The sequence below is a fragment of the Reella acinonychis genome, from assembly GCF_052828705.1.
The window spans coordinates 1324767-1382437 of sequence record NZ_CM128256.1 but is presented as its reverse complement, the minus strand read 5'-3'; the positions used below and the strand labels follow the sequence as shown (position 1 = coordinate 1382437).

General features: G+C 38.0%; 54 protein-coding genes (2 of these 54 cut by a window edge). 25 read left to right on the top strand and 29 right to left on the bottom strand.

From position 1 onward, the window contains the following. The 6 genes from ACUXZ4_RS06925 to mukF form a co-directional block, all read right to left on the bottom strand. On the bottom strand, positions 1-123 hold the 5' portion of the coding sequence (locus ACUXZ4_RS06925; RefSeq protein ID WP_464972486.1) for a hypothetical protein. It extends 297 nt beyond the left edge of the window; 123 of the gene's 420 nt are visible here — the first part of the coding sequence; it begins with the start codon at positions 121-123; the stop codon falls past the left edge of the window. Positions 124-150: 27 nt separating this feature from the next. Continuing rightward, the gene (gene sbcB, locus ACUXZ4_RS06920) at positions 151-1566 is read right to left on the bottom strand and encodes an exodeoxyribonuclease I (RefSeq protein ID WP_464972485.1); all 1416 of its coding nucleotides are present in this window, start codon (positions 1564-1566) and stop codon (positions 151-153) included. Positions 1567-2093: 527 nt separating this feature from the next. Then, entirely contained in the window at positions 2094-2960 is an 867-nt protein-coding gene (locus tag ACUXZ4_RS06915; RefSeq protein WP_464972484.1) for an EamA family transporter, read from the bottom strand. 118 nt (positions 2961-3078) lie between these two features. Further along, positions 3079-7581, bottom strand: a complete 4503-nt coding sequence (gene mukB / locus ACUXZ4_RS06910) for a chromosome partition protein MukB (protein WP_464972483.1) — start codon at positions 7579-7581, stop codon at positions 3079-3081. Then, positions 7581-8330: a chromosome partition protein MukE gene (gene mukE / locus ACUXZ4_RS06905; RefSeq protein ID WP_464972482.1), complete on the bottom strand. Its 750-nt coding sequence runs from the start codon at positions 8328-8330 to the stop codon at positions 7581-7583. Before mukE ends, mukB begins: the two co-directional genes overlap by 1 nt. A gap of 79 nt (positions 8331-8409) precedes the next feature. Next, a complete protein-coding gene (gene mukF, locus ACUXZ4_RS06900) occupies positions 8410-9744 on the bottom strand; it encodes a chromosome partition protein MukF (RefSeq protein WP_464972481.1) in 1335 nt (444 codons plus the stop codon). 197 nt (positions 9745-9941) lie between these two features. On the opposite strand from mukF, the gene ttcA reads away from it, so the two are divergent. The 3 genes from ttcA (at position 9942) to ACUXZ4_RS06885 (ending at position 12275) form a co-directional block, all read left to right on the top strand. Continuing rightward, complete coding sequence (gene ttcA / locus ACUXZ4_RS06895) at positions 9942-10865, top strand: tRNA 2-thiocytidine(32) synthetase TtcA (protein WP_464972480.1); 924 nt, start codon at positions 9942-9944, stop codon at positions 10863-10865. Between the two features lie 137 nt (positions 10866-11002). Next, complete coding sequence (locus tag ACUXZ4_RS06890) at positions 11003-12034, top strand: YeeE/YedE family protein (RefSeq protein WP_464972479.1); 1032 nt, start codon at positions 11003-11005, stop codon at positions 12032-12034. 16 nt (positions 12035-12050) lie between these two features. Continuing rightward, positions 12051-12275, top strand: coding sequence for a sulfurtransferase TusA family protein (locus ACUXZ4_RS06885; protein WP_464972478.1), 225 nt, complete (start codon positions 12051-12053; stop codon positions 12273-12275). 91 nt (positions 12276-12366) lie between these two features. Here the strand turns inward: ACUXZ4_RS06885 and ACUXZ4_RS06880 are convergent, their stop codons facing one another. The 6 genes from ACUXZ4_RS06880 to cspD form a co-directional block, all read right to left on the bottom strand. Then, the gene (locus ACUXZ4_RS06880) at positions 12367-13575 is read right to left on the bottom strand and encodes a restriction endonuclease subunit S (protein WP_464972477.1); all 1209 of its coding nucleotides are present in this window, start codon (positions 13573-13575) and stop codon (positions 12367-12369) included. 183 nt (positions 13576-13758) lie between these two features. Beyond that, complete coding sequence (locus tag ACUXZ4_RS06875) at positions 13759-16830, bottom strand: type I restriction endonuclease subunit R (RefSeq protein ID WP_464972476.1); 3072 nt, start codon at positions 16828-16830, stop codon at positions 13759-13761. 42 nt (positions 16831-16872) lie between these two features. Further along, positions 16873-17319, bottom strand: coding sequence for a type II toxin-antitoxin system death-on-curing family toxin (locus ACUXZ4_RS06870; RefSeq protein WP_464972475.1), 447 nt, complete (start codon positions 17317-17319; stop codon positions 16873-16875). Continuing rightward, positions 17320-18336 (bottom strand): DNA-binding protein, encoded by a 1017-nt coding sequence (locus ACUXZ4_RS06865; protein WP_464972474.1) that lies wholly within the window; start codon positions 18334-18336, stop codon positions 17320-17322. It lies immediately after the preceding gene. After that, entirely contained in the window at positions 18329-19888 is a 1560-nt protein-coding gene (locus ACUXZ4_RS06860) for a type I restriction-modification system subunit M (RefSeq protein WP_464972473.1), read from the bottom strand. Before ACUXZ4_RS06860 ends, ACUXZ4_RS06865 begins: the two co-directional genes overlap by 8 nt. Before the next feature lie 156 nt (positions 19889-20044). Continuing rightward, positions 20045-20254 carry a cold shock domain-containing protein CspD gene (gene cspD, locus ACUXZ4_RS06855; protein WP_464972472.1) on the bottom strand — a complete coding sequence of 70 codons (210 nt, stop codon included), beginning with the start codon at positions 20252-20254 and terminating at the stop codon, positions 20045-20047. 305 nt (positions 20255-20559) lie between these two features. On the opposite strand from cspD, the gene asnS reads away from it, so the two are divergent. Then, complete coding sequence (asnS, locus tag ACUXZ4_RS06850) at positions 20560-21963, top strand: asparagine--tRNA ligase (protein ID WP_464972471.1); 1404 nt, start codon at positions 20560-20562, stop codon at positions 21961-21963. Between the two features lie 50 nt (positions 21964-22013). Here asnS and cysB read toward each other — a convergent pair whose 3' ends face one another. The 5 genes from cysB to rplM all read right to left on the bottom strand — a co-directional run bounded on the left by cysB (position 22014) and on the right by rplM (position 25694). Beyond that, a complete protein-coding gene (gene cysB, locus ACUXZ4_RS06845; RefSeq protein ID WP_464972470.1) occupies positions 22014-22985 on the bottom strand; it encodes an HTH-type transcriptional regulator CysB in 972 nt (323 codons plus the stop codon). A gap of 14 nt (positions 22986-22999) precedes the next feature. Beyond that, a complete protein-coding gene (gene rluB, locus ACUXZ4_RS06840; RefSeq protein WP_464972469.1) occupies positions 23000-24019 on the bottom strand; it encodes a 23S rRNA pseudouridine(2605) synthase RluB in 1020 nt (339 codons plus the stop codon). 39 nt (positions 24020-24058) lie between these two features. Next, positions 24059-24682, bottom strand: a complete 624-nt coding sequence (locus tag ACUXZ4_RS06835; protein WP_464972468.1) for an L-threonylcarbamoyladenylate synthase — start codon at positions 24680-24682, stop codon at positions 24059-24061. A gap of 172 nt (positions 24683-24854) precedes the next feature. Further along, the gene (rpsI, locus tag ACUXZ4_RS06830; RefSeq protein WP_464972467.1) at positions 24855-25250 is read right to left on the bottom strand and encodes a 30S ribosomal protein S9; all 396 of its coding nucleotides are present in this window, start codon (positions 25248-25250) and stop codon (positions 24855-24857) included. Between the two features lie 15 nt (positions 25251-25265). Beyond that, complete coding sequence (gene rplM, locus ACUXZ4_RS06825; protein ID WP_464972466.1) at positions 25266-25694, bottom strand: 50S ribosomal protein L13; 429 nt, start codon at positions 25692-25694, stop codon at positions 25266-25268. Positions 25695-26120: 426 nt separating this feature from the next. Here rplM and ACUXZ4_RS06820 point away from each other — a divergent pair, with 426 nt between their 5' ends. After that, on the top strand, positions 26121-26519 hold the full coding sequence (locus tag ACUXZ4_RS06820; protein ID WP_464972465.1) for a Z-ring associated ZapG family protein: 399 nt from the start codon (positions 26121-26123) through the stop codon (positions 26517-26519). Between the two features lie 70 nt (positions 26520-26589). Here the strand turns inward: ACUXZ4_RS06820 and tyrA are convergent, their stop codons facing one another. The 10 genes from tyrA to ACUXZ4_RS06770 form a co-directional block, all read right to left on the bottom strand. Then, complete coding sequence (gene tyrA, locus ACUXZ4_RS06815) at positions 26590-27717, bottom strand: bifunctional chorismate mutase/prephenate dehydrogenase (protein ID WP_464972464.1); 1128 nt, start codon at positions 27715-27717, stop codon at positions 26590-26592. Between the two features lie 57 nt (positions 27718-27774). Next, positions 27775-28827 carry a 3-deoxy-7-phosphoheptulonate synthase gene (locus tag ACUXZ4_RS06810; RefSeq protein WP_464972463.1) on the bottom strand — a complete coding sequence of 351 codons (1053 nt, stop codon included), beginning with the start codon at positions 28825-28827 and terminating at the stop codon, positions 27775-27777. A gap of 140 nt (positions 28828-28967) precedes the next feature. Further along, positions 28968-29561, bottom strand: a complete 594-nt coding sequence (locus ACUXZ4_RS06805) for an NAD(P)H-dependent oxidoreductase (protein WP_464972462.1) — start codon at positions 29559-29561, stop codon at positions 28968-28970. Further along, complete coding sequence (locus ACUXZ4_RS06800) at positions 29558-30019, bottom strand: NfeD family protein (protein WP_464972461.1); 462 nt, start codon at positions 30017-30019, stop codon at positions 29558-29560. Before ACUXZ4_RS06800 ends, ACUXZ4_RS06805 begins: the two co-directional genes overlap by 4 nt. 9 nt (positions 30020-30028) lie before the next feature. Next, positions 30029-30949 (bottom strand): SPFH domain-containing protein, encoded by a 921-nt coding sequence (locus ACUXZ4_RS06795; protein WP_464972460.1) that lies wholly within the window; start codon positions 30947-30949, stop codon positions 30029-30031. 45 nt (positions 30950-30994) lie between these two features. Beyond that, a complete protein-coding gene (gene modF, locus ACUXZ4_RS06790; RefSeq protein ID WP_464972459.1) occupies positions 30995-32446 on the bottom strand; it encodes a molybdate ABC transporter ATP-binding protein ModF in 1452 nt (483 codons plus the stop codon). Between the two features lie 122 nt (positions 32447-32568). Then, on the bottom strand, positions 32569-33423 hold the full coding sequence (locus ACUXZ4_RS06785; RefSeq protein ID WP_464972458.1) for an OmpA family protein: 855 nt from the start codon (positions 33421-33423) through the stop codon (positions 32569-32571). A 173-nt stretch (positions 33424-33596) separates the two neighbouring features. Further along, positions 33597-34655, bottom strand: coding sequence for a protease SohB (gene sohB, locus ACUXZ4_RS06780; protein WP_464972457.1), 1059 nt, complete (start codon positions 34653-34655; stop codon positions 33597-33599). A gap of 49 nt (positions 34656-34704) precedes the next feature. Then, on the bottom strand, positions 34705-35472 hold the full coding sequence (locus ACUXZ4_RS06775) for an ABC transporter permease (protein WP_464972456.1): 768 nt from the start codon (positions 35470-35472) through the stop codon (positions 34705-34707). Beyond that, positions 35472-36398: an ABC transporter ATP-binding protein gene (locus tag ACUXZ4_RS06770; protein ID WP_464972455.1), complete on the bottom strand. Its 927-nt coding sequence runs from the start codon at positions 36396-36398 to the stop codon at positions 35472-35474. Before ACUXZ4_RS06770 ends, ACUXZ4_RS06775 begins: the two co-directional genes overlap by 1 nt. A gap of 182 nt (positions 36399-36580) precedes the next feature. Between ACUXZ4_RS06770 and ACUXZ4_RS06765 the strand changes: the two genes are divergently transcribed. From ACUXZ4_RS06765 to trpCF, 4 genes are read left to right on the top strand one after another with little or no spacing between them, the layout of a single operon-like run. Continuing rightward, entirely contained in the window at positions 36581-38122 is a 1542-nt protein-coding gene (locus tag ACUXZ4_RS06765) for an anthranilate synthase component 1 (RefSeq protein ID WP_464972454.1), read from the top strand. 10 nt (positions 38123-38132) lie between these two features. Beyond that, complete coding sequence (locus ACUXZ4_RS06760) at positions 38133-38723, top strand: aminodeoxychorismate/anthranilate synthase component II (RefSeq protein ID WP_464972453.1); 591 nt, start codon at positions 38133-38135, stop codon at positions 38721-38723. Between the two features lie 36 nt (positions 38724-38759). After that, positions 38760-39761: an anthranilate phosphoribosyltransferase gene (trpD, locus tag ACUXZ4_RS06755; protein ID WP_464972452.1), complete on the top strand. Its 1002-nt coding sequence runs from the start codon at positions 38760-38762 to the stop codon at positions 39759-39761. Between the two features lie 20 nt (positions 39762-39781). Then, a complete protein-coding gene (gene trpCF, locus ACUXZ4_RS06750) occupies positions 39782-41194 on the top strand; it encodes a bifunctional indole-3-glycerol-phosphate synthase TrpC/phosphoribosylanthranilate isomerase TrpF (RefSeq protein ID WP_464972451.1) in 1413 nt (470 codons plus the stop codon). Between the two features lie 177 nt (positions 41195-41371). On the opposite strand, the gene modA is transcribed toward trpCF, so the two are convergent. Next, positions 41372-42133 (bottom strand): molybdate ABC transporter substrate-binding protein, encoded by a 762-nt coding sequence (modA, locus tag ACUXZ4_RS06745; protein ID WP_464974008.1) that lies wholly within the window; start codon positions 42131-42133, stop codon positions 41372-41374. A gap of 123 nt (positions 42134-42256) precedes the next feature. Between modA and ACUXZ4_RS06740 the strand changes: the two genes are divergently transcribed. The 14 genes from ACUXZ4_RS06740 to ACUXZ4_RS06675 all read left to right on the top strand — a co-directional run bounded on the left by ACUXZ4_RS06740 (position 42257) and on the right by ACUXZ4_RS06675 (position 56198). Continuing rightward, positions 42257-43030 carry a TOBE domain-containing protein gene (locus ACUXZ4_RS06740; protein ID WP_464974007.1) on the top strand — a complete coding sequence of 258 codons (774 nt, stop codon included), beginning with the start codon at positions 42257-42259 and terminating at the stop codon, positions 43028-43030. 95 nt (positions 43031-43125) lie between these two features. Further along, positions 43126-45021, top strand: coding sequence for an FTR1 family iron permease (locus ACUXZ4_RS06735; RefSeq protein WP_464972450.1), 1896 nt, complete (start codon positions 43126-43128; stop codon positions 45019-45021). A 54-nt stretch (positions 45022-45075) separates the two neighbouring features. Next, on the top strand, positions 45076-45597 hold the full coding sequence (locus ACUXZ4_RS06730; protein ID WP_464972449.1) for an iron transporter: 522 nt from the start codon (positions 45076-45078) through the stop codon (positions 45595-45597). Between the two features lie 50 nt (positions 45598-45647). Then, entirely contained in the window at positions 45648-47036 is a 1389-nt protein-coding gene (locus ACUXZ4_RS06725) for a Fe-S-containing protein (protein ID WP_464972448.1), read from the top strand. After that, entirely contained in the window at positions 47036-48340 is a 1305-nt protein-coding gene (locus ACUXZ4_RS06720) for an ABC transporter permease (protein ID WP_464972447.1), read from the top strand. The genes ACUXZ4_RS06725 and ACUXZ4_RS06720 overlap by 1 nt, the downstream gene beginning before the upstream one ends. 13 nt (positions 48341-48353) lie before the next feature. Then, positions 48354-49469, top strand: coding sequence for an ABC transporter permease (locus tag ACUXZ4_RS06715; RefSeq protein WP_464972446.1), 1116 nt, complete (start codon positions 48354-48356; stop codon positions 49467-49469). A 1-nt stretch (position 49470) separates the two neighbouring features. Beyond that, positions 49471-50142: an ABC transporter ATP-binding protein gene (locus ACUXZ4_RS06710; RefSeq protein ID WP_464972445.1), complete on the top strand. Its 672-nt coding sequence runs from the start codon at positions 49471-49473 to the stop codon at positions 50140-50142. After that, positions 50132-50620: a TlpA family protein disulfide reductase gene (locus tag ACUXZ4_RS06705; protein ID WP_464972444.1), complete on the top strand. Its 489-nt coding sequence runs from the start codon at positions 50132-50134 to the stop codon at positions 50618-50620. The genes ACUXZ4_RS06710 and ACUXZ4_RS06705 overlap by 11 nt, the downstream gene beginning before the upstream one ends. 4 nt (positions 50621-50624) lie before the next feature. Beyond that, on the top strand, positions 50625-50936 hold the full coding sequence (locus ACUXZ4_RS06700; protein ID WP_464972443.1) for a c-type cytochrome: 312 nt from the start codon (positions 50625-50627) through the stop codon (positions 50934-50936). A gap of 171 nt (positions 50937-51107) precedes the next feature. Further along, positions 51108-52304: a tryptophan synthase subunit beta gene (trpB, locus tag ACUXZ4_RS06695; protein ID WP_464972442.1), complete on the top strand. Its 1197-nt coding sequence runs from the start codon at positions 51108-51110 to the stop codon at positions 52302-52304. Further along, positions 52304-53119, top strand: a complete 816-nt coding sequence (trpA, locus tag ACUXZ4_RS06690; protein WP_464972441.1) for a tryptophan synthase subunit alpha — start codon at positions 52304-52306, stop codon at positions 53117-53119. Before trpB ends, trpA begins: the two co-directional genes overlap by 1 nt. A 132-nt stretch (positions 53120-53251) precedes the next feature. Continuing rightward, positions 53252-53749 carry a 5-(carboxyamino)imidazole ribonucleotide mutase gene (purE, locus tag ACUXZ4_RS06685; protein WP_464972440.1) on the top strand — a complete coding sequence of 166 codons (498 nt, stop codon included), beginning with the start codon at positions 53252-53254 and terminating at the stop codon, positions 53747-53749. 36 nt (positions 53750-53785) lie between these two features. Continuing rightward, entirely contained in the window at positions 53786-54865 is a 1080-nt protein-coding gene (gene purK, locus ACUXZ4_RS06680) for a 5-(carboxyamino)imidazole ribonucleotide synthase (RefSeq protein ID WP_464972439.1), read from the top strand. Between the two features lie 142 nt (positions 54866-55007). Then, positions 55008-56198 (top strand): amino acid aminotransferase, encoded by a 1191-nt coding sequence (locus ACUXZ4_RS06675; protein ID WP_464972438.1) that lies wholly within the window; start codon positions 55008-55010, stop codon positions 56196-56198. Between the two features lie 27 nt (positions 56199-56225). On the opposite strand, the gene ACUXZ4_RS06670 is transcribed toward ACUXZ4_RS06675, so the two are convergent. After that, entirely contained in the window at positions 56226-56690 is a 465-nt protein-coding gene (locus ACUXZ4_RS06670; protein ID WP_464972437.1) for a hypothetical protein, read from the bottom strand. A gap of 201 nt (positions 56691-56891) precedes the next feature. On the opposite strand from ACUXZ4_RS06670, the gene smpB reads away from it, so the two are divergent. Both smpB and hflK read left to right on the top strand, forming a co-directional pair. Then, positions 56892-57374, top strand: coding sequence for an SsrA-binding protein SmpB (smpB, locus tag ACUXZ4_RS06665; protein ID WP_464972436.1), 483 nt, complete (start codon positions 56892-56894; stop codon positions 57372-57374). Between the two features lie 37 nt (positions 57375-57411). Beyond that, positions 57412-57671 carry the 5' portion of an FtsH protease activity modulator HflK gene (hflK, locus tag ACUXZ4_RS06660; RefSeq protein ID WP_464972435.1) on the top strand. Its footprint extends 985 nt past the window's final position, so the window shows 260 of its 1245 coding nt (coding positions 1-260); it begins with the start codon at positions 57412-57414; its stop codon lies beyond the right edge, outside the window.

Here is a 57671-nt window from a genome sequence, read left to right as displayed (position 1 = left end):
TAAAATAAGGTTATGTCCATTTTTTACTAAATCTCTGAGCACTTGCGCTGCGCCAATATCTTCGCCAACTTTAGGAAAGCTATGCGTCACGCAAGTGCCATCAAAATCAATCAAAATATTCATTATTTCTATTTTATGTTACATTGTCACTTAAAGTAATTTTGCGGCATATTCATAAACTTGATGTAATAATGCTAAGTTTTCGGGATTATCGGCATTTAAATTAGCTAATTCTTGCATTCTTTGCTCAAAATCCACCGCACTTTGTTCTAATTTTCGACGACGATAACGTTCCCATTGCAATTGTTCAGTACGATTTAATGTTTTAAAGAAATGTCTTGCACGATAATGAAACAATAAATCAGGGATTCGACTATCTTCAAAGGTTAATCCCGATTCCCCAAGTTTTTCCGCCGGCAATTGACGCAGAATCGCCATATTGTTTTTATCATTAAAACTAAAGAAACCGTTATATAGCTCAGTTTCTACGTTGTCACTTTTCTCAAAAATGCGTTCATCCCTGAAAATATCCTCTACTTTTGACCGCACTTCATTTGATTGGCGTAACTTCTGTAGATTTTGCAAACAATATTCTCTATCAATACCTAAACGTTGTGCATTTTCAGGTAATAAGGTTTTTGCAGGAGCAAGAATTGGGCATTTATTAATATGAACCAGTTTTAATGGCACCGGTAAAATATCCTGTTCCAATAATTCTGCTTTAGGCGTATATAAATTTTGTCGTAATTCCACCGCACTTTTATGCAATAAATCCGTTATATCTGCACTTAAATCACAAACGATCACTGCATTTTTGTTGATTGGGTGCCAGGCTAAAGGCACAACCCAAGCCGTATTGCCGCGATAATTGCCCAACATCCCCGAAACATGAACCAATGGCGTCATATTAGCAGTATCAATAAGTTGCTCTACTGCCCTTTTTTCCCTGTTTTCAAAGAAAAATTGAAACAGTTTAGGTTGTTTTTCTTTGATCAATTTTGCCATTGCAATAGTGGCATACACATCTGCCATTGCATCATGGGCGTTACTATGCTCTATGCCATTTGCCTGAGTTAATTTTTCTAATCGAAAAGACGGAACACCTTCATCGTCAAATGCCCATTCAATGCCTTCTGGACGTAATGCATAGCAAGCACGCACAACATCCAATAAATCCCAACGAGAATTACCATTTTTCCAGCTGTATTCATAGGGATCAATAAAATTACGATAAAAGGTATAACGCGTCATTTCATCATCATAGCGAATGTTGTTATAGCCCATTACGCAGGTGTTAGGTTGGCTAAATTCCGCTAAAATACGGGCTGCAAATTCTGGTTCCGGTAGTCCTTTTTCATTACATTCCTGCGGTGTAATACCTGTTACCAACACCGCTTCTGGCGAAGGTAAATAATCATTGGTTTGCTTACAATACAACATAACTGGCTCACCAATAATATTAAAATCCGCATCAGTGCGAATGCCTGCAAATTGTGCGGGGCGATCGCTAGCAGGATTCACCCCGAAACTCTCGTAATCGTAAATAAAAAAGCTAAATTCAGACATAATAAATTGCTTTAGTAGAAATTTGGTAAAATTCTAGCACAGATTAAAACTCGGAGGAAATGCACCGCAGTTTTAGCAAAAAATAAACCCAGCGATTTTGCTGGGTTTATTTTTTATATGATATTTATCTTAACTTCTTCGTCTCCATACACCAGATTTGTTGGTAGTGATATAGACGAGCCAACTTAAGAATCCCCCAATAGCGAATATCCATACAAAGCCTTTTATGGCCACATCTGTAAATTCCATTATAAGAAGAATGGTTGGAAAAAGCATTAGGGCTATCATAAACGCCCATCCTCTGATAAGTTTTTCACGTACCACTTCTTTACGTGAAAGATATTCAGCTTGACAACCTGTACAAACTGTAGCACTAGCTGGAACTACTGTGTTACAAAAAGGACATTCTCTACTATGTGACATAATGTTTCTCCATGCGACTAAAAAAATTGAAACCTTACTATTGTAAAAAAAAAATAAGATGTCAATGGAGAAACTAAAAATTAAGTAAAAAATTAGGCTACAAATTAAACGAGTTTTTCGATATACATTAATCCAATCGCTAACATTCCCAAACCAATGCCGATAATGTTGACTTTACTTAAGCGTTCTTTAAAGATCATTGCACCAACTACTGTACCTAAGCAAATCACCCCTAAATCCATGGTAGCAAACACAATAGTTGGATTTTGTTTAAAGTATTGATGTGCATAAATGTAGAATAAAATATTACCAAAATTCAATCCGCCAAGAATTAAACCCGCAATAAAACTCGATACAGACCATTTGGTGCGTTTAAATAATAAATAGCTAAACATCACCATAGCTGCCAAGACGAAAGCAATAAATAAGGTATTCGGGAAAGCGCCCCCCATTAAAGCCACTTTTTTGAATAAAACGCCAGACAATCCCCAAATTAACCATACGCCCGCTAATGCCAATGCGGCTTTTAAGCTATTTTCCACCGCACTTGCAGGTTTGAATAACAGGAAAAACAACGCAAAAAAGGCAACCACTACCCCACCAATTCGCACATGGCTTAATGTTTCGCCAAAAATGACGACAGCAGCAATAATTTGTAAAAATAGCGCTAAACGTTGTGCTGCATCTGTTCTCACAATTCCGCCAAACTCAACGGCTTTTGACATAACAATAAAGCCAACAGGTAAGATGATCCCTAAAATCAAGAAAATAGGTTTTGCTTCGCTTTGCAAGAAAAATTCCGTAAAACCTAAATCGCCGAAATTAGGTTTTAGTAAAAAATAGCTTAAAGAAAGTGCCATAATGTAACCAAAGGCAACCATTTGTTCTGTTACTACGTTAAATTTTTTGCTTAATTTAAATAACACTGAAACAGAAACGCTACATAAAATAGCAAGAATAAGATAATGCATTGAGAACCTCTTGTTTTTTCATTATCAAGTATGGATAAAAATTGAGTATGTTAAATTTCATGTTAAACATAATAAAAGTGCGGTTAAAAATCAGAAAATTTTAACCGCACTTTCAAATTTATTCTGTGGCGCCAAAGCCTCGCAAACCAACCACATGAACTTGCTCTTGGTTACCTGAAATCTTACGCACCAATTTATAGGTTGTACCTTTTTCTGGACTAATATTTTCAGGAGCAGCAATTAATAATTGCATATCCAAACGTTCACATAATTCAAACAAGGTGGAAATAGATTTTCCGTCTAAACGCGCTGCTTCATCTAAGAATAACAAGCGACAAGGCACAATATCTTTGCCTCGCATGCGGCGGCTTTCTTCTTCCCAACTTTGTACGACCATTAATAGAATAGACATCCCCGTACCAATGGCCTCACCCGTTGATAATGCACCACTTTCCGCACGCAACCAACCATCAGCACCACGATAGACTTCCACTTCTAAATCCAAATAATTACGATAATCCAACAATTCTTCGCCAATGGTTTGTGCAGTACGTTGTCCCATATCAATATGCGGATTTAATCGTTGATATAATTTCGCAATAGCCTCGGAGAATGTCATGCGATTATCAGTAAAGAGATCTTGATAATCGCCACTGTTACCTGATAAAGCATCAAGTAACATTGCATGCGTATCACGAATATTCACCATCAAACGAACTGATTTCACTTGACCAAACGAAATATTTTGCAATCCTTGGTTAAGCATACGAATACGATTCTGTTCACGTTGAATGGTTTTACGCATAATATTCGCTACACTTTCAGAACTAATGGCTAATTTTTGTTCGCGTCCTGTTAATTCGTTAGTGAGACGATTTAACTCAATTTCCATTTGTTCGATCGCATCAATTGGATCATCTGTTTTGATAATATCTTGACGAATACGCTCGCGTAAATGTTGATATACCGCAATAAAGAATCGCACTTTGTTTTCAGGTTTACGGCTATCTTCAGAAATTCGCAATGCATCACGCAAATATTCATTATCAGCAACCGCCTGACGTAATGCACCCAAGGCTTTATCCGACATAGAACGTAGTTCATCAGTGGATAAATAAGCTAATTCGCGACGATTTAAACGTTTTTCCACATCACTATTGCGTGATAAACGCATTACCACACACCAGCTGACTTTCGCGGCAACCACTAATTCACGCTGTTGCTTATAATCACGTTCTGCTTTGCGAATTCGTCGGTTAAGATTTTCCGCTTCACTCTCAATTAATGTTAATTGTTTTTCAACATAAGAACGGCGCTGACGATTTGCGGAAAGTTGTTGGTGCAATTCTTCTCTACGATTTCTCGCTCGCTCTTCTGCACCTGCATCAGCTCTTACACCCAGCTCATTTACTTCGCTTAATAACTCTTTTAGCAAATCATTTTTACTATTAAACGCACTTTGTAATTCAATAAAAATGCGATTGTAATCAGCAAATTGTTTTTGTTTTTGATGTAATTGCTCGCGTTGTTGTTCACGACGCGCTTGTGTTTGTTCTAATCTGCTGCGTAATTGTTCATTTAGTCCATTGCTTTCTGTTTGAACTGTTTCTTTATAGTCAAAATGCGTTTTACGTTGCATAACATCTGCTAAAGCAAATACTTTTTGTTGTACTTGTTTTTGCAACATAGTGCTTTGGGCTAAATCTTGTTTTAAGCGCTCATAATGTTCCGGATCACTTTGTAATGTCGCCGCTATTGGTTCAAGTTGTGACAATGTCACCCCATGCTGACGAATGAAATGTTCATCTTGTTCAGCAATGTCTAGTTGTTCACGACATTCTTCAATGCGATCGACTAAACTGTCATCTGCAAGCAATGCCAACTGAGGAATTAACTTATTCAACAATTGCATTTTTTCTTTTGCAGAATCCAATTTTAAACGAATTTGTTGTTCTTCCGTTGAAAGTGCGGTTAATTCTCGCTCAATTTCATTGCGCTCTGCATTGATTTCACGCATGATCTCTTCTGGATTTGGCAAGAACGCCAATGCCAAATGCAAGCCAACAAATTGACTGAAATGTTCATGTAAACGTTGGCATTTTTGCACATCAAATGCACGTTGTGCATATTGTTCCGCCACTTCATCACGTTGAATTTCTAATTCAGCTAAGTGTTTCTCGCGAGCCGCACGTCCAAATAATGGAATTTCAGGGAATTTTGAGTAACGGACTTCACGATCTGACACCTGAACAACAACACCATTGGTCAATTCTTGTGCTGAAAGAACGCTATCATCAAACGCTGCTGGATCACCTTCAATTAAATATAAATCTTCAGGGCAATCATCTAAATGTTCTAACTGATCTTTAATCGCATTTAAATCACGCACCACAATTGCATGGCGCGCTGGTCCATATAATGCTGAGAAATAAGGAGCGTCTTCAAAGGAAACATCATCGTAGAGTTCAGATAAAAGCACGCCGCCAAAGCGTTCAGCTAACACATTTAAACGCGCATCTTCTGAACCATCTGGTTGGCTTAAACGAGAAATTTGTTCATCTAATTGATGGCGCTTTTGTTCTAGCTGATCGCGTTGAATGGTTAACTCACGCTCTTTAACCAATTGTGCTTGCATGAAATTCATCACATCTTGGCTATCAGCAAATTTCTCACCAGATTGTTCTTCTAAACGTTCCAATGCGGCTTGTGCAGTCAACCAAGCTGGTGCTTTCGCAGATTGTTGTTGATGCTGTGTTATTAGCTGTTGTTGTTTTTGGCGTAAAGTCGAACGTTGTTCTACATGATCTGATACTGCACTGGTTAAATCCTCAACTAATGCTTCTTGTTCTGCATAACATTCTTCTAATTCATCACTTGTTTCAAGCTGCATATTGGTACGTTGATTAAAATCTGCTAATAAACGCACCGCACTTTGTTGTTGTTGATAACGCTGTTCTAATTCATGTAATTTTGCACGTAATTGTGGAGTTTGCGCAGCTTGTACTTTTTGGCTTGGATATTCTGCCAATAAGCTTTTTGCACTTTCCCAAGCTGCAGAACGAGGTACTTCACCAGCCACTTTGCATACCAATTCATAGGCTTTGTCAAATTGTGATTTTGCTGCCTGAGAAATTGACATTTTTTGTTCTAATTCAAGCACTTGTTCAGTTAATGTTTCCGCTTGTGCTTCAAATTCTCCATGATAATCATCAATATTTTTGACGCTTAAATCAGCTAAACCACAGAGATTTTTTGCTTTTTCTAATGCTTGAACGGCTTGTTGATATTGCAACGCGCGTGTTTGTTGAGCATCAAGTGCTTGTTGATAATCCGCCAATTGAGAACGAATTTGATCGATCTCTTGTTCCACTTGATCAAACTGTGCTTGGCTTTCTTCTAGCTGTTCATTGGCGGTTTCAACCACCATTTTTTGCTCTTCTAATTTTTCGTTTAATTCAGCTACATCACCTTGATAACGTTCGATTTTTTCTTGATGACGTAATGCATTAAAAATAAGATTGAGCTGATCAGAAGCACTTTGATAATCCACTTCCAATGTTTTCTCACTTTCCGTTAATTCCGCGGCTTCACGACTTAAATCAATTAAACGATGTTGTGATAATTGTTGCTCAGATTTGGCTTGATACCATTCTTTACGGAAAGATAAAGCGGTGTGGATATTTCCTTCACGCTCATTCGCATTACGCATATAATCAGAAGCAACATAATTGGTGGTTTCTGTAATTAAATGCTTAAATAAATCACGATCAGCTTGGGTTAATTTAATGGCTTCCAATGTCATACGGTTTTCACGCAATGCACTTTCCATATCCTGAAAGGCTTTGCGAACGCCTAGGTTTTCAGGTAATAGATAATCACGCAATGATTTTGTAATAGCGCTAGAAATACCACCGTATAAAGAAGCTTCAATTAATTTATAGAATTTGCTTCGATCAGAAGAAGAACGTAAACGTTTCGGAATAATACCTAAATCAAACATCATGCCATGATAATCAGTAATGGAATGATATTGTTTAAATTGTCCGCCAATTTGCTCTACTTTGTCTTTTAATTCATTTAGGTTTAATACTTTCGCTTGGCGATCATTAATCACTTCAGTAAAAAGTGCGGTTGGATTTACCGCTAATTCCACGCCTTGCAAACTAAAGGTTTTGATATCTACTTTTTTATCACGACCTGCAATTTGCTGTAATCTCGCCCCCACTAAAACACGTTGATGGCGAGAATTGATGGTATCCAATACCGCGTAACAGACGCCTGGACGCAATTTACCATGTAAACCTTTATCTCTCGAACCGCCACTGGCGCCCGCTTCAGTCGTATTACGGAAATGTAACAGGGTTAAATCAGGAATTAATGCCGTCACAAATCCAGCCATAGTAGTTGACTTACCTGCACCATTTCCCCCTGAAAGTGTGGTGACTAATTCATCTAAATCGAATGTACGCGCAAAAAAACCATTCCAGTTAATCAATGTTAAAGAACGGAATTTGCCACGTTCTACTTGCGTAGCAGAAACTGATGAAAGTGCGGTCAAATTTTCTTGAGTTTCTTCCACTTCAACATCAGGCATAGCTTGTTCTAATTCATAATCAGCCATTATTCTGCTCCTTCTTGATTATCTTCATCTTCTTCAAAATCTTCATCATTTTCCACCGCACTTTCATCTAATGAGGTTTTTAATGCGGCTTTTTCAGCCTGTAATGATTGTGGATTTGCTGCTTCACCATCACGAATTAAACGTAATTGTGCTTCAATTGGATCATCGCCGGCACGCACTTCCGCACCAAAACGGAAAACCGATTCTGAAATAGTAAATTTACCGCTATTTTGCTCACCTACAGTATGTAACATACCTAAACGGCGTAAACGTCCAATGGCAGCTCTGACTTTTTCCGCTAATTTTTGTTTATCCAAATCAGATCCACTGGCTCGCAAATTAATAGCTTTTAATAATTTGCTTTCATCTGCAAGGTTCAACAACTCATCATACACTTCTTGTATGGTAAAAATACCTTGCTGTGCCAAGCGTTCTGGGCTGAGATACAAATAACACAAGACTTTCCCCACTAACATTTCTAACTCGGTTAGCACTGAACGAGAAATTAAGGTCGTAGCTTTGGGACGCAAATAGAAAAAACCTTCTGGCGCACGAATTAACTCAACGTTATAGCGACGATAAAAACTGTCTAATTCATGTTGAAATTCGGCCAAAAAGGCGTAGTTATCTAAATATTCTTGCCCAATATGTTTACCTGAGCGTAATTGGCTATCAACGGTCGGAAACAATGGATTGGCAATTGCGCTCGCCAATTTAGTTGAAATGAAGTCTTGAAGATTGTCTGTCATTGTTTTCTCTTTATTCAATTAAGAAATTTGTCTGTAAAAATAACAAAAGTGCGGTGAAAAAAATCACAAGTTTTACGGATTATGCGTATTCATCAATAATATGCGCTTGCACTTCTGCACCATGTTGGTTAATGGCTTTCCAATCAGGATAAATACCGCTTAAATCATCTTTCGCTAAACCTAAACGCACTGCCTGTTCGACGATAATGCGGGCAACATCAAAATGTTTTGATAATGGGTAGTTTTCCAATTGTGTTTTGAGCACTAGGCTGAGATCAATTGGGCGATTATGTTCACGATATTCAATGAGTAAATTCTGCATGTGTTCAACAATTTGATCATGTAAATCAGCCAAAGATTCATATTGCAACTCTTCTGGCAATTCACCTAAGGCGTCTTCACTATTCAACACTAATTCTTCATCGCGTAAATCCACTAAGCGTTCAGCTTGAGCAGTCCATAAGAACCAAGGATGATCAAAATACTGATGAATTGAGGTACGTAATCGTTGGCTAAACACTCGATTTTTATCTAAATCAATTGCTGTACGAATAAATTTATGCACATGGCGGTCATAACCAATCCATAAATCAATGGCTTGTTGCCCCCAGCTAATAATGCGGTCTAATTTGGCTTGCAAATCGGTAATCAGCTGATCAATAAAATACAAATTATCCTGACCGATCACACAATCTTGAATTCGCAGCAACTGTGCTTGTAATTTATCGCCTGCAGCATTTAAAGTGTCTTGTAATTCGCGTAAATTGCCAGAAGTTTCATCTAATAAACGTTCACAACTTGCAATAGCTGCTTGCCAATCTTTACTTAATAATTCTGCGATTTCTTCTTTAATACTTTGTTGATTTTCATCCATGATGCGTTGAGATAAATCAATGCTATCGAAAATTTCTGCCACAGAATATTTTAACGGTGCGAATACCTGACGACGCCAAAAGTATTCATCTTCATTTTTTTCAATTCCCTCTTCCGCTGATTCAGAAGCACGTTGGATCTCATCGGCAACAATGGCCAATTGAACAGAAAGACGTAATGCAGAAAACTCACGTTGGCGGATATAATAATCGGATACACCAACACCCAGCGGTGTTAAACGGTAAATAGAAAGACCATCAGTAAATTCGCTACTAAAACGATTGAGGAAACGTTGTTTCACTAAATCATTAATGGCGTTATTGGCACGCGTCGCCACGTTATCAGAAAGTTCAAATTCCGTTGAAACACGACGGAAAATATCGACTAAATCACTTTCTTGCATTTCGCCATCAATTTGTTCATTGTTATATAAGGCAATGGCGAGCAAAAAAGACAAACGCTCTGTATTTAAATTTAACGAAAACTCGCGCTCTTTTGCCCAAGAAACCAATTCAGGAATGGTTTGTGATGTTTCTAACATGAAAATTTCTCACAACACAGAAAATAGATACAAAATTAGGCGAAATTATACAGGATCTTTCTCTTTTTTGTAAGATTTGAATAAATGAAAGACATTTGTCATCGTTGTTTAAAATAAAAATCCCTATCTTTTTATTGAAATTTTTTCATTACGCCTTACTATACGCAAGTTAACAAAATCTGAAGATAGCAATGAATATGAACGATCAGAATCAAGAAAAAAAACAAACCTATAATTTTAATAAACTACAAAAACGCCTACGCCGCAATGTTGGCAATGCCATTGCAGATTTCAATATGATTGAAGAAGGCGATAAAGTCATGGTCTGCCTTTCTGGCGGCAAAGATAGCTACACCTTATTAGATATTCTCTTAAATTTAAAACTAAATGCGCCTGTGCATTTTGATATTGTGGCGGTGAATTTAGACCAAAAACAGCCGGGTTTCCCAGAACATGTATTGCCTGAATATTTACAAAGTATCGGGGTGGAATACAAGATTGTAGAAGAAAACACCTACGGCATTGTGAAAGAAAAAATCCCTGAGGGCAAAACCACTTGTTCGCTCTGCTCTCGTTTACGCCGAGGCATTTTATACCGTACCGCAACGGAATTAGGCGCAACCAAAATTGCATTGGGACATCATCGTGATGATATGCTTGCCACTCTATTTTTAAATATGTTTTACGGTGGCAAATTAAAATCCATGCCACCTAAGCTCATTAGTGATGATGGCAAACAAATCGTAATTCGCCCTTTGGCTTACTGTAAAGAAAAAGATATTGAAAAATATGCGATTGCCAAACAATTCCCGATTATTCCTTGTAATCTTTGTGGATCTCAACCCAACTTACAGCGTCAAGTGGTGAAAGAAATGCTTAACACTTGGGATCGCCAATATCCAGGGCGATTAGAAACCATGTTTAGCGCTATGCAAGATATCGTGCCTTCGCATTTATGTGATCCAAAACTCTTTGATTTTAAAGGGATTAAGAAAGGACAAACATTAGATGGCATTCAGGGCGACATTGCTTTCGATAAAGAAGAAATTACCTCACCAATTTTTGATGAAGACGAAGCATTTTCCGAACAACAACTCATTCAATTTAAAGAAATCAGCTAAAAAGTGCGGTGAAATTCACCGCACTTTTTTTAGATATTTGATTTTTGTCACAAAAATAAAAAATCAAGATTGACAGAAATAGAAAAAATTTTTATTTTAAAACTCCATTTTTCATTACATTATACTAAGGTTTAGTTATGTTTTGGTCATTTCTATCTGCATTTCTTATTGGTAGCCTACTTGGCTTTGTCTTTCAACGTTCCCGTTTTTGCCTTACTGGTGGTTTCCGCGATATGTATATTGCGAAAAATAATCGCATGTTCTACGCCTTACTTATCGCCATTTGTGTGCAAAGTATCGGTGTGATTAGTTTGATGGAATTAGGCTATATAGGTTCACCTTACAAAGATTTTTCCGTTGTATCCATCATTATCGGTTCCATCATCTTTGGCATGAGTATCGTCCTTGCCAGCGGTTGTGCAACTGGTACATGGTATCACGCGGGAGAAGGTCTAATTAGTAGCTGGGTCGCATTGATTATGTACATGATCAGCGCAGCAATGATGCGCTTAGGCGCGTTAAATCCAATACAAAAATCCATGGGACAGTACGTTAAAATCAATGATAATTTAGCGGCAAGTTTAGGGATTTCTGTTTGGTGGCTAGTTGGATTACTTACGGTTATCACGTTATTCTTAGTGTATAAAACCTTAAGCAAACCTCAACTTAAAGTCGCCACATTGCCTCCACGCTATACTGGATTGCGTCATTATCTATTTGAAAAACGCTATCATCCTTTCGTCGCTGCTATTTTTATCGGTTTATTAGCTTTTGCTGCTTGGGTGGCAAATAGCATGAACGGTAAAACTGCAGGCTTAGGCATTACCGGGCCTTCCGCGAATATTATTAGCTTTTTAGTTACTGGCGATGAAAAAAAAATCAATTGGGGCGTATTTTTAGTACTCGGCATTATGTTTGGTGCTTATATCGCCGCCAAAGGCAGCCATGAATTCAAATGGCGAATGCCTGATTTAAGAACATTAAGAAACAGCGTTATTGGCGGCTTATTAATGGGTGTTGGTGCGTCATTAGCTGGCGGTTGTACTATCGGCAATGGCTTGACTGCAACCGCTGTGATGAGCACAAAAGGCTGGTTATCATTATTGTTCATTATTTTTGGTACTTGGATTATGAGCTACTTTATGTATGTTCGTCCAAATCGACATTAATTACAAAGGAGAAATTATGCGTTACATTCTTGATACAAATGGTCATCTTTGCCCTTTTCCACTAATGGAAGCAAAAAAGAAAATTGTTGAACTCGACGTTGGCGATGAACTGCTAATCCAGTTCACTTGTGCAGAAGCAACAGAAAACCTACCACGCTGGGCAGCGGAAAACAATTATCCTGTTACTCATTTTGCCCAAGTCGGCGACGGCATGTGGGAAATTGCTATTCAAAAAAGTTAAGTCAAAAACCACCTTTATTAGAAGGTGGTTTTTCATTAGTTCAGTAAACAAAAAGTGCGGTGAAATTCACCGCACTTTTTTCGTAATCGCTTTATTGTGGGAAATTTAATAATTTCTCCCGATAATATTGATATTGTTTCTCCCGTAATTCGATTTCACGCGGCAAGCCGTCGCTGATGGATTGGGTGAGCGTGTCGAATTTATCCAAGATCTCTACGATTTTGGCTTGGGTTTCAAGGGGTGGGATGGGGATTTTATAACTGGAAATCATCTGCAAATTTAATCCCCCACGAGTTCCATTGCCCGATGAAATTTGTCTTAAATTTTCATATTGTGTATTTAAAAAATGGAAAACATAATCAGGGTTGATTTTTTGTTCATCAAAAACGATTGCCGCCAAAGATTGGTTGGTTGTTAAATCAAGTCTAATTCTCGCAACTTTTCCACGTGTTTTCCCTTGCCCTGCCAATGCAATAACCACCGAATTTTTAGGTACAAATTTTGCATTAGAATTTTTTAAGCCCAATTCTGTTATAAATTTCTCTGTTGCATATACTGTTCCCAAATTCACTTCCCCAGAACTCATCCAAGGAATATCACCATTTTCCCAATACTGGGAAATATCTGTTTTCGGTGTTCCGCCAGAGTAAATTCTTTCCGCAACTTCACCCAATGTTTTCCATACAACTACCGCTCTCCGCTGTCGCTCGCTGTCGCTCGCTGTCGCCAGAGAGCCTAACTCACCATTTTCAAACGTCAAGAGCAAATCGCGATAATACTGATATTGTTTTTCACGCAGGGATAATTCAGCTTTCAGCGTAGCTTTCAGCTCGGTTAATTTGTCAAGTATTTTTACAATTTCTTTTTGTAGGGAAATTGGGGGGATTGGGATTTGTAACGTTGCTACATCTTTAGGATAAACGTGTGGCACACCTGAACCTTTTTTCATTCCAAAAATTTTCATTTGATTGCTTAACAAAAAATGATAAACATATTTTGTTAATAATAAGTTTTCATTTGGTTTAACCGAAAAAGCATCGCTGACAAAAATCGGTTCATTCCAATACATTACGAAACCTGCATAAGCCCCACTGCCTGCTACGGTAATTATTTCTCCATTTCTGTTGAAATCGCCTGTAAAATATGCAGGTTTTTGCCCACCGCTGATTACGGGAATGTTTCCTACAGTTGCACTTTTAGCTGTGATTGTTTTTCCCCTTTCTAGCTCAGCTACTTCCCCCAAAGGCTTCCACTCCACTTCGGCTTGTTCAATCAGTTGTAAGATATTATTTACGTTCATTGTTATCTCATTTTTTCGTATTTGGTAGGATGGGCTTTAGCCCATCAATTCGAATAATTGTTTTTTTGATGGGCTAAAGCCCATCCTACATTCTATCGGTTAATCATTTTCTGATGGGCTGAAGCCCATCCTACTGATGTATTTGCAAAAAATTAGTATTTTTTGACCCGTTGTGTCTGACTGTTAATTTAATTTTCCGCCGATTTGTTTGAATTTTTCGACAAATGCCGACACTTTTTCAAACACCCGTTGTTTTAAGCCAAGGTATTTCGGGCTGAGCGGGCTGATTTTCGGCAGCATTTCGTTTAGCTCTGTGCCGTTTTCGCTGGCGTATTCACGTTTGAGCGAGGTGGTTAAATAGCGTTTGGCGGCGGCATCATTCAGATTTTCATCAAGAATTAAGGCTTCCGCTTCTTTTTGCAATTCGGCTTGGGCGAAGGCAAAAAACGCGTCAATCACATCGGCTTTATGCTCAAACTGGGTTAAATCGGTTTGTTCGATGAAGTCCACAATCAAACTTTCTTTGGCTCGGTTGCCAAGGCTGGCTCGAATGGTGGTGCGAATGTCATCAATCAAGGCTTGCTTGTTATCCGTTTTTTTATTTTTCTCGAAAATCAGTTCTAAGATGTAATCTAAGTTGATTTCTTGGGATTTAAGCAAATCCACTTCAAACACCACATCATTCCAATCAATGCTGCTTTGTGTTGGCTGATCACTTTGGGTTTGGCGGTATAACCAATCACGAATATCGTGATAGGTTGAACGATAATCCTGCTCTTGATGTGCTGAAAGCGGAGCATTTGGCGTTAAATAGCTGCCTTCGGGTTCTTTTAGCACATTTTCAGCGGTGTTTTGTTGTTTAAATTCCACATATTCATCATAATTTTGTAGCACATTATCTAAACGCAGGTATTCGCCAAATAATTTCACAAAGGCTTTTTTATCGTTTTCAGTTGTGATCGCTGCAGGATCAGGGAAACGGGTTTGCAGCTCTTTTACCACGTCTAAATAGCCACGACACTGCTGCCCTTTGGCATCTACATAACCATACATATAGTCTTTATAACTGCGTTCTAACACAATAGTAGGGGCTTTTTCTTCCCCTTGAGCATTGGTTTTACCAAAGAGTGAAATCGCGTCAATCGTCGCTTGCTCTAAATCTCGGAAAGTGACGATATTGCCGAAGGTTTTGGTGGCGTTATAAATGCGGTTGGTGCGTGAATAAGCTTGAATTAAGCCGTGATAACGCAGGTTTTTATCCACAAATAAGGTGTTGAGTGTCGGTGCGTCAAAGCCTGTTAAGAACATGCCCACTACAATCAATAAATCAATCTGCTGATCTTTGACTCGTTTGGCAAGATCGCGGTAATAATTTTGGAAACCTTGGCTATCTAAACGGTAATTGGTTTTAAAATAATCATTGTAGTCGTCCATTGCCGTCTGCAGAAACTCTTTTGACGAGCTATTCATCGCCGTCGGTTCAAAGGTTTCATCACTAATCTCGCCCACGGCATTTTGTTCTTCATTGGCGGCAAAAGAGAAAATGGTGGCGATTTTTAACGGATTTTCTACCGTACTTTGTAGCTCTTTAAAGGTTTGATAATACAGCTTCGCCGCTTCAATACTGCTAACGGCAAACATCGCATTAAACCCTTTGTTGCCCACATTCAAGCGGTGCGTTTTTTGTTTAAAATTGCAAAGGATATATTGAGCAATTTCCCGCAAACGCTCTGGATGCAAAAGGGCTTGGCGGGTTTCAAGTGCGGTTAATTTTTCGAGATTTTGCTCTGTTTCAGCATCTCGGAATTGTGGGCGGACATCGTTGTAATCCACTTTAAATTTAAGCACTTTTTCATCACGAATGGCATCGGTAATCACATAGGAATGTAGCAAATCGCCAAATACTTCGGCAGTGGTGCCGCCGTCCACCGAATTTTCTTCAAAAATTGGCGTGCCAGTGAAACCGAATTGACTGAATTTTTTGAATTTCTTTTTCAGATTTTTTTGTGCTTCACCAAACTGCGAGCGGTGACATTCATCAAAAATAAACACCACATTTTCTTGATAAATCGGCAATTTATCTTCGGATTTCATCAAGTTGTTTAATTTTTGAATGGTGGTGACGATGATTTTGTTGTCGTCTTTTTCGATATTGCGTTTCAGCCCTGCGGTGCTTTCCGAACCATTCACGCTGTCGGGCGAAAATCGCTGATATTCTTTCATCGTTTGGTAGTCCAAATCTTTTCTATCTACCACAAAAAAGACTTTTTCCACAAATGGCAAATCCGTCGCCAAACGGGCGGCTTTAAAACTACTTAAGGTTTTGCCCGATCCTGTGGTGTGCCAAATATAGCCACCGCTGGATAATTCGCTCCATTTTTTATTTTGATAGGCAATATTGATCCGCCATAAAATCCGCTCTGCTGCGGCGATTTGATACGGACGCATAATCAGCAGGGTATCGCTCACGTCAAACACCGAATATTTGAGCAAAACATCCAGCAGCGTGCGTTTTTGGAAGAAGGTGGCGGTGAAGTCTTTTAAGTCTTTAATCAGGCTGTTGTCCGATTTTGCCCAATTCATCGTGAAATCATAGCTGTTTTTATCGCGTTTGGTGGTGTTGGCAAAATAGCGGGTGTCTGTGCCGTTGGAAATCACGAAAATTTGCAGATATTTGAATAAAGAATTGTCGCTGTTAAAGCTTTCTTTGCTGTAACGATGCACTTGGTTAAACGCTTCACGAATGGCGACACCGCGTTTTTTCAGCTCGATTTGCACCATCGGCAAGCCGTTGATCAAAACGGTTACATCATAGCGGTTGGCATAGCTGCCTGTTTGCTCAAATTGGTTGATGACTTGCAATTTGTTTCGGTTGGGATTTTTCTTGTCGAACAAATAGATATTTTGAATCCGCCCGTTATCAAACACGAAATCATAAATATAATCATCGTGGACTTTTCGAGTTTTATCGATCAGATTTTCAGACGGCTTGTCCAAATACTCCGCCACAAACCGCCCCCATTCGGCATCACTGAACTGGGTATTATTCAACATCTGCAACTGCTCACGCACATTGGCAAGCAACGCCGTTTGGCTGCACAAATCCGTGCGATATTCATAACCTTGAGCTTGCAAATCGGCAATAAATTCCCGCTCCAAATCGGCTTCCGTTTGATAATTACGCACCTGCTCGATCGGCGTGTATTTGTCTAGGATGATAAAGTTGTTGGTTTCGGTGATGGGGGTGGTTGTCATAACTTTGGCCTTAATATTTCTCTATTATTAAGTTTTGTGTTCTTAGTTTTGGATTGAGCAAATCAGTTCATATTTTAATTCTTCAGAATAATCATCTTCATTATTAATAATGGAATTGATCAATTTATATAGAAGTTCTTTAGAAATTTTACCTTTAGCCAACCAAACCACAATATTTTCCATTTCTGAAACAAATCTTCTAACACAATAATCATATCCATTTAATTCCAAGAAATAAGCACCTAAAACCAAACTTGAACGCTTATTTCCATCACAAAATGCATGTAATTTGTTAATCGAATACACAATGTGAGTTAACTTATCTTCAAAATGTGGATAATAATCATCATTTCGAATATGCTCTAATACACTTTCTATTTTCCCATAGCCTTCAGGATACACACCAGATAAACCACCAGATTGTTCAATAATCCAATCATGTGTTTGTATGGCGTGTGTAGCATCAAAATATAAAACTTCAATATTCATTTATCTATCCTTCAAGCGTTTTAATACAGCTAAAGTTTCAGGATCAGACAATTGTTCTTGAAGAGAACGACTTTTTTCACCTAGAAACTTGTCAAAATCACCTTGTGGAACAGCTTGAATGTATTGTTCTAATTTATGATGCAGTGCATCTCTAAAACATAGATCTCGGCTGGACATTTTGATTCTTGCATCAAGGATAAAAGGTTGCATAAAAGGGTTTTCTTCGGCTTGGGAAATTAAGTCATCCAATTCTTTTGGAAATAGCTTTCTACCTAATTTTTCAGATAAGTTTTTCATTTGAGCTGCCAAACCGCTTTCAAAACTGGCGATGGCAGTAAGAACCTCTGCATACATGGTATCTCTGGCTTTATCTTTTTCGCTTAATTTGAGAATTTGTTTGTATTCTTTGGCTTTCTCTCGAAAAACAGCTTGGTAAATTTTATCGGTATAAATGCCGTATTTGTGATTACCCATTTCCAGATAATCCCTTAAAGCGTCAGTAAATAGCTTGCGATAGCTCTCTTCTGTATAGGCGGATAAGAGGTAGTTTTCATCTCGTTGATTGATGTATTTGGTTGAGCCACCAGCTTTTTGGTTAATTACATCCATCACCATATCCAGCATTTTGCTGCGGATGAATCGGGCTCGTTCGCTTTCGGTAACCAGCATGGCAAGATTTAAAACTGCACGAAAGCTAAAGATGCCTAAAGAGGGAGCTCTGATGTTGATGTCGACGAAATCTGTTTCGTCGACATAGACTGACTTCAATATTTTCAAGGCTTTGCCTTTGATAATACGATAGCCATTTCTAGCCAATTCTTCTCCGTTTGCTGCTAAATAATTATCAATAGTTCTTTCTGTAACCTCTAAAATTTCAGCAACTTGTGCTTTGGTAAAGACGGTTTCATTTTCAAATTGCAATCCACCTAATTGCAAATGCTCTTCTAGCTTACTGATAGCATAATGATTGTTTAGTACATTATTTCTAGCAACTAAAGATATTGTTAATTCACTCATTTTTATTCCCCTCAATCTCCATCACAATCTCATCAATCTCGCCACGCAAGCAGTCAATTTTGGCGACAGTCTCGCGGATGTCCTGATTTAATACGGCAATATCGATGACTTCGCGAGTGTCTTTGGCTTCCACATAGGAGCTGACCGCCAAATTGTAGTCATTATCGGCAATAGCTTGATAATCCACCGATTTAGCGATGTGTTCCACATCAGTTTTATCAGCAAACAGTTTGAGAATCTCGCCGATATGTTCATCGGTCAGCACATTATTATTGGTTTCTTTTTTGAAAAAGCTACTGGCATCGATAAACTGGGTTTTGCTGTCTGTTTTGGATTTTGAGAGCACCAAAATATTGGTAGCGATACTGGTGCCGAAAAACAGATTGGGAGCAAGGGCAATCACGGTTTCGACATAGTTGTTGTCCACTAGATATTGACGGATTTTATGCTCGGCACCACCACGGTAGAAAATGCCCGGGAAGGTAACAATCGCCGCCCGTCCTTTTGCCGATAAGTAATTTAACGCGTGCAAAATAAAGGCAAAATCGGCTTTGGATTTCGGTGCCAGCACGCCTGCGGGGGCAAAACGGTCGTCATTGATTAAGGTGGGGTCGTCTGAGCCAATCCATTTTATGGAATACGGCGGATTAGACACAATCGCATCAAAAGGTTTGTCGTTTTTGAGTTTCGGGTCGGTTAAGGTGTCGCCCAGCTCGATATCGAATTTATCGTAGTTGATGTTATGCAAAAACATATTCATCCGAGCGAGGTTATAGGTGGTGTGGTTGATTTCCTGTCCGAAAAAGCCTTCTTCGATAATATGGTCGTCAAATTGTTTTTTTGCTTGCAACAACAACGAACCGGAGCCGCAAGCAGGATCGTAGATTTTATTGACGGTGCTTTGTCCGTGTAGGGCAAGCTTGGCAATCAGTTTGGACACATTTTGCGGTGTGAAAAATTCGCCACCCGATTTGCCTGCATTGGCAGCGTAATTGGAAATCAAAAATTCATAAGCATCGCCGAACAAATCGATTTCATTATCCGAAAAATCACCGAAATCCAATTCTGACACGCCTTTTAAAACGGCAGCCAAACGGCGGTTTTTATCGGCAACGGTATTGCCCAAACGATTCGATGTGGTGTCGAAATCGGCAAACAAACCTTTGATATCGTGTTCGGAATCAAAACCTTGTGCAGAATTTTCAATTGATTGGAAGATGATGGCTAAATCGGTGTTTAAACTTTCATTGCTGTGGGCTGTTTTCACCACATTTTCAAATAGTTGGCTAGGATAAATAAAATAGCCTTTTTCTTTAATAATATCGTTTTTTAACTCTAAACTTAAACGAGGATCATTATCGGAAAAACTTGCATAGTTTAGACTGCTATCTCCCCTTTCCATATGAGCGATAAAATGCTCACTAATAAAACGGTAAAACAGTGTGCCTAACACATATTGTTTAAAATCCCAACCGTCTACCGATCCACGTACATCGTTCGCAATCTGCCAAATGCGACGGTGCAGTTCGGCTCGTTGTTGTTGGCTTGTCATATAAACTCCATAGCATTATTTATAATGCTTCAAATAATACAGGTTATTGAAATATCAATGCAACAATATACATGAAATAAAATAGAAACATACAACGGATACTTAGTACAAACAAAAAGTGCGGTGAAATTCACCGCACTTTTTTTAATTCTTTGACTAGCCTAGAATTGGCACAATTTTCGTTGCATGAGAGCCTTTTTCGCCATGAACAACTTCGAAATTCACTTTTTGCCCTGCTTTTAATGAGCGATAGCCTTCCATTTCAATTACGGAAAAATGAGCGAAAATATCAACATCACTTCCCTCCGCATTAATAAATCCGAAACCTTTCGCATTATTAAACCATTTAACAACTCCAACTTCCATAAGATACCTCTAATTATAATTACAATTATTCCATAAGGGAAAGGAATAGGCTTATGCCCAACTTCTCTCATAGTGCCAAGAAAATAATCAAATATTTTTTTCTTCTCTGCAACCATTAAAAACGTAAAATTCGACAGTGATCACAAAATTTCGTTACTTAATTTCTTCCCTAGGATATAACAGCTTGATTTTTTAATGATAAACATCATTTTTTTAACAAAAATACGTTGGATTTTTTGGTAATTCATTGAACTTAAGGTAAACTAAACGCGCCTTTGTAACCTAATTTTATTTTGGAGATAATAATGACAAAAATTGCCTCTATCACTGATGTACTTAACGGAAAAGTAGGCATTGGTGAAACTGTCACTGTGCGCGGTTGGATTCGTACTCGTCGCGATTCTAAAGCAGGACTTTCGTTTTTAGCTGTTTATGACGGTTCTTGTTTTGCCCCAATTCAAGTGATTGCAAATAATGATTTAGCTAACTATAACGAAGAAATTTTACGCTTAACTACGGGCTGTTCTGTTATTGCAACTGGTGTGGTTGTGGAATCGCCAGCCGAAGGTCAAGCTGTGGAACTACAAGCACAATCCGTTGAAGTGGTGGGTTGGGTTGAAGATCCAGATACTTACCCTATGGCAGCGAAACGCCATACTATTGAATATTTGCGTGAAGTAGCTCACTTACGTCCTCGTACCAATATTATTGGTGCGGTTGCGCGTGTACGCCATTGTTTAGCACAAGCTATTCATCGTTTCTTCCATGAGCAAGGATTCTTCTGGGTGGCAACACCTGTTATTACTGCGTCAGATACGGAAGGTGCTGGCGAAATGTTCCGCGTTTCCACATTAGATTTAGAAAACTTACCTCGTGATGACAAAGGTGCGGTGGATTTTTCTCAAGATTTCTTTGGTCGCGAAGCATTTTTAACCGTATCTGGTCAGTTAAATGCTGAAACTTTGGCTTGTGCTATCAGTAAAGTATATACCTTTGGACCAACATTCCGCGCAGAGAACTCCAATACTACTCGTCACTTAGCTGAGTTCTGGATGATGGAACCAGAAATGGCATTTGCTGATTTAAATGATAATGCGAAATTAGCTGAAGATATGTTGAAATACGTGTTCCGCGCAGTATTGGATGAACGTCGTGATGATTTAGAATTCTTTGCGAAACATGTTGATAATGAGGTGATTACGCGTTTAGAAAAATTTGTTGCTTCTGACTTCGCACAAATTGATTATACTGATGCTATCGACATTTTATTAAAATCAGGCAAATCTTTTGAGTTCCCAGTATCTTGGGGTATTGATTTATCTTCTGAACATGAACGTTATTTAGCGGAAGAATATTTTAAATCGCCAGTGGTGGTAAAAAACTATCCGAAAGATATTAAAGCATTCTATATGCGTTTAAATGATGATGGTAAAACTGTTGCCGCAATGGACGTTTTAGCACCTGGAATTGGTGAAATCATCGGTGGTTCACAACGTGAAGAGCGTTTAGATGTGTTAGATAAACGCATGGTTGAAATGGGATTAAATCCTGAAGATTACTGGTGGTATCGTGATTTACGTCGTTATGGTACAGTGCCTCATTCAGGTTTTGGTTTAGGTTTCGAGCGCTTAATTGTGTATGTAACAGGTGTTCAAAACATTCGTGATGTGATTCCATTCCCTCGTGCACCACGCAATGCAAACTTCTAATTAATACTAGAACAAAAAGGAGAACATTATGTTCTCCTTTCTTTTATCATTTATTTCATTTCTAATGTCATGCCATCAAATAGGCGTTTAATCGCATTATTATCTTTCGCTTGCTCCGCTTGTTCTACAACATTTCTAGTTAAGTGCGGTGAAAAATACTGAATAAAATCATACATGTAATTTCTCAGGAAAGTGCTATGCTTAAATGCAATTTGCACCATACTTGAATTAAATAAATCACTTGCATCAATCGCTACCAAATCACTGTCTTCGCTGGTGTATGCCATAGAAGCCACAATTCCTACGCCTAAACCAAGGCGTACATAGGTTTTGATCACATCCGCATCTGTTGCGGTAAAAACTATGTTAGGCAAAATGCCTGCGCTATTAAACGCATGATCTAAGTCCGAAACACCGGTAAAACCAAAGGTATAAGTAATTAGTGGATATTGCCCTAGCTCTTCTATTTTCAATTTTTTCACCTGAGCTAATGGATGATCCTTACGAACAATAACAGAACGATTCCATAAATAACAAGGTAATAAAATCACATCATCAAATAAATAAGGCGCTTCCGTCGTAATGGCTAAATCCACTTCGCCAGATAAAAGCGCATCACATAATTGATTAGGCGAGCCTTGATGAACATGCAAACTCACATGAGGGTATTGTTTAGAAAATCGCTCAATTACCGCTGGTAGCATATAGCGTGCTTGCGTATTTGTGGTAGCAATACGCAACACTCCATGATTAGGTTGGGTATATTCATCCGCAATGGCTTTAATCGCTTGGGTTTTGACTAATAGTTCACGCGCAATCGCAACTATTTTTTTGCCCGCTGGCGTCAACTCTTTAATATGTTTACCATTACGTTCAAAAATTTCTAAACCTAATTCATCTTCTAGCAAACGAACTTGTTTACTGATACCGGGTTGCGAGGTATAAAGTGCTGCAGCCGCTTCGGTAACATTTAAATTTTGATTAACAATTTCAACGATATAGCGTAATTGCTGAATCTTCATAAACTTTCTCTTTTTTAACCGCGGTTATTTTTATAACGTTTGCTTAATTCGCCATAACGTTTTACCGCTTTACGAATTTGGTTTGTTTTAGGACGACGTTTGACTTGCGTTACATCTAATTTTGTCTCTGTTTCAGGTGGTAAACCCACTAATTCACGTAAATAATTCACGCTTTGTAGATCCATTTCTTGCCAGCCTCCGCGTGGTAATGATTTCATTAATTGAATATTACCATAGCGGATACGAATCAAGCGGCTCACTTGGATACCTTGGCTTTCCCATAAACGACGCACTTCGCGGTTACGTCCTTCCATTAAAGTGACATCAAACCATTGGTTTAATCCCGTTCCACCCATCGCTTTAATTTCTTTAAAATTCGCTGGGCCATCTTCTAATTGCACGCCTTTACGTAAACGTGCAATCATCGCATCATCAACTTGACCAAATACACGAACCGAATATTCACGTTCCACTTCTTGACTTGGATGCATTAAACGGTTGGCTAATTCACCATCGGTGGTAAATAATAATAAACCTGATGTATTGATATCCAAACGACCAACAGCAATCCAACGCGCTCCTGTTAAGCGAGGTAAGCGATCAAAAACTGTTGCACGTCCTTCTGGATCATGGCGGGTACAAAGCTCGCCTTCAGGTTTATAATACATCAATACACGACATACTTCTTTTTGTACTGCATTCAAATTAATTAAATGTCCATCAATACGGATTTTAAGCCCTGAATGTACTGTGACGCGGTCACCTAATGTAGCAATTTTACCATCAACACTTACTCTACCTTCAGCAATAATCGTTTCAATTTCACGACGAGAGCCTCTTCCCGCACGAGCAAGGACTTTTTGTAATTTTTCTCCTGATACCGTTGCTTTCTTTTCTACCAGAGTTTCAGGTTTTGGTTTACGCATTGGGAGCGGTTTTCGCTCAAAAGACGCTGCTTTTTCTTTGTTTTTATCTGCAAAGCGCGGTTGTTTTTGGCTGAGTTTTGATGAGGATGATTTTGTTTGAAATTTCATAAAGATTCCTTATATTGTCGCTTTCACAAGCGTCATTTATTAAATAAAGGGTGTAGTTTCACCACTGCCTTCTCGTAAAATACGAGGTGTATCTTCGGTGAGATCCACAACAGTTGTCGGTTGTTGCCCTAAATAGCCACCATGAATAATTAAATCCACTTGGCGTTCTAAATAATCGCGAATTTCTTCAGGATCAGACTGTGTAATATTCTCTTCTTTTGGCAACATTAAAGAACAGGATAAAATCGGTTCACCCAACACTTTCAATAAATCGAGTGCGATTTGATTATCAGGCACGCGCAAGCCAATGGTTTTACGCTTTGACGTCATCAAACGACGAGGCACTTCTTTGGTGGCCGTTAAAATAAAGGTATAACGCCCTGGCGTATTATTCTTAATTAAACGATATGCCACATTATTGACCGTTGCATAATGGGATAATTCCGATAAATCGCTGCAGACTAAGGTGAAATTATGATCCTCAGGTAGCTGACGAATGGCAACAATTCGGTCCATAGCGTGCTTATCACCAATCATACAACCCAAGGCATAGCCTGAATCTGTGGGATACACAATCACACCACCATTGCGTAAGATTTCAACGGCTTGATTAATTAAACGAGCTTGCGGATTTTCGGGATGAATATAAAAAAACTGACTCATAGTCTGTTGCGATATATATAGTACGATTAAAAATTGGTGGAATTATACTCTATATAACAATAAGTTGAAAATAGAATTACCACAAAGTGCGGTGTAAATATTACAAGTTTTAGAGATAAAAAAATTGCAAGCCTTTCGACTTGCAATTGTAAACATAAACGAGAATATAAAATTAACGTTTGCTGTATTGTGGACGACGACGTGCTTTGTGTAAACCCACTTTTTTACGTTCAACACGACGTGCATCGCGAGTTACGAAGCCTGCTGCACGTAATACTGGACGTAAAGATTCGTCGTATTGCATTAATGCACGAGTGATACCATGACGGATTGCACCCGCTTGACCAGAAATACCACCACCAGTTACAGTGATGTAAAGGTCTAATTTATCAGTTAACTCAACTAATTCTAATGGTTGACGTACGATCATACGTGAAGTTTCACGACCGAAATATACGTCTAAAGAACGTTGGTTAATGGTGATGTTACCATTGCCCGGTTTGATAAATACACGAGCTGAAGAGCTTTTGCGGCGACCTGTGCCGTAATTTTGATTTGCTGCTGTCATTTTCTTGCTCCGTGATTAGATATCTAAAACTTGTGGTTGTTGTGCTGCGTGATCATGTTGAGAACCTGCATACACTTTTAACTTACGGAACATTGCACGTCCTAATGGACCTTTTGGCAACATACCTTTTACCGCGATTTCAATCACTGCTTCTGGACGGCGCGCAATCATTTCTTTGAAAGTCGCTTGTTTAATACCACCTACATAGCCAGTGTGCCAGTAGTAAATTTTGTCGTCTTCTTTACGACCAGTTACTGCTACTTTATCTGCATTGATAACGATGATGTAATCACCAGTATCTACGTGCGGAGTGTACTCAGCTTTATGTTTACCACGAAGGCGACGAGCTAATTCAGTCGCTAAACGACCTAAAGTTTTACCTGTCGCATCTACTACATACCAGTCACGTTTAACTGTTTCTGGTTTTGCTACAAAAGTTTTCATTAATTTAATTACCAATATTAAATATTAATACCCAGTGTTCTAGCGATAAATTGATTTGCTGAACACAACCATTGATCTTAATCAGCACCCCTTCGAGTGTGATCTCGACGAACAATGCGTGGCGGGAAAACCACTACATTCACAGGGTCGCGAAATTATACATAAACAGATAACAAAATGCGAGTTTTTTGTGCAACTTTTTCAATATTTTATGTAAATTTAATGAAAAAGAGATGGTTAAATCAGAAAAAAAGAAAAATGCCTTATTTTCACCGCACTTTTTCCATTGCAACTCCCCCATTTTGCATAAAAATTTTTTTATTAATCTTGTGATCCAGTTCAAATAAATCAGGATTGAAACAAGACAAATTCACATTTTCTCGGTATGATAAAACTGTTTTGTAACTTGATAAACAGGAGTGATTTATGCAACCTTGGACAACTGAAATGTGGCAAGCCGCAGGGATTGGGTTAGTCGTTGGTATCGTGATTGGTTATTTATTAATTCGTTTAACCAAAGGATCTGTGAAGAAACAAGCGGCGACGGAAAATGAATTGCAAAAAGCCAAACAAGCACTTGAAGAGCAAAAACAACAATTGGAAAAACATTTTTCTGAAAGTGCCGATTTATTCAAAACCTTAGCGCAAGACTACCAAAAACTCTATCGTCATTTGGCAGCTTCTTCTGAGCAACTGCTACCAGAAACCAATAAAGGCTTGTTTTTACAAAACTTTATGACCTCTACCAAAACAGAGACAGCAGTAAATGAAGAAGATCAACCAAAAGACTATACCGAAGGTTCTTCTGGTATTTTGAAAAATTAAGAAATAACTGTACTATCTAACAAAAATGAGAGCTTAATAAGCTCTCATTTTTTATTTCTATTTTTTAATATCAATCATGTTGCCGATTATCATTGGCCTGTTGCAATAATTGGCGGCTTTCTTTCATAAATTGTTCCGAGTAGTCGCCAAACCATTGTTTTACTTGGTTGAAGGTGTCAACGAAACCTGATTTATCATTTTGCTCAAAAAACGCAAGACTTTGTTCGTAGCTTTGTTTTAAGCTTTCGATGACCGTTAAATTTTCGGGTTTATCCATAATAATGTCGGCATAAAGCTCTGCATCCTGTGCAAATAATCGCCCAATCATTGCCAATTCTAAGCGGTAAATCGGCGAAGATAAGGCCAACAAATTGGCAAGTTTAACAGGTTGCTTGGATAAATGTAATCCGTTGGCAAAGGTAGCAAAATGGCGTAAGGCTTGGATATAAGTCATGCTGTGATCATGTTCTGCCGCCTCAACTTGATAAATTTTTGCCCCCCAAATAGCAATTTGTTGCAATAACCATTCGTAGCGTTCAGGATAGCGTCCATCACAACGCACCACCACTTGTTTTGCCATACTGGCAATATCAGGCCCAAACATTGGGTGTAATCCTAACACCGCGCCTTTATGCACTACTAACATTTTTTCTAATGGTTGACGTTTAACAGAAGTTAAATCTGTTAACAGCATATTTTCAGTTAAATAAGGCGCTAGTTTTTCAATCACTTCGATGGTTTTAGCAATAGGCACACAAACAATAACCACATCGGCATTTGCCAAAATTTTATCCGCACTTTGCCAATCCTGCGATTCCAAACTTTGTACTTCATAGCCTGATAAACGGAGAAAACGGGCAAATAAACTGCCTAACTTTCCTTTTCCACCCACAATCACGATTTTTTTGATCGCTGGATTAACCGTTTTAAAACCGAAATGATTTTCGCTGGTGTAGGATTCTCGCATTAAACGACGCAGTACATCTTCGATTAAATCGGCGGGTACGCCTAATTTTTCCGCCTCTTGACGACGTGCTGCCAGCATTTCCGCTTCACGTTCGGGCACATAAATAGGTAAACCATGTTGATGTTTTATTTCGCCTACTTTTTTGACCAATTCAAGTCGTTTGGCAATCAGTTGCAACAATGTGCGATCCACATGGTCAATTTCCGTCCGAATATCTTTTAATGCTTCCATAAAATTCCTCAATAAATCAGGGCAGATCTGCTCTGCCCTATAAACCGCGGTGTATTTTTAGCGAGTTTTTAATGTTGTCGCTAATCTGCGTAAGAGTTGATCCGTTGTTTGCCAATCAATACAAGCGTCCGTAATAGAAACACCGTATTGCATATTGGCAACTGGCTGATCAGCGCTTTGATTGCCTGCATTAATATGACTTTCAAGCATTAAGCCAATGATGGAACTATTGCCTTCAACAATTTGTTGTAATGCATTTTCTGCCACCAACGGTTGACGGCGATAATCTTTATTTGAATTACCATGGCTGCAATCAATCATAATGGCGCTTGGTAATCCTGCTTTTTCTAATGCCTCTTCGCATTGTTTCACAAATTCGGCTTCATAATTTGGGGTTTTACCACCACGCAAAATCACATGACCGTCAGGATTACCCTCTGTATGTAATAAGTTAACCTGACCTTGTTGGTTAATTCCAATAAAACTGTGCCCAGCTGAAGCTGACTTAAGCGCATTAATCGCAATATCTAAGCTGCCATCTGTACCATTTTTAAAACCAACCGCCATGGACAAACCTGAGGCTAATTCACGATGCGTTTGTGATTCTGTTGTTCTCGCACCAATTGCTGACCAACTAAATAAATCCGCTAAATATTGTGGCGTCATAGGATCAAGCGCTTCCGTTGCCAGTGGTAATCCCATTTCAACCAACTCTAACAATAATTGACGAGCAATATGTAATCCATGTTCAACATCAAAAGACCCATCAATTTTCGGGTCATTGATTAACCCTTTCCAACCCACAGTAGTTCTTGGTTTTTCAAAATAAACACGCATGACGATATACAGCTGATCTTTTAACTCGTCGGATAAGGCTTTTAATCGTTTAGCATAATCCAACGCAGCAATGGGATCATGTACAGAACAAGGGCCGATAACCACTAATAAGCGCGGATCTTTTTTATGAATAATATTTGAAATATCACGACGATGATTTTCAATTTGGCTGCGTAGATTTTGTGGTAATGGCAATTTTTGTTTGAGTTCTGCTGGTGTGATGAGGACTTTTTCACCTACGATATGGACGTTATGGATACTGTCTTTGTTCATATTGCTTCCTTGTAAAAAAATGGAAATTATTTATTACACAATGTAATAAATAAATTACAATACAATATAATAAATAGCAACCTATTTTTCTCATAAAAAACGCAATAACACTAATTTAGTATTATTGCGTCATATATTGATTAAAGTGCGGTAAGATTTTGTAACGTTTTATCACGAACAACTGTTATGATTTCTTTACGTTCTTGTTGGCTAATAATATGCAAATCACCAAATAACTGGTGTTCAATTTCTGTGATACCACAAAAATTAAACAACCCATTAACCAAGCAAACATCCAATGCCTGAGCAAAACCGTTATTTTGATATTCTTCTAAGCTACTGCCCATATTAATAAATTGCTGCATTTTTTTGCCTTGCAATAAACCAACAGAACCTGTTTCATCGGTTTGATAAGCAAATCCATGGGTGAGAACACGATCAAGATAGCCTTTTAAAATAGCCGGAAATCCCATCCACCAAAGAGGATAAACTAAGGTGATAAAATCCGACTCAAGAATAAGTTGTTGTTCGTAACGAATTTCTTCCGGTACGATACCCCGCGCTGCCCCTTGCATTTCCTCATAAGATAAAACAGGATTGAAATTTAATCGGTATAAATTTCTTACAATGGTTTCAACCCCTTGTTTTTCACTCACTTCAACGATATTGTCGACTAAGGCTTGCGTAAAACTTTCTTTGTTAGGCTGAGCTGAAATAATTAAATGCTTTTTCATAAATTCACCTTTTTAACAACTAAGGTAATGCCTTGAACAGATAAGACTTCAATAGTATTCCCTACTTGTAAATGTTCATCTCCAGCTTGCTGAATTCGCCAAGTAGTATCGCCAAAATGCCCTCGACCAATACCATTGCTAGCCATTTCTTGTACTGTTCCTTTCATTCCAATCATGGCATGATCTCGTTGATTCAGAACAGAATGTTTTTCATCTGCTTTATCTCGGTTATGTTGATATTTCCACCAAGCGATACTTAATACTGTTGCCAAAATCGCATAAAGTATTCCCAATGAGGTCAGAGATAAATCAGGAAAAAACTTCATTATACCTGCAACAATAATCGCTGCTAATCCCCACCAAAGTAAGAAAATACCCGGCATAACAATTTCAGCAATTAATAATAGAAAGCCTAAAATAAGCCAATGCCAAACTGTCCAAGTCACTAACCATGCCATAGTCATTCCTTATTTTTTATCGCCTTTTAATAATTCAGCAATACCCGCAACAGAACCGATTAGATTGCCTGCTTCTAATGGCATTAACACCACTTTGCTGTTTTCTGCACCACCAATTTCTTTTAATGCTTCAGTATATTTTTGCGCAATAAAATAGTTGATTGCTTTGGTATCCCCATTTGAAATCGCGTCTGAAACCATTTGTGTTGCTTTTGCTTCAGCTTCCGCCGCACGTTCACGCGCTTCTGCTTGTAAAATCGCTTCTTGTTTTTCCCCTTCCGCTTTCAAAATACGGGATTGTTTTTCCCCTTCTGCACGTAAAATCTGCGCTTGACGAATACCCTCAGCTTCTAAAATTTCCGCACGTTTATTACGCTCCGCTTTCATTTGCGCATTCATAGCTTCACTTAATTCACGAGGTGGACGCACATCACGAATTTCAATACGCGTAACTTTTACACCCCAAGGATTTGTAGCTTCATCCACGATTGCCAATAAACGACCATTAATGCTGTCCCGTTGCGATAACATTTCATCCAGTTCCATACTACCAAGTACTGTACGAATATTGGTCATTACCAAATTCACAATCGCCTGCTCTAAATGATTGACTTCATAAGCCGCACTGCGTGCATCAATCACTTGAACAAAACAAACAGCATCAATAGACACATTGGCATTGTCTTTAGAAATGACTTCTTGTGATGGAATATCTAATACTTGTTCCATCATATTAATTTTGCGTCCAACGCGATCAACAAAAGGCACCACAAAGTTTAAACCTGGTGTTAAGGTTCTTGTATAACGACCAAAACGTTCAATTGTCCAATGATAACCTTGTGGTACGGTTTTTAAGGTTGAGTATAAAATAACAGCAACTAAGATAATAAAAATCAAGGTTGCTGAAGGTAGTCCATCAAAAAATTCCATATTTTTTCCTTTTGAAGTAATAAATTTGTCTAAAACTATAGCATTTTACACCGCACTTTGCACATACTTATAACCCTGATTATCAGGGATAAATTCAAATAGGTGCGTAATGCAATTGGGTGCATCTTGCTCTTGATGGGAAACAAACAGCAATTGGGTCTCGCTATTATTAACCAATTGTTCAATAAAACATTTGACCAGTTGGCGATTTAATCCATCCAATCCTTGTAAAGGTTCATCTAAAATTAAAATTGGCGGATGCTTCACCATGGCTCTGGCGATTAGCAATAATCGTTGTTGACCCCAAGATAAAGAACGGAATGGCTTTTTCACTAAACTTGCCATATTTAAGCGCTGTAACCATTGCATTGCCCTTAGTCGCAACGCATCTGGCACTTGTTGATAAACACCAATGCTATCTAAAAATCCTGAAATAATCACATCTAAAGCCGAACAATTCACTCGATAATCCATGTGTAATTGGCTACTGATATAACCGATTTTCGATTTAATCTCCCAAATGGTTTCGCCACTACCTCGTTGTCGACCAAATAAACGTACATGATTACTATAAGCTTGCGGATGATCGCCTATTAAAATAGATAGCAGAGTTGATTTTCCTGCGCCATTAGGACCTTTGATCCACCAATGTTGTTTTGGTTGTACCGTCCAATTTAAATGATGCAAAATGATTTTATCGCCATATTGAATAACCACATCTTGTAGTTCAAAGTGCGGTGTATTTTGAGGAAGTTTTATTGGGGCGCCATGAGGTTCAGGCAAAGGCACATTTATAGCATCTTCCGCATATTGTAATTGTTGGAAAATACTCTGCTGCTCAACAAAGGCTTTTTCGCCTTGCAATACCAATTCACAATCATGTAAAACGGCAATAAACTCCACCGCAGTTGGAATATGGTTAAATCGATGAGTGATTAACACAATCGCCATGTGTTCGGCAAGTTCTGTTAATAGCTGTTGCCAATCGCGCACAGATTGTTGGTCCAATCCCTCAAAAGGTTCATCTAAAATTAATAAATCGGGATTAGACACGAGTGCTTGTGCCAATAGCACTTTGCGACTTTCTCCCGTTGATAATTTAATAAAAGCGCGATCTAATAAATGGGTAATATTTAATAATTCTGCATATTTCATGCATAAGGTAAGATCGTTTTCACCATTTAAGATGATTTGTTGCGCAGTTTTGCCCAGATAGTCGGGATCTAAAGTGTCATTGTTCAGTTCACGAAAAGTTTGCTCAACAATTTGTTGCTGATTTTCAAAGGAAATTGAACGAATACGATGGAATTGATTTTGATATTCACCACTATATAAAGGTAATTTTCCTTCAAGAGCTAACATCAATGCGGTTTTACCACTGCCATTTCCACCAATGACAAGCCAAATATTGCCTTCTTTGATTTTAAGTTCTGGGATCGTTAAATAGCGATGATGAGAAAGTAAAAATTGTCCCTGCCTAATGTTTAAAGCACACATGAAATATTCCTTTATTTATTAAAAATAAAAGAAATAATAACCTGAATTTGAAAAGAAAAACAACAGATAGCAAAAAGGCTAAACCGAAGTTTAGCCTTTTGAATATCAGAAAAAAATCAAAATTATTTTTGATAAAGTGGTGCTGGACCAGTTGAACCTGCCGCAGGACCTTGACCTTCGATACGTTGTTTTAATACAGTACCTGAAGCTTTGATCTCAACACGACGGTTTGGACGTAAGCAGTCTTTTAATTCTTTTCCATGTGGATATTCAGAACAAGCTTTAACTTGGTGAGCTTTACCTAAACCAACAGCTGTGAAGCTTGCTTGAACGCCTTGTTCAATTAAACGTGCTTTAACACGATTTGCACGACGTTGTGATAAATCTAAGTTATATGCAACTGAACCTAAACGGTCTGTGTGACCTTCGATTAATACATCTTTCGCACCAGAAGATTTTAATTGTGCTGCTACGTTGTCAACAACTTCTTTACCTTTTGGTGTTAATGTATCTTTGTCAAAGTCAAATAAGAAGTCACCGCTTAAGCTGAATGATGAGTTGCCATTACAACCATTTGGATACCAGAAGAAGCTTTGTGCGTTCATGTTTTTGTCAAATAATACTTTGTATTGACAGATTTTGTGAACACCGTTTTCACGATAGTTGAATGCGAAGTCCCATTCACGAACACCGTAAAGACCTTCTGCAAAATGTGGACGACCTAACAAGTTATAAAGTTGGTCTTTGTTCATGCCACGTTCAACCATACGAACGTTGTCCCAGTTTGGCCATGAACCAAATTGTGAACCATCGTGGTTAAATCTTGCTTCGTCGATTTTTGGCCATACTAAATTAGCAACTGCTTGTTCTGGAGTGTCACCTGCTGGTTGACCTTCATCAGTTATTTTACTTAAGTTGCCACAAGCTGCTAATGTAGATGCAGCCACTGCTGATAAGATAAGATGTGATAATTTCATTCCTATTACCTTGTTATTGATTAATAAAAGTAAGTACCCTAAAACCTTTATAGCATAGATTATGAAATAACCATTTGCTATAAAAATACATGGCGTATAGTAAGATCAAATCGCCCCAATGTAAACTAAAATTCTCCTCAAAACCCTATTTTTTACCAATATTTACCAATAATTTACAAAAGGGTACGATTATTTTGATGTAGCCAATTTAATAACAGATTATTTGTACTTGATTCTGCTTGTTTACCTAATTTTTGGATCAATGATTTCTTCTGTTTATATTGTAAACCAATCACTGATTTATCTTGCATTGCTTGTAAAATCACATCATCACTGGTCAGGATTTCATCGACTAATTGTAGTTCAAGTGCTTGTTTGCCAAACCAATGTTCGCCAGTAGCAATTTTCGTTATATCCAACTGCGGTCGATTTTCAGTCACAAATTGTTTGAATAATTCATGGGTTTGTTCTAATTCTTGTTGAAATTTTTGTTTACCTTTTTCCGTATTTTCACCTAATAAAGTGACGGTTCTTTTATATTCACCCGCAGTCATTACATCTACATCCACTTCATGTTTTTTCAATAAACGATGAATATTAGGTACCTGAGCCACCACGCCAACAGAACCCACAATAGCGAAAGGCGCTGATACAATTTTATCAGCCACACATGCCATCATATAACCACCACTTGCCGCAACTTTATCTACTGCAACAGTCAATTTAATCCCTTTTTGTTTTAAACGCGCAAGCTGAGATGCAGCTAAGCCATAACCATGGACAACACCGCCCGGACTTTCTAAACGCAGTAATACTTCATCTTGATTTGGATTTGCGACATTTAAAATCACATTAATTTCTTCTCGTAATGCTGTTGTTTCAGAGGCATGAATATCGCCTTTAAAGTCAATAACATACAAGATCGGCTTTTGCGTTTTTTCAATTTGTTCGCCTTTCTTTTTCGCTAATTTATCTGCTTTAGCCTTCGCTTTATCCGCTTTTTTCTGTGCTTTTTCTGCCTCTTTCAATTCATCTTCTGTTAAATGAAAATCACGCAGATGCTTTGTATTTTCTTCATATTCTTTACTTAAATCAGTAATTTGCAGTTCGCCTTGATGTTGATCTTTTTTCTTTAAGGCAATAATCATAAATGCAATACCGGCAATGACTAATAAAATAGTTAAAATTTCTAAAATAAAAATGCCATAACCAACAATAATGTCAGACCACATAGTTTCTCTTTCTCCTAAAAAATCATAAAAAATGCACCGCACTTTTTCATTAATGGCGTAATCCTACACCACGACTAATCAAATAATAAGCAAAACAATATAAGCATAGAATGAATAAGCCCAATACAACAAAGGTATAAACCAAAGGCACATCAGAAATGCCTAAAAAACCATAACGAAATCCATTAATCATATAAACAATGGGATTTAATTTGGACACTGCCTGCCAGAATTCCGGTAATAATTTAATGGAATAGAATACACCGCCCAAGTAAGTTAAGGGCGTTAACACAAAAGTCGGAATGATACTAATGTCGTCAAAAGAACGGGCATAAACCGCATTGATTAATCCACCTAAAGCAAAGGCTGCGGTTGTCAGCAATAATGTCAATCCGATGGCGAACCAAGAATAAATATCAAAGGAAACGAAGAATAAAGAAACTATGGTGACTAAAATACCTACACATAATCCCCTCGCCATGCCGCCAGCCATATATCCCAAAATAATAATATGTGGTGAAGTTGGTGAAATTAAAAGTTCTTCCACATTTTTGGCAAATTTTGTGCTGTAAAAAGATGAAGCAACATTGGCAAAGGAATTGGTCAATGAAGACATCATAATCAAACCTGGCACAATAAATTGCATATAACTAAATCCGCCCATTTCGCCAATACGGCTGCCAATAAGCTGACCAAAAATCACAAAATATAATGTCATCGTAATTACTGGTGGAACTAAGGTTTGTACCCAAATTCGCGTAAAGCGACGAATTTCTTTGTGTAAAATTGTATTGAAAGCAACCCAAGCAAGTGGCATTATTTCTCTCCTCCATTCGCTTGATTAAAAGACATATTGACGAATAATTCCTCTAAACGGTTGGCTTTATTACGCATACTTAACACCTGAATTCCCTGTCCACTCAATTGAGTAAATAAAGCATTTAAACCTTGCTGGCGTTTCACTTCCACTTCAATCGAATTATCATCTAATGGCGTGACATTGTAACCTTCGACTTTAGGTAATGAAGAAGATTTATCTAAATCCAACACAAAGGTTTCCGTTTCCAATTGCGCCAATAAATCTTTCATTGACATCGTCAATAACAATTTACCTTGTTGAATAATGCCGATATGGCGACATAACATTTCAGCTTCTTCTAAATAATGGGTAGTGAGAATAATAGTTGTGCCTTGTTGATTTAATTCACGCAAAAATAACCATAAACTGCGGCGGAGTTCAATATCCAGTCCAGCTGTTGGCTCATCTAAAATTAATAATTTTGGCTCATGCATTAAGGCTCTTGCGATCATTAAACGTCGCTTCATCCCACCAGATAATCGCATAGCTTGCTGATCGCGCTTTTGCCATAAATCTAACTTTTTCAACCAAATTTCCGCACGTTGTAATGCTTCTTTTCTAGCAATACCGTAATAACCTGCTTGATTGACTAAAATATCAATCACTTTTTCAAATTGGTTAAAATTAAATTCCTGTGGCACCAAACCAATTTGTTGTTTAACTTGGTTTAATTCCGTATCCAAATCATAATCAAAAACTTTCACTTGTCCGCTTGTTTTATTTACTAACGAACTGATAATACCAATGGTCGTTGATTTTCCCGCGCCATTATGTCCAAGCAACGCATAAAAATCGCCTTGATTAACCACAAGATCAATGCCTTGCAATGCTTGAACGCCATTTTTATAGCATTTAGTCAAACCAATTATTTCTAATGCAAACATAAAATTCTGATATTCCTCTATTTTGGCTCGCCATGATACAGATTTTTATGCCTGCAAGCAAAAAACAATCTTAAATTCCACAAAATAAATTGTTGCTTAATTCATCACTTAAACATTCCCACACTTGACAATATTTTATTGTACTAGTTTAATAGTTCTAAATTACAAATTTAGGACGTATTATGTTTCAACCTTATATCCAAGTTTCGCAACAAAAGATTTCATATCATGCAGATTTAGTTTCTGTTTTTCACACATTATGTGCTAACCAACCTCATAGTCTATTATTAGAAAGTGCTGAAATAACCAGCAAGAACAGTTTACAAAGTTTATTGTTAATTAATGCTGCGGTAAAAGTACGCTGTGTTGGTCAGCAAGTCACTTTCACTGCGTTAAGCGCAAATGGGCGCACCGTATTAAATCATTTAAGATTAGGCTTGCAAGGCATTGCGACGCATAAACAACTTAACGAAAATTGTTTACAAGCCACTTTTGCGGCATTAAATCCTCAGTTAGATGAAGATTCTCAATTACAAGCCACGTCTATTTTTGATGGTTTACGCCAACTAAATCAACTGTACTCTCACAGCCAAACGCCTATTTTTCTCGGTGGATTGTTTGCCTATGATTTAGTTGCCAACTTTATTCCAATGGAACAGATCACCTTAAAAGAAGACAATCTGGATTGCCCTGATTATGTTTTTTATTTGGCAGAGCAATTGTTACGTTTTGATCACCAAACACAACAAGCTACATTACAAACCTTCTGTTTTAATGCTAATGAAGCAGAAACATTGCAACAAAGTGCGGTGAAAATTCAGCAAGATTTACAACAATTAAATCCTTTACCTCAAGCACAACAATCCAGCTTAACTGATATTAATGTGAACTTTGATGATGATAAATTTAAGCAAATTATCACCGCACTTAAACAACATATTTATCGTGGTGATGTGTTTCAAATTGTGCCTTCAAGACGTTTTTCATTGGCTTGTCCAAATCCGTTAGCAGCCTATCAACAATTAAAACAAAGCAATCCAAGTCCTTATATGTTCTTTATGCAAGATCAAGATTTCACCCTATTTGGTGCATCGCCTGAAAGCGCGTTGAAGTATTCACAACATAATCGACAATTGGAAATTTATCCAATTGCAGGTTCTCGACCTAGGGGTTTTAACGCAGAAGGACAAATAGATCCTGAATTAGATGCTCGTCTTGAATTAGAACTGCGTTTAGATAAAAAAGAAGTCGCAGAACACATTATGTTGGTGGATTTAGCAAGAAATGATATTGCACGAGTCTGCGAAAGTGGTACACGCTATGTTAAGGACTTAATGCAAGTGGATCGCTACTCTCACATTATGCACTTAGTGTCCCGAGTAGTCGGAAAACTTCGTCCTGAATTAGACGCATTACACGCTTATCAAGCCTGTATGAATATGGGCACCTTAACTGGTGCACCAAAAATTAAAGCCATGCAACTGATTTATCAATTTGAACAACAAAAACGCCACAGCTACGGGGGTGCTGTGGGTTACTTATCTTCTGACGGTAATTTTGACACCTGTATCGTCATACGTTCTGCCTTTGTACAAGATGGTATTGCTTATGTACAAGCGGGTTGTGGTGAAGTCCTTGATTCCGATCCGCAAATGGAGGCGGATGAAACCCGACATAAAGCACAAGCTGTGCTGAACGCAATTGTTAAATCAAACCAAATGTAAGGAGAAGAATATGGCTAACATCGTTTTTTTAGATAACTTCGACTCCTTTACCTATAACTTAGTCGATCAATTTCGCACATTAGGTCATCAAGTGAAAATCTATCGTAATAATGTAGATTTAGATTTACTCGAACAAAAATGTTTAGAGAAAGAAACTATTTTGGCATTATCGCCAGGGCCAGGGACACCTGCAGAAGCGGGCAATATGTTGCCATTGATTGAACGCGTGAAAAGTGCGGTGCCAATTATTGGTATTTGTTTAGGACATCAAGCCATCATTGAAGCTTTTGGTGGAAAAGTGGTTTCAGCAGGCGAAATTTTGCATGGCAAAGTGTCACAAATTCAACATAACGAGCAAGCCATGTTTGCTGGTTTACCTAATCCAATGCCTGTTGCGCGTTACCATTCTTTAATGGGCAGTGAATTGCCTGAGGAATTGGTGGTAAATGCCCAATATCAAAACATCATTATGGCGGTACATCATCGTAGTTTACCCATTTGTAGTTTTCAATTTCACCCCGAAAGCACTTTAACTGTGCAAGGATCAACGTTATTAGCACAGTCTGTGAGTTGGCTTTTGCAACACAATAAAAGCAAATAAGAAAAAATAGCCACTCAACAAATAAGGAATGAAAAAATGGAACTTGAACAAATTCTTAATACATTATTTGAAAATAAAGCGCTCACAGAACAACAATCTTCAATTTTTTTCACCGCGGTTGTGAAAGGCGAAGTGGCGTCGGAACAACTTGCAGCTGCTTTAATCGCATTAAAAGTACGAGGCGAAACCATTGATGAAATTACGGGAGCGGTTACCGCACTTTTAACCATGGCTCAGCCCTTCCCCACGCCTGATTACCCAATTGCCGATATTGTAGGCACAGGTGGAGACGGTGCCAATACTATTAATATTTCCACTGCATCAGCTATTGTCGCTGCGAGTATGGGACTGAAAATAGCAAAGCATGGCAACCGTAGTGTTTCCAGTTTAACTGGTGCCAGCGATGTATTAACTCATTTAGGCGTGAATGTTGCAATGAGTACAGAAAATGCACGTCGTAGTTTAGATGAAAACGGTTTGGCCTTTATTTTTGCCCCTCAGTATCATACAGGCTTTAAACATGCAGCACCTGTACGCCAAGCCTTAAAAACCCGCACTATTTTTAATATTCTAGGGCCACTGATTAATCCTGCTTCACCTAAAAGACAATTATTGGGCGTATATAGTCCGCAATTATTAAAGCCCTATGTAGAAACTAGCGCCCGTTTAAAGCATGAGCACAGTATTATTGTGCATGGCAATGGCTTAGATGAAGTCGCCGTTCATGGCAACACACAGGTGGCAGAATTGCAACATGGTCAAATTAAATTCTATGATCTGTCACCAAAAGATTTTGGTTTCAAAACCCAAGCGTTATCTGAACTGCAAGGTGGTGAGCCACAAAAAAATGCAGAAATTATCACCGCACTTTTACAAGGCAATGGTAAAGAGACGCAAAATCAAGCTATAGCAATGAATACAGCGCTATTAATGAAACTCTTTGGTTATCAAAATATTAAACAAAATGCAGAGCAAGTATTAGCACATTTATCAACTGGCAAAGCCTTTGACACCTTACAACGCTTAACTATGTATTAATGGGTATGAATGGAATAAATATGAATACACAACCGACTATCTTACAAAAAATCATTAAGGATAAACTTGTTTGGTTAGAACATAAAAAGCAACAGGTTCCGTTACAACAATTTCAACAAAACATTACAAAATCTGACCGCAGTTTTTATCAAGCTTTACAGCAAGGTCGCCACAGTAAATCCGCATTTATTTTGGAATGTAAAAAAGCCTCGCCGTCCAAAGGATTGATACGTGCAGATTTTAATCTAACCGAGATTGCACAAGTTTATAAAAATTATGCCAATGTCATTTCTGTATTAACAGATGAGCAATATTTTCAAGGTGATTTTGCTTATATAAAACAAGTTCGTGACATTGTCACTCAACCGGTATTATGTAAAGATTTCATTATTGATGAATATCAGGTTTATTTAGCACGTTATCATCAAGCCGATGCGATTTTATTAATGCTTTCTGTGATTGATGATAAAACTTATCAAAATTTATCCGCACTTGCGCATCAATTAGGTATGGGCGTATTAACCGAAACCAGCAATGAAGCTGAATTTGAACGCGCATTAGCATTAGGGGCCAAAATGATTGGTGTAAATAATCGAGATTTACATGATTTAACTGTTGATCTTAATCGTGTTGTTCATTTAACAGAAAAATTTGCCCAACATATCCCCGATGATGTGAGAATTATTAGTGAATCTGGCATTTATACCAATCAGCAAGTTAAACAATTAAGCCAAGTAGCTCATGGCTTTTTAATTGGCAGCAGCCTGATGGGAAGTATCGATTTAAATAACGCAGTCAGAGCTATTATATTTGGCGAAAATAAAGTTTGTGGCTTAACCAGAACACAAGATGTGAAACTAGCCTATGATTGTGGCGCTTTATATGGCGGGCTCATTTTTGCCGATAAATCACCAAGGCAGCTTTCCTTACGTCAAGCACAAGAATTGGTGACCGCTGCCCCATTACGCTTTGTAGGCGTGTTCCAAAATCAACCCATTGATTTTATCGTTACAATTGCCAAGCAGCTCAATTTATTTGCGGTGCAATTACATGGTGAAGAAAATACGCAATTTATCACCGCACTTCGCCAACAATTACCAGAGCATATTCAAATTTGGAAAGCGATTTCAATTGATGTAAATCAGCAAAGTGCGGTGCAAATTTCCTCAATTTTAGCGATTGATCGCTACGTGTTAGACAGCAAAACGACTACTCAACAAGGAGGTACTGGGCTAAGTTTTGATTGGTCCTTAATTCCTAATGAACAAAAAGAAAAGATTTTGTTAGCAGGTGGAATTGGTCCACAAAATATTGAACTTGCTTTAGCACAAGGCTGTGTTGGGGTTGATCTCAATTCAGGCGTGGAAAGTCGTAAAGGAATTAAAGATAGTGAAAAACTCCGCCAAGTTTTCGAAAAGATAGGAGCCTATTAAAATAATAAAAAAAGTGCCTCATACTGAGGCACTACTCGGAAAGCAAAATATATCTGGCTATTTGTTATAGCACTTATTCTAAGTGCGGTAAGAATACATAATCACTTAGGCTATATCAAACACCAATATTTAATTTTGTGACATAGCTCACGCAAATTATTTTATTTTGCTTAAATTTTATTTAGCTAAGAAACCATATTGTACAAAAATGTCTTTTGCTTCTTTAGATTTTAAATAATCTAAGAAACCTTGTACTTCTGCATTTTTGTGATCTTTTACAATCGCCACAGGGTATTGCACTGGTGGATGAGAACCTTCAGGGAACATCGCAACCACTTTCACTTTTTGGCTCGCTTTCGCATCTGTACTATATACGATACCTAATGGACTTTCGCCTTGTTCAACTAAAGCTAAAGCAGCACGTACGTTATTCGCGCGAGCTAATTTATTCTCTACATTAGCCCATTGTCCTAAATTGGTTAACGCAGTTTTTGCATAAATACCCGCAGGTACATGATCAGGATCGCCCACTGCTAAATACGTATTATCTAAATGTTTTTGCCATTTATCTTTTGTTAAATCTACTTCTGACACTTTGCTGTCTTTTGGTGCAATCATCACCAAACGGTTATTAACTAATACTGCTTTACTGCCTTCATCAATAGCTTGTTTTTCAGAAAGGTAGTTCATCCATTTTAAATCAGCAGATAAGAAAATATCCGCAGGTGCACCTTGCTCAATTTGTTTTGCTAATACTGAAGATGAAGCAAATGAAAATTCAATTTCTTCTTTTGGTTTTTGTTTTTTATATTCATCAGCGACTTGCTGTAACGCATTTGTCATTGAAGCTGCAGCAAAAACAACCACTTTTGCCATTGCGCCTTGTGCCATAAATAAACTTGCCATTAAAATTAAGGCTGCCTTTTTGTGTTTACGAATCATACATTTCTCCTTGTTTGTATTTGTTTATTCGCTGTATGAATAATTATATAACAATCAATAAAATAAAAGCTACTGCAAAGTCAAGATTTCTTATAGAATATAAAAGGAAATAAGGAGCAAATAATGAGTACTGAAATTCTGCTAAGCATAAAATTGCAACAACAACTCTTTGTTGATCCAAAACGTATTCGATTATTAAAAGAAATTCAAAAATGTGGCTCAATTAACCAAGCGGCTAAACGAGCTAACGTCAGCTATAAAAGTGCATGGGATCATTTGGCTGCAATGAATGAAATTAGCCCTCGCCCTTTGTTAGAACGTAATATTGGCGGAAAAAATGGTGGCGGAACAGAACTCACCACATATGCCGAACGTTTATTACAACTCTACGAATTACTTGCACAAACGCAGCAAAAAGCCTTCCAAATTTTGCAAGACGAAGACATTCCGCTAAATAGTTTATTAACGGCTACAGCACGCTTTTCGTTGCAAAGTAGCGCAAGAAATCAATTTTTCGGCAAAGTGAAACAATGCATCATTCAACAACTTAATGCCCTTGTTGAAATTGAGCTGCCTGAATTAGACAAGCCAATTTATGCTGCAATTACCCAAAAAAGTGCGGAGCGTTTACAGTTAGTTTGGGGTAAAGAAGTGATGCTCATGGTTAAAGCCCCTTGGGTAAATATTTTGCTTCATCCAAGCGAAGAGCAAAATGTATTTAGTGCCCAAGTTCAATCTATTGTGGATAAAGGGAATAATCAGGAAATTTTGCTTTCCATTAATTCTCATCTTGAAGTCTGTGCCAATGCACATCAAGAACAACAATTAACAATTGGGCAACAAGTTTGGTTAAAAATTGACCCAGAACAAATTATCTTAGCGACGCTTTATTGATATTCATCACAAAAATCAAATTTTCAACTTGATTTCAATAAAAAATAACGCATAATTTATCTAGATGATAATTGATATTATTTAGATTACTAATTATGCGTTTTATTTTTCATATTTTGTGGATCAGTTTTCTTTTTATTAGCAACCTCGTCCATGCCTCTGACTTCCAAGCCTTATCCGAAGATATAAAAACACGTTTAGATAAAACCGCCCAACTCTACCAACAAAATCAAATTGATGATGCGCGCACTGAAGTGCAGATGGCGTATTTTGAAGTATTCGAAAACCTAGAAGGTCCAATTCGTATTAATTTTTCTGCCCAAAAGAGCTACCAAATGGAAGCTACTTTTGGTGAAATCCGCAAAATGATCGGTGAAGGAAAATCACAACAAGAAATTCAAGATAAAATTCAATGGCTGAAAAATGAACTCGATGCTGTGGTACCCTCTTTATCTGATGGTCATCAACTCAATGCAGAAGGTCAGCATAACACCTACGAAAATCAACAAATTTCTGCTTATTGGCAGCAAAGTTTTAAAATGTTAGATGATCTTTTAGCTGATGCCATTGCCGCTTATCAAGACAACCAACTCACAGATGCTAAAAAGCTCATTCAACAAGCGCAATATGACGGCTTTAAAAATTCTGAAATGGAAATGTCGATTCGCAATAATCGCGGTGCAGATATTGCGGCCAATATTAATCAACAATTCTATGATTTAATCAAGCTCAGCGATCAACCTGAGCAAATTACCGTTTTAGGCTATCAAATCACCCAATTGCTACAAACTATTGAAGAACAATTGCCAAATCTGCCAACCACACGAGATGAGCAAAATGCGCAAGCCAACGAAAGTGCGGTGCAAAATGAACAAGATTTGGATTGGCATAATATCAGCCAACAGGTAAATCAAGGTATTCAACAAGCTATTCAAGCTTACCAAACGGGCAATGGGAAAAAAGCTATGTTGATGGTGCAAGATACCTATTTTGATATTTTTGAAGCCAGTGGCATGGAAAATAAAGTGGGTTCGCGTGACGCGAATTTTAAAACCCAAATTGAAGGTTATTTCACGCGAATTGTAAGTCAAATCAAAGCCAATGCACCTGTGGATACGTTACAACAGCAAGCGCAAGGCTTAAGTGAGGATTTAGCCAAAGCGGTTACGATGTTACAAGGTGAAACTCAATCTGATTGGTCAATGTTCTTATACAGCTTGCTGATTATTCTGCGTGAAGGCTTAGAAGCACTATTAATTGTCGCAGCAATTGTCGCCTACTTAGTGAAAAATAATCATCAAGATAAATTACCAACTATTCGCAATTCGATTTACGTTGCCCTCGTTGCTAGCTTAATCACTGCGGTGATTTTCCAATTAATTTTTGAGAATTCAGGACAAAATCGTGAATTATTAGAAGGTATTACCATGGCAATTGCGGTGGTAATGCTGTTTATGATGAGTTATTGGCTACTGTCTAAAGTGGAAGCACAAAACTGGAAACGCTACCTTGAAGGCAAACTAGATATGGCATTAAGCACTGGTTCCCTAATTAGCTTATGGATCACCAGTTTCCTTGCTGTTTATCGCGAAGGGGCAGAAACCGTTCTGTTCTACTATGCGTTAGCAAGTGATGTACATACTTTCGCCGGTTATATTTATTTATTGGCGGGCTTTGTAGTCGGCGTGATTATCCTCGCTATTTGTTACGTTATTATGCGTTATAGCGTGGTCAGATTACCACTTAAACCTTTCTTTATGTTCACTGGCAGTTTCTTGTACTTAATGGCATTTATTTTTGCTGGCAAAAGTGTCCTTGAACTTATTGAAGGAAAATTATTTGAGCCAACCCTACTGAGCAATTTCCCTGAAATTAGCTTGTTAGGCATTTATCCTTATGTGGAAACCTTAATTCCACAAGGCATACTGATTATTGCTGCTATCTTTGCTTTCTTTTATATGCGTAGAGAAAGAAAGTTAGCAGAAATATAAAATACCCAAACGAAACTTACTACATTAATTAACCTAACCCAAAAGGAAATTAAGATGAAAAAAACCTTACTTTTAACCGCACTTACTGGTATTTTTGCAGTGTCCTCTGCTCAAGCGTTTAAAGAGTACCCAATTGGCGAAGCGCAAACAATGAACGAAATGGAAATTGCTGCGGTTTATTTACAACCGATTGATATGGAACCTCGTGGTATGGGTTTATCAGCTGCAAAATCTGACATTCACTTAGAAGCAGATATTCATGCAACTAAAGGTAACAAAAATGGTTTCGGTGAAGGTGAATGGATGCCGTATTTAACCATCAGCTACACGCTTGTGAACACCGATACTAACCAAAAACAAGAAGGTACATTTATGCCAATGGTGGCTGGCGATGGTCCTCACTATGGCGCAAACGTGAAAATGATGGGCGTAGGTAACTACAAATTAACCTATCATATCGAACCACCTTCAAAAGCAGGGTTACACCGTCACACAGATAACGAAACAGGTGTAGGTCGTTGGTGGAAACCATTTGATGTGAATTATGAATTCAAATTCACAGGTTTAGAAAAATAATCCTAACATAAATTATTGGTGGGGCATTGTCCCCACCCTTCTGCTTTATTATGTCATACTTTTTTACTACGCTACTCCAATCCTTACTTCCCACAGCACTTTTACTCGCCTGTGCGTGGTCTGCTTTTAACAAAATAAATATCAAAGCGCTTATTTGGACAAGCCTTATCGCAATTGCAGTGGGTATTTCCATTGCCTCAATGCTTTCCTTTAATCAAATTACCTTATTAAGTCTAAATAGCACTGCAAGCATTGTTCTTGTTTTATTTTTATTTAGTCAATGTCGCCCTATAAAATGGCTAAACAACATTTGGCATTTTTTACTCTGCACACTTGCAGCAATGCAATGGGCCAAAAATCCCAATATTAATGCCATAACGGCGACTGATGTCATCAATACTGATTTTATTTTACATCTAAGTGCGGTCATTTTTGGCTTACTTTTCTGCCTATTTTTAGCCGCATGGCTCTACATTTTGCTCAAACAAGTGAAAACAGAACAAAAACTCACCGCACTTCGTTGGAGCTTATTATTGATATTAAGCGCAATACTCCTCTCTCCGTTATTTGGTGATATATTGCTCGGTTTAATGAAATTACAGGTGATTGAACTCACTAAAACTCGCCTCAGCCTTGTTGCCAAAACTGGCAATATTATTAATTATATCAACTATATTTCAGCTGGATTAGGATTACTCATTATCAGTTTATACGCTATCAAATTCCTATTTCCGCGTAAAAAAGCCATTCAGCTTAGCGAAAATCCTATTGAGAAACGCCAAAAAACAGCAAAATATATCCAATCTCGTCGCATTGTTATGTGGGGATTATTCAGTTTTCTCTTTATTTTAATGAGCCAACTTTATTGGGATAAATTCGCTTCTCAGCCATTACAATTATCAGAAGCAACACCAGTAAAATTAGATCAAAATCAGCAAGTGAGAATTCCTATTGAGCAAGTGAAAGATGGTAACTTGCACCGTTTTGTTTGGGTGGCAGATGATGGCAAAGCAGTGCGATTTTTCATTATTAATCGTCTTGAAGATCGCTTAAGTTTAGGCGTGGTTTTTGACGCTTGTCTATTATGTGGCGATCAAGGTTATGTCATGCAAGATGGCCAAGTTGTTTGCGTCGGCTGTGAAGTGCGAATGTTTAAACCATCCATTGGCAAACCGGGTGGTTGCAACCCTGTTCCTATTGAAAATTGGCAGCAAACAGAAAACGAAGTCATTATTGACCGCACTTCTTTGGAAATGGGGCTGAATTTATTTTCTACAGTGCTAGAAATTGAAGTGATTGACCCTGTAGATCAAACAAAACTCATCAATACGAAAACGGAATTTAAATATAATTTCAACAATAAAACCTATTTCTTTGCCAATGAAAAGAACTTGGAATTATTCAGAGATAAACCGGAAAACTATGTGAAGGAGGAATAATGTTAGGGAGAATGTTATTTCAATCTTGGAAACATGGTTTAAAACGTAAATTATTAGCGATTATTACGATTTTCTTAGCATCGGGTTTAGTGTCTGCGCTACTTGCCGTTTCCATTGATATTGGCGATAAAATGGCAAAGGAACTTAAATCCTATGGTGCCAATATTTTAATTGAGCCTGCCAGTAGCGCTATTCTGCCTGAAATGGCTGAAAATAAAACCTCTTTGGCAACGCAAGATTTTATTGATGAAAAAGAATTACCTAATATTAAAGATATTTTCTGGCGCAACAATATTGTCGGCTTTGCTCCCTTGCTGACAGCAGAAGTCACCGCAAATGGCAAAGATAAAATTCCTATTTTAGGCACCTTTTTTGATCATAATATTGCTGTTCCTGATGAAGAAGATTATCACACAGGGCAAAAAATTATCAGCCCTTATTGGCAAGTAACAGGCGAATGGGTTGATGATCACAATGGTGACTTTACTGATAACGTGCCTACCTTAATTGGTACACAGCTCGCAAAAAGTAAACAATGGCAAATTGGCGATAAAATTTCCTTAAGTTATCAAGATCAAGAAGTGCAAACGCAGCTAAATGTTGTAATTAAAGGTATCGTGGCGACTGGCGGAACAGAAGAAAATCAATTGATTATGCCATTAAGTGCGGTGCAAAATTTATTAGTTTTGCCAGGCAAAGTGCAAGCAGTTAAGGTATCCGCTTTAACAGTGCCTGAAAATGAGCTTTCTCGCAAAGCACGTTCTAATGTAGATGCGTTGGCTCAAGAAGAATATGATCTTTGGTATTGCACCGCCTATGTTTCCTCAATTGCACATCAACTGGAAGAAGCCATTTCTGGTGCGGTTGTACGCCCAATTTGGCAAGTCGCTGCTTCAGAAGGCGTGGTAATTGAAAAAATCCAATTATTGCTTGGCGTAGTCACAGTTGCAGCCTTAATTGCAGCCGCTATGGGCATTGCTTCATTAATGACAACATCCATTATTGAACGCAGTAAAGAAATTGGCTTAATGAAAGCCTTAGGCGCTTACCAATGGCAAATTACACTCTTATTTTATTGTGAAGCCGCAATCAGCGCCATTATTGGCGGATTAGTTGGTTGTATTGCAGGTTGGGCATTAGCAAAATTTATAGGAGCGACCTTATTTGGTGCACCATTAGATTTTGCTTGGATCGTAGTACCTTGCGTACTCGTGCTAGCCATCCTAATTGCACTTATTGGCACTTGGTTCCCTGCTCACCGTATTGCAAAACTCTATCCTGTGGAAGTACTTTATGGGCGTTAAGAAAAACTCTTCAATGTTTTGGCGATTAGTTTTCCAAGCGCTTCGCCTACGCTTACAACGTGTATTTATTATTTTTGCTGCGTTAACAGTAGGAGCTAGTATCGTTACAGCTATGTCCGCGGTTTATTTTGATATTAATACCAAAATGTCCCAAGAATTGCGTACTTTTGGTGCTAATTTCTACATTGGCGCCAATGATGCCGGCTTAATTCAAACGGATATTGTTGAAGAAATTATCAATCAAGCACCGCCAAATCTCATTACTGCTAGCAGTGCCTATTTATATGGGGTTACGCGCAGTGAATTGGAAAAGATTGTATTAATGGGTGTACAATTTGAAACCTTAAAGCCACTTTCACCCTATTGGCAAGTTGAAGGCTCAATGATTGGAGTGAGCTTTGATGATCGCAATGCGATGATTGGTAAAACCTTGGCTGAACGGCTTAATCTTAAAGTGGGTGATAAAATCACCTTAAGCAAAACCGCGGTGGAAAAACAGAGTTTTAAAATTAAAGGCATTGTAGAAGCTGGCGACGCAACAGACAGTATGCTCATTGTTAATTTGTCTTTTGCACAAGATTGGTTAGAAAAAGATGGCTTAGCCAGTAATGCCCTTTTCATCGTCAAAAATGATCAGGGTCAAGTAGAACAATTTGCCCAACAATTGCAAAAAGATTATCCCCAATTAGATATTCGCCCAATACGTAAAGTGTCTTCTTCTGAAGGGCAAATTTTGGATAAAATTAAAGGATTAATGGGGCTAATTTCTGTGGTTATCCTTATTCTTGCCACTTTATGTGTTAATACGACCCTCATTGCTATCGTCGGTGAACGGGCGAAAGAATTTGCCCTACAAAAAGCATTAGGGGCAAAACGAAAAGATATTATTACGCAAATTGGTACAGAAACCCTTATTATTGCCATTGCAGCCATTATTACAGGTCTCATTTTAGGCTATATCTTGGCACAAGTGCTGGGATTAACCGTTTTTAAAGCGAATATTGATATGCGTTTGCCTGTCATCCCGATAACCTTTATTTTGTTACTTATAGTGGCATTTATTGCAGTTATCGTACCGACAAAGCGCGCCTTAAATGTGGAAATGGCAAGCGTATTAAAAGGAGAATAGAATGGCAAATATTGTCATTGAAACACAGCATTTATATAAACGATTTGGGCAAGTTACCGCGCTTGATGACATTAATATTCAAATTCATCAAGGCGAATTTGTGGCAATTATGGGCGCCTCAGGCTCTGGAAAAACCACATTAATGAATATTCTCACAGGGCTTGATACCGCTTCTGAAGGTAAAGTAATACTGGATGGCGTTGACGCAGCGCAACTTGATGAAGTGGGTCGTCAACGCTTTCGTGCAGAAAAAATTGGTCTCGTTTTCCAACAATTCCATTTAATTCCCTATTTAACTGCCTTGGAAAACGTTATGCTTGCTCAGCACTACCATAGCGTCATTGATGAGGAAGCGGCTAAAGCTGTATTGGAACAAGTAGGATTAGAACATCGGATACATCATCGACCAAATCAACTTTCTGGTGGCGAACAACAACGAGTTTGTATCGCAAGGGCATTAGTCAATCAGCCGCCCGTTATTTTTGCCGATGAACCAACCGGTAATCTTGATGAAAAAAACGAACAGCTTGCCTTACAACTGTTACAAGATCTCAATAAACAAGGGCGTACAATCGTGATGGTAACCCATAATCCAGAATTAGGTAAACTAACCCATCGCACCATTTATTTACAACATGGTAAATTTTTACGAGAAGAACATAATGAAATTTAACTTTTTACTCAAGTCTATCTTATTAAGTGCGGTGCTTTTGGGCGTAGTTTCTTGCAAGGAACAGGTCGCGGAAATTGGACAAACCGCACCTGATATTGCCGCTTTTGATTTGCAAGGGAATAAAGTTGAACTAAAACAATGGCAAGGAAAACCTATTTTACTCAGTTTTTGGTCTGAAAGCTGCGGAGTTTGCTTAGCGGAATTAAAAGAATTTGAAAAATTATCAGCCCAGTATCCGGATCAACTACAAGTTGTAGCAATTAATACGGATGGCAATAAAGGCAATACGCAAGCCACTGTACAAAAACGCCAAATTCAGCTCACTGTCATTAAAGATCAAATGCAAATTACAGGTGAACGCTATCAAATTGTTGGCACACCAACCACATTTTTTATTGATTCAGAAGGAAAAATTCGCTATAAATTCGAGGGGCTTATCCCGAAAAATAAATTAGAACAACTTTTTACTCAAAGCTAACATTATGAAAAAATTGATTTTATTAACCGCACTTTGTGCTGTTATTTCTACTACTCAAGCACATACTCCCGACATGAAACAAGGCGAACGTACCTTCCGCCAAATGTGCTCAACTTGCCATGGAAGACAAGGTGAACGCTCTGCATTAGGCCAATCTGCTATTATTAATAAATTGCCAGCAGATGAAATTGTTACTGCTTTACAAGCACGCAAAAAAGGCGAAATTATGGGGGCAGGCAATAGCGCCAAAGCTCGCCTCAGCGATCAAGATATGCAAAATATTGCAACTTATTTAGAAAGTTTAGCGCAAAAATAATTATGCTTTTATTCAAAAATCCTTGTTATTTCATATACAAGGATTTTTTATTTCCTTTTTCTCAGAATTCACTTCTTTTCTTCTCTAAAAATTTTTTAAAACGCCACTTTACTTTTATATACTAGTTTAATAGTATATTAATCAAATTCAAACTTATCCATAGGTAATAATATGTCTGAAACGATTTTAGATCCTTATTTTGGCGAATTTGGTGGTATGTATGTACCAGAAATTCTCGTCCCTGTATTAAAACAACTAGAAAAAGCCTTTGTCGAGGCGCAACAAGATCCTGAATTTCAACAAGAATTACAAGATTTATTAAAGAATTACGCGGGTCGTCCCACAGCTTTAACTCTCTGCAAAAATTTAACGAAAGCAACCAAAACAAAACTCTATTTAAAACGCGAAGATTTGTTACATGGTGGCGCACATAAAACCAACCAAGTATTAGGGCAAGCTTTATTAGCTAAACGCATGGGAAAAACTCGAATTATTGCCGAAACAGGTGCGGGACAACATGGCGTTGCCACTGCCCTTGCCTGTGCGATGTTAGATTTGCCTTGCCGAATTTATATGGGCGCAAAAGATGTGGAACGCCAATCACCCAATGTATTCCGTATGCGTTTAATGGGGGCAGAAGTCATTGCTGTACAAAAAGGTTCTTGTTCACTTAAAGACGCTTGTTGCGAGGCTATGCGTGATTGGGCTGCAAATTATGAAGATACCCATTATTTAATTGGTACAGCAGCAGGTCCTCATCCATTTCCAACAATGGTAAGAGAATTTCAAAAAATGATTGGCGAAGAAACCAAACAACAAATCTTGGCAAGGGAAAATCGTTTACCTGATGCGGTGATTGCTTGCGTAGGTGGCGGCTCGAATGCAATTGGCATGTTTGCTGATTTTATCGATGAGCCATCAGTGAAATTAATCGGCGTGGAACCCGCTGGCAAAGGCATTGAAACAGGACGGCATGGTGCCCCATTAGGCCATGGAAAAACTGGCATTTATTTTGGAATGAAGTCACCAATTATGCAAACAGAAGACGGACAAATTGAAGAATCTTACAGTATCTCTGCAGGTTTAGACTTCCCTTCTATTGGCCCTCAACACGCCCATCTGCAATCCATTGGACGAGCGGAATATCCAAGCATTACAGATGATGAAGCCTTATTTGCTTTTAAAGAATTAGCACAACATGAAGGCATTATTCCTGCTTTAGAAAGTTCTCACGCCCTTGCCTATGCGTTAAAAATGGCAAAAGAAAACCCAGAAAAAGAGCAACTTTTAGTAGTTAATTTATCTGGACGAGGCGATAAAGATATTTTTACTGTTGATAAAATTTTTACTGAAAGAGGAATTCTCTAATGGACCGTTTTGCACAATTATTTTCAAAATTAAATGCTAAACAACAAGGTGCTTTTGTTCCTTTTGTTACCCTTTGCGATCCTGATTTAGAACGTTCATTTGACATTATTTGTACATTAGTTGACAACGGTGCCGATGCATTAGAATTAGGTTTCCCATTTTCTGATCCTCTGCTCGATGGTCCTGTAATTCAAGCTGCCAATAATCGCGCATTACATTCAGGATGTAGCACAAAAGAAAGCTTTGAATTATTAGCAAAAGTGCGGTCAAAATATCCTGAGATTCCAATTAGCCTATTACTCTGTGCAAATTTGGTCTATGCTCAAACTTTAGACGGATTCTATCAACGCTGTGCTGATGTTGGCATTGATGCCGTATTGGTTGCCGATATTCCTTTACTTGCCGCTCAGCCTTATATTGAAGCCGCACAGAAATATGGTATTCAGCCCGTATTTATTTGCCCTCCGAATGCGGATGAAAATACCATAAAAAACATCGCGCAATATTCTCGGGGTTACACTTATCTGGTATCTAGATCTGGCGTAACCAGTGCCGAAAATCAGCAGCAAGCCAACAATTTAGATAACCTTGTTGAGCAATTAAAAAAATACAATGCACCACCGATTCTGCAAGGTTTCGGCATATCAGAACCTCAGCAAGTCAAAAATGCCTTATCCATGGGCGTTGCAGGCGCGATTTCTGGCTCCGCAACAGTGAAGATTATTGAAGATAATTTAACTAATCATCGCCAATGTTTAATTGAACTTGCTCAATTTGTGCAACAAATGAAAGCGGCAACCTCATTGTTAACATAAAAATAAAACGTCCCATTGAGGACGTTTTTTATTTGTATAAATTCCCTTCTTTCTTATCGCAATCGTTTGCCTAAAATGCGCCTATTATGCTATTCTACGCAAGTTTTTTATCCCTATTCATGGATTCCAAATATGTCTAATACTCAACCAAAAATTGCCATTGTGATGGGCTCAAAAAGTGATTGGGCAACCATGCAAGAAGCCACTCAAATTTTAGATCAATTACAAGTTCCTTATCATGTTGAAGTTGTATCTGCACATCGTACGCCTGATAAACTCTTCACCTTTGCTGAACAAGCAGAACAAAATGGATATAAAGTCATTATTGCTGGCGCTGGCGGTGCCGCTCACCTCCCAGGTATGATTGCAGCGAAAACCTTAGTCCCTGTATTAGGCGTGCCAGTCAAAAGTTCTATGTTAAGCGGTGTTGACAGCCTTTATTCTATTGTTCAAATGCCAAAAGGTATTCCCGTTGGTACGTTAGCTATTGGTCCAGCAGGCGCAGCAAATGCAGGTCTTTTAGCTGCACAAATTTTGGCCGCGTGGGACAATAATCTCTTATCTCGTTTAAAAACGTTTAGAGAAACTCAAACAAATTCTGTGCTAGATAATCCCGATCCGCGTGATTAATTTCCTATCTTTCATACAGCAGGAATAATAAATTTTATGCAAAAAAGTGCTTTATATCCAACCGTTTACGTTCTTGGTAATGGTCAATTAGGTCGTATGTTACGCTATGCGGGGGCGCCACTTGATATTGACGTAGTACCATTAGCATTTGATGACCCAATGTTTGATTTAGCGCCCAATAGCATTATTACGGCAGAAATTGAACGTTGGGCAGTGACACCATTAACAGAAATGCTCGGCAATCATGATAAATTTGTTAATAAGAATGTGTTTGCAACCACAGCAGATCGTTTTAGCCAAAAATCATTATTAGATGAACTAAATTTACCGACTTCACCTTGGTGTTTACTTGAAAGTGCGGTGCATTTTGAACAAGTTTTCAATGAAATTGGCGATAAAGTTGTAGTTAAACGTCGTACTGGTGGCTATGACGGGCGCGGTCAATGGATTGTAACGAACGAAAATAAAGACGTGATTACAGATGATCTCTTTGGCGAAGTTATTGCTGAGAAATTTATTCCCTTTGATGGCGAAGTATCCATTGTTGGTGCTCGTTTTAAAAATGGCGAAACACGTTTCTATCCTGTAACACATAACTTACAGCAAAATGGTATTTTACGTTACAGCGTAGCAGACAGTTCAAACCAGCATTTACAAGCTCAAGCGGAAGAAATGCTGGGTAAAGTAATGCACAAACTCAATTATATTGGTGTAATGGCAATGGAATGTTTTGTTGTCGGCAACAAATTATTAATTAATGAGCTTGCCCCTCGTGTGCATAATAGTGGACATTGGACGCAATTAGGTTGTTCCATTAGCCAATTTGAATTACATCTGCGTGCGTTATTAGATTTGCCTACTCCTGAATTACAGGTTTTTGCCCCAAGCGTGATGGTCAATTTAATTGGTACGGAGCATAATCCTCAATGGTTAAATACGCCATTTAGTCAGCTACATTGGTATGGCAAAGAGGTTCGTCCTGGGCGTAAAGTAGGTCATATTAACCTGACACATATTGATAAAAATGTATTAATTGCGCAGCTGAATAAACTAAGCAAAGAATTACCTGAGGATTATCAATCGGGGATTAATTGGGCAATCGCAAAATTAAAATAATATTAATAAATTCATACATTCTTTGTTTTATGTATAACAATAAAGAGAAATTGTAATATTTTTTCAAAAAATAGTTGCAATTTCCCTTTCTTTTACAGTATAACCATAATCACAAATACAACATTCTATAAGGACTATTACTATGTTTGAAAATATTACGCCTGCGCCAGCAGATCCTATTCTAGGTTTAGGTGAAGCTTTTAAAGCAGATTCTCGTCAAGAGAAAGTCAATTTAGGTATTGGTGTTTACAAAGATGCCAAAGGCAACACACCAATTATGAAAGCGGTTAAAGATGCCGAAGCACGTTTGTTTGAACAAGAAACAACCAAAAACTACTTATCAATTGACGGTGTAGCAGAGTTCAATGCTCACACTCAAGAATTGTTATTTGGCAAAGATTCTAACATTGTGAAAAGCAAACGCGCTAAAACTGTTCAAAGCTTAGGTGGTACAGGCGCATTACGAATTGCGGCTGAATTTGTTAAACGCCAGACAAAAGCACAGAATGTATGGATCAGTTCACCGACTTGGCCAAATCACAATGCTATTTTCAATGCGGTAGGTATCACCATTCGTGAATATCGTTGGTATGATGCGGAACGTAAAGTCTTAGACTGGGATAACCTGATTGCAGACTTAAGCAATGCAGGAGAAGGTGATGTGGTGTTATTACATGGTTGCTGCCATAACCCAACAGGTATCGACCCAACTCCAGAGCAATGGAAAGTGCTAGCTGATATGTCAGCGAAAAATGGTTGGTTACCACTATTTGACTTTGCTTATCAAGGTCTTGCAAACGGCTTAGAAGAAGATGCGGTTGGTTTACGTACTTTCGCAGCAAACCATAAAGAATTATTAGTAGCAAGTTCATACTCTAAAAACTTCGGTTTATATAATGAACGCGTTGGTGCATTCACGCTCGTAGCAGAAAATGAAACTGTGGCAGCAACAGCATTAACACAGGTTAAAACCATTATTCGTACACTTTACTCAAACCCTGCTGCACATGGTGCTTCAGCAGTTTCTGTGGTATTAAAAGATCCTGCACTACGTGCTGAATGGGAAGCGGAATTAGCAGAAATGCGTACGCGTATCAAAGCAATGCGTTTCAAATTCGTTGAATTACTTAAAGAATTTGGTGCAGAACAAGATTTCAGCTTTATTACTGAACAAAATGGTATGTTCTCTTTCAGTGGCTTAACTGCTGAACAAGTTGATCGCTTAAAAGAAGAATTCGCAATTTATGCAGTTCGCTCAGGTCGTATAAATGTCGCAGGAATTACTGAAGATAATATTCGTTATCTGTGTGAAAGCATTGTAAAAGTGCTTTAATACTCATCATAAAAATACCGCATTTCATCAAAGTGCGGTATTTTTTATCTTAATTTCACCCTCAATAATATTCTCATTTAATGCATTAAACATACTTTGTATAGTTTCAGCATTAACCTTATGCTGATTTTCAAAGAAATTCATCATTCGATACACTTCTCTTTCTAATCCTAAATGCGCTGCTTTTGTTAAAGTGCGGTGGATTTCTTGCACATTTACGCCAACATTACTAATCACGATCAAAACATGCTTTTCAGGAAAACGATCACAATAGCGAAAAGCATATTGTAAATATTGATAAGCTTTTTTCTTCGCTTGCTGGAAACGTTGCTCTGTCCAAATATATTGCCCTTTTTCACTTAAATAACGATCATTTTCAACATGAAAAATCTTAGCCTCTGGATAATCTCTTTTAAACTCGACCATTTTTTGTTTTGCGAAAGTCGTTTTACCAGACCCTGAATGACCGCGGATAATAATCAGTTTTTTCATAAATAAACCTATGACATATTGTTTTAGCAAGTTTACATAGAGTATTTCTACAATATTCAATTTTTAGCTTATTAAATTTTATATTATCATTAACCTTTGCAACATATTAAATTGTTCTCCCCCATTTAAATTCCCCTTGTTCATTTGTACTCTGCCCTTATATTAGGTACAATCCCTCATTATTTTTGCATTGGAAAAATTATGACAAAGAAAAAAATAAAACCAGGCTCGAATACAATTGCATTGAATAAACGTGCTAGACATGATTATTTTATAGAAGAAGAAATTGAAGCAGGATTGTCTTTACAAGGTTGGGAAGTAAAATCCATGCGTGCAGGCAAAGCCAATATCAGCGATAGCTATGTGATTTTCAATAACGGTGAAGCCTATTTATTCGGCGCGACTATTCAACCGCTTAGTGTAGCTTCTACTCATATCGTTTGCGATCCGACAAGAACGCGTAAATTGTTGTTAAATCAAAAAGAATTAGCCTCGTTATTTGGTAAAGCCAATCGTGATGGCTATACTATTGTTGCCCTTTCGCTTTATTGGAAACAGGCTTGGGCAAAACTTAAAATTGGTTTAGCAAAAGGAAAAAAATTACATGATAAGCGGGAAGATATTAAAGATCGGGAATGGAAACTACAGAAAGATCGCATTATGAAGAATGCAAATCGTGGATAATCTGTTACAATCCTTATGTAAAATTTTTGTAAACTAAATGGAGAATATAATGGCACAGGATCAAGATCCTTGGGCAGCACCCGGAACGAATAATTCGTCTGGACAAAAGCCTGATAATCAACGTGATGAATCACAACAAGGTTCATCAGGTTCTCATCGACATGAGCAATCCCCGCCTGATTTAGAAGAAGCCTTCACTAATTTATTAAAGAAATTAGGTGGCAATAAAAACAAAGGCTCAAATTCAAATCAAAGCAATAATTTGCCTGAAATGAAAATAGGTAAATTACTGCCACT

Coding starts and splice junctions, on each gene's coding strand:
- ACUXZ4_RS06735 (WP_464972450.1), top strand. CDS start 43,126: ATGCGTTTTATTTTTCATATTTTGTGGATCAGTTTTCTTTTTATTAGC.
- ACUXZ4_RS06760 (WP_464972453.1), top strand. CDS start 38,133: ATGGCTAACATCGTTTTTTTAGATAACTTCGACTCCTTTACCTATAAC.
- tyrA (WP_464972464.1), bottom strand. CDS start 27,717: ATGGAAGCATTAAAAGATATTCGGACGGAAATTGACCATGTGGATCGC.
- ttcA (WP_464972480.1), top strand. CDS start 9,942: ATGAACGATCAGAATCAAGAAAAAAAACAAACCTATAATTTTAATAAA.
- trpD (WP_464972452.1), top strand. CDS start 38,760: ATGGAACTTGAACAAATTCTTAATACATTATTTGAAAATAAAGCGCTC.
- ACUXZ4_RS06700 (WP_464972443.1), top strand. CDS start 50,625: ATGAAAAAATTGATTTTATTAACCGCACTTTGTGCTGTTATTTCTACT.
- sohB (WP_464972457.1), bottom strand. CDS start 34,655: ATGTGGTCTGACATTATTGTTGGTTATGGCATTTTTATTTTAGAAATT.
- ACUXZ4_RS06670 (WP_464972437.1), bottom strand. CDS start 56,690: ATGAAAAAACTGATTATTATCCGCGGTCATTCAGGGTCTGGTAAAACG.
- ACUXZ4_RS06715 (WP_464972446.1), top strand. CDS start 48,354: ATGTTTTGGCGATTAGTTTTCCAAGCGCTTCGCCTACGCTTACAACGT.
- mukF (WP_464972481.1), bottom strand. CDS start 9,744: ATGTTAGAAACATCACAAACCATTCCTGAATTGGTTTCTTGGGCAAAA.
- ACUXZ4_RS06720 (WP_464972447.1), top strand. CDS start 47,036: ATGTTAGGGAGAATGTTATTTCAATCTTGGAAACATGGTTTAAAACGT.
- cysB (WP_464972470.1), bottom strand. CDS start 22,985: ATGAAGATTCAGCAATTACGCTATATCGTTGAAATTGTTAATCAAAAT.
- ACUXZ4_RS06785 (WP_464972458.1), bottom strand. CDS start 33,423: ATGAAATTATCACATCTTATCTTATCAGCAGTGGCTGCATCTACATTA.
- ACUXZ4_RS06795 (WP_464972460.1), bottom strand. CDS start 30,949: ATGGAATTTTTTGATGGACTACCTTCAGCAACCTTGATTTTTATTATC.
- ACUXZ4_RS06890 (WP_464972479.1), top strand. CDS start 11,003: ATGTTTTGGTCATTTCTATCTGCATTTCTTATTGGTAGCCTACTTGGC.
- ACUXZ4_RS06730 (WP_464972449.1), top strand. CDS start 45,076: ATGAAAAAAACCTTACTTTTAACCGCACTTACTGGTATTTTTGCAGTG.
- ACUXZ4_RS06675 (WP_464972438.1), top strand. CDS start 55,008: ATGTTTGAAAATATTACGCCTGCGCCAGCAGATCCTATTCTAGGTTTA.
- mukB (WP_464972483.1), bottom strand. CDS start 7,581: ATGGCTGATTATGAATTAGAACAAGCTATGCCTGATGTTGAAGTGGAA.
- rluB (WP_464972469.1), bottom strand. CDS start 24,019: ATGAAATTTCAAACAAAATCATCCTCATCAAAACTCAGCCAAAAACAA.
- ACUXZ4_RS06885 (WP_464972478.1), top strand. CDS start 12,051: ATGCGTTACATTCTTGATACAAATGGTCATCTTTGCCCTTTTCCACTA.
- purE (WP_464972440.1), top strand. CDS start 53,252: ATGTCTAATACTCAACCAAAAATTGCCATTGTGATGGGCTCAAAAAGT.
- ACUXZ4_RS06770 (WP_464972455.1), bottom strand. CDS start 36,398: ATGTTTGCATTAGAAATAATTGGTTTGACTAAATGCTATAAAAATGGC.
- rpsI (WP_464972467.1), bottom strand. CDS start 25,250: ATGACAGCAGCAAATCAAAATTACGGCACAGGTCGCCGCAAAAGCTCT.
- smpB (WP_464972436.1), top strand. CDS start 56,892: ATGACAAAGAAAAAAATAAAACCAGGCTCGAATACAATTGCATTGAAT.
- ACUXZ4_RS06805 (WP_464972462.1), bottom strand. CDS start 29,561: ATGAAAAAGCATTTAATTATTTCAGCTCAGCCTAACAAAGAAAGTTTT.
- ACUXZ4_RS06765 (WP_464972454.1), top strand. CDS start 36,581: ATGTTTCAACCTTATATCCAAGTTTCGCAACAAAAGATTTCATATCAT.
- ACUXZ4_RS06835 (WP_464972468.1), bottom strand. CDS start 24,682: ATGAGTCAGTTTTTTTATATTCATCCCGAAAATCCGCAAGCTCGTTTA.
- ACUXZ4_RS06710 (WP_464972445.1), top strand. CDS start 49,471: ATGGCAAATATTGTCATTGAAACACAGCATTTATATAAACGATTTGGG.
- trpB (WP_464972442.1), top strand. CDS start 51,108: ATGTCTGAAACGATTTTAGATCCTTATTTTGGCGAATTTGGTGGTATG.
- trpCF (WP_464972451.1), top strand. CDS start 39,782: ATGAATACACAACCGACTATCTTACAAAAAATCATTAAGGATAAACTT.
- ACUXZ4_RS06865 (WP_464972474.1), bottom strand. CDS start 18,336: ATGAGTGAATTAACAATATCTTTAGTTGCTAGAAATAATGTACTAAAC.
- ACUXZ4_RS06800 (WP_464972461.1), bottom strand. CDS start 30,019: ATGGCATGGTTAGTGACTTGGACAGTTTGGCATTGGCTTATTTTAGGC.
- mukE (WP_464972482.1), bottom strand. CDS start 8,330: ATGACAGACAATCTTCAAGACTTCATTTCAACTAAATTGGCGAGCGCA.
- ACUXZ4_RS06880 (WP_464972477.1), bottom strand. CDS start 13,575: ATGAACGTAAATAATATCTTACAACTGATTGAACAAGCCGAAGTGGAG.
- ACUXZ4_RS06810 (WP_464972463.1), bottom strand. CDS start 28,827: ATGAACAAAGACAGTATCCATAACGTCCATATCGTAGGTGAAAAAGTC.
- ACUXZ4_RS06870 (WP_464972475.1), bottom strand. CDS start 17,319: ATGAATATTGAAGTTTTATATTTTGATGCTACACACGCCATACAAACA.
- modF (WP_464972459.1), bottom strand. CDS start 32,446: ATGTGTGCTTTAAACATTAGGCAGGGACAATTTTTACTTTCTCATCAT.
- sbcB (WP_464972485.1), bottom strand. CDS start 1,566: ATGTCTGAATTTAGCTTTTTTATTTACGATTACGAGAGTTTCGGGGTG.
- ACUXZ4_RS06915 (WP_464972484.1), bottom strand. CDS start 2,960: ATGCATTATCTTATTCTTGCTATTTTATGTAGCGTTTCTGTTTCAGTG.
- ACUXZ4_RS06860 (WP_464972473.1), bottom strand. CDS start 19,888: ATGACAAGCCAACAACAACGAGCCGAACTGCACCGTCGCATTTGGCAG.
- trpA (WP_464972441.1), top strand. CDS start 52,304: ATGGACCGTTTTGCACAATTATTTTCAAAATTAAATGCTAAACAACAA.
- ACUXZ4_RS06775 (WP_464972456.1), bottom strand. CDS start 35,472: ATGCCACTTGCTTGGGTTGCTTTCAATACAATTTTACACAAAGAAATT.
- ACUXZ4_RS06875 (WP_464972476.1), bottom strand. CDS start 16,830: ATGACAACCACCCCCATCACCGAAACCAACAACTTTATCATCCTAGAC.
- cspD (WP_464972472.1), bottom strand. CDS start 20,254: ATGGAAGTTGGAGTTGTTAAATGGTTTAATAATGCGAAAGGTTTCGGA.
- purK (WP_464972439.1), top strand. CDS start 53,786: ATGCAAAAAAGTGCTTTATATCCAACCGTTTACGTTCTTGGTAATGGT.
- ACUXZ4_RS06725 (WP_464972448.1), top strand. CDS start 45,648: ATGTCATACTTTTTTACTACGCTACTCCAATCCTTACTTCCCACAGCA.
- asnS (WP_464972471.1), top strand. CDS start 20,560: ATGACAAAAATTGCCTCTATCACTGATGTACTTAACGGAAAAGTAGGC.
- ACUXZ4_RS06820 (WP_464972465.1), top strand. CDS start 26,121: ATGCAACCTTGGACAACTGAAATGTGGCAAGCCGCAGGGATTGGGTTA.
- rplM (WP_464972466.1), bottom strand. CDS start 25,694: ATGAAAACTTTTGTAGCAAAACCAGAAACAGTTAAACGTGACTGGTAT.
- ACUXZ4_RS06705 (WP_464972444.1), top strand. CDS start 50,132: ATGAAATTTAACTTTTTACTCAAGTCTATCTTATTAAGTGCGGTGCTT.